Source organism: Leptolinea tardivitalis (assembly GCF_001050275.1).
Taxonomy (GTDB): domain Bacteria; phylum Chloroflexota; class Anaerolineae; order Anaerolineales; family Anaerolineaceae; genus Leptolinea; species Leptolinea tardivitalis.
This window is the reverse complement of the sequence record NZ_BBYA01000010.1, coordinates 461372-519042: the sequence shown is the minus strand read 5'-3', so window position 1 is coordinate 519042 and position 57671 is coordinate 461372. Positions and strand designations below refer to the sequence as shown.

The window sequence follows — 57671 nt, the reverse complement described above, 5'->3', positions numbered from 1 at the left end:
TTGTGGAAGGGGTGGGTGACCACGGCTGCGAATATATGACGGGCGGACGGGTGGTTGTGCTTGGCCGCACCGGGCGCAATTTCGCCGCTGGTATGTCTGGCGGCATTGCCTATGTAATAGATTGGGATGCTGATTTTGATCAGAAATGCAATCAAGAGATGGTTGAGCTCGGTTACCTTGAAGACCCGGCGGAACAGGATGAGGTCAGAACCCTGATTGAAAACCATGCCCGGCTAACTTCCAGTCCGTTGGCTCATCGAATTCTGGCAAAGTGGAATGATGTCAGCCAGAGGATTGTGAAGGTACTGCCAAAAGACTATAAACACGTGCTTGAGGCCATTCGTGAAGTGGAGGCAGCCGGCATTTCCGGAGAAGAAGCTGTGATGGCTGCTTTCCAGCTCAATACCCATGCGCAGGTTCGTGCGAGCGGGAATTAGGGAAGAAAAGAGTTTGATATGGGCAAACCAACCGGATTTATGGAATACCAACGCGAATTGCCGACTGATTTTTTACCGGAAGAGCGAATTCTGCACTGGAAGGAATTTCATCGGCCATTTCCTGAGGAAAAACTGCAAATACAGGCATCTCGTTGCATGGATTGTGGAACACCCTTCTGCCACACAGGCCGGATTTTCAATGGCAGTGCGGCAGGTTGTCCAATCCACAATTTGATCCCCGAATGGAACGACCTGATTTATCACGGCCTTTGGCAGCAAGCCCTGGAACGGCTGAATAAAACCAACAATTTCCCTGAATTCACCGGACGCGTCTGTCCGGCTCCATGTGAAGGTTCCTGCACGCTGGGGATATCGAACCCGCCCGTAACCATTAAAAACAATGAACTGGCCATTATTGAAAAAGGGTTTGCTGAAGGGTGGATGGTTCCTGAACCGCCTGCCCGGCGGACAGGCCAAAAAGTGGCGGTTGTTGGGTCCGGACCTTCCGGTTTGGCTTGTGCTGATTTGCTGAACCGGGCCGGTCATTCTGTTACGGTGTTTGAACGCGCCGATCGAGTTGGCGGCCTGCTCATGTATGGCATCCCGAACATGAAATTGGATAAGTCCATCCTGAAACGCCGGGTAGATTTGATGTCGGCGGAAGGGATTGAGTTTGTCACCCGCACGGAAGTTGGCAGAAATCTGCCTGCCGAAAAACTGTTGATTGATTTTGATGCCGCCGTCCTATGCTGCGGGGCGACCAAACCGCGTGATTTACCGGTGGAAGGCCGACAGTTAAAAGGCGTCCATTTTGCCATGGAATTCCTGACCGGCAATACCCGCAATCTTTTAGGCAGCACTCTGGAAGATGACGGAATGACTGTAATTTCAGCCCGCGGAAAAGACGTGATTGTGATTGGAGGAGGAGATACCGGCACAGATTGTGTCGGTACGGCTCTGCGGCATGGCTGCCGCAGTGTAACCCAGTTTGAAATTTTGGATAAACCTTCACCAGTCCGTCAGGCAGACAACCCGTGGCCGGAGTGGCCGCGTGTTCTCAAAGTGGATTACGGGCAGGAAGAGTCCATGGCCGTCTCTGGAGAAGATCCACGCATTTTCAATGTTCAGACCAAACGAATAGTCGGTGACGATAATGGCAGGGTTAAGGAAATTCACACGATCCAGGTGGAATGGGTCACCGGTGCAAATGGACGCAAAGAACCGCGTGAAATTCCCGGAACGGAAAAAGTGTTTCCCGCGCAGCTTGTACTGATTGCCATGGGTTTCCTTGGTCCAGAAGATCAACTAATTGAAAAACTGGCCATCGCCCGCGATGCACGTACAAATGTACAGGCGGAATACGGCCGATACACCACCAGTGTTCCCGGGATCTTCGCCGCCGGAGACATGCGCCGCGGCCAGAGCCTGGTCGTCTGGGCAATTCATGAAGGACGTGGAGCCGCACGGGAAGTGGATCGTTTCTTGATGGGTGAAACAGAGCTCAAAGGTTAAATTCCCATCATTATTGTTGAGGTACATACTGAGGTTTTACCGGTAAGAAAGAAAAAAGGCAGCACAGGTTTCCGGCGCCTATAAGGGCAGCATCGGAGGGTCGAGGTTGCCTGGGTATCTGAGTCAAGGGTGAATGGGAAAGAAGGAACCAGTAGGATGAAACTGAACCTTCAACGAAGAATCGAAAAGCTACTATACTTGTTAAACCATTCCCTTTACTCTGCAATGGGTTACATGCCGAAAAAATATACGCTGCTTGTTGCAGATCGCGATTCGAAACATATTACATTAATGCGCCATCTCCTGGCTGATGCCGATGTGCGTATTCTTTCAGTGCGCAATAGCGATCTGGCCGTCGAAATGACAGCAAAAGAGCAGCCCGATCTGGTCTTCCTTGAAATGAACCTTGAGGGAGAAATCGATGGCTGCGTAGTTGCCCGCCGCATCCGGGATTTTACCGACGCTCCCATTATTTTTGTCAGTGCCAGTACAGAACCCGATGATATTCTGCGGGCATTCGAATCTGGAGCCGATGATTACATCAGTAAACCTGTGCATGGGAAAATTCTTCTGGCCCGTATGCGGGCTGTCTTACATCGCTGCCAACCGAAAGACGCTATCCCTAAGAAAACGGAGATCGTTTGCGGTGATTTGAAAATTAATATTCCGGGTCGGCAGGTGATGGTGGCCGGGAATGATGTTTACCTGTCTGAAACGGAATTCAATTTGATCCTGGAACTCGCCAGAAACCAGGGACAGGTCTTATTGCATGAGCAATTGCTTTCGGCGGTTTGGGGCAGGCAATATGCCAGTGAGGTTGATTACTTGCGGTCTTATATTCATATCTTGAGGCGAAAATTGGAAAACGATCCACAGCGGCCAAAAATGATCATCAGCAAGCCGGGAGTAGGCTATATGCTGGCGGTTGATATCCCCGCCGGAAAGGGTGAATGAATCATGAGTATTGAAACCTCATACAATATTTTCGAATCGGCTCAAAAACAATTTGACCGCATTGCCGACCTGATCAACCTTGATCCGGCCATGCGAGAATTCTTGCGTATGCCCCGCCGCGAATATTCGTTCAGCCTTCCGGTTTATCTGGACAGCGGTGAAACGAAGATTTTCCGGGGCTACAAAGTGCAGTATAACGACGCCCTGGGTCCTACCAAAGGCGGCATTCGTTTTCATCCTCAGGAAACGTTGGATACTATCCGGGCACTCTCCATGTGGATGACATGGAAGTGTGCAGTAACACGTCTGCCGCTGGGAGGAAGCAGCAGCGGTGTGGCGGTGGATACTCATAATCTTACTCCAAAGGAACAGGAACGTTTATGCCGCTGCTTTGTCCGTCAAACAGCCTATTCTTCCGGCCCCGAATGGGATGTGATGGGCCCTGACATTATGACGGGTCCGCAGCATATGTTGTGGATGCTGGATGAGTATGAAGCCATTCATGGGGTAAAAAGCCCCGGTTTCATTACCGGAAAACCGGTTGGATTATCAGGCTCAAAGGGGCGCAAAGAAGCCCCAGGTTTTGGTGTAATGATCGCCGTCCGTGAGGCCTTGAAAGAACTTGGTTTGGATATCAAGAAAACCACAGCCAGCGTACAGGGATTTGGCACCGTTGGGCGGCATGCGGTTCAACTTTATACGCAAATGGGCGGCCGGGTGACCTGTATTGCCTGCCTGAACCACACCGACCACACATCGTATGCTTTCCGGAAAAAAGACGGCATTGATTTTGAACAGATTTCAGCGATCACCGATCCGTTCGGCGAGATCAACAAGGAAAAAGCCATTAATATGGGCTGTGAGTGCCTGCCGGGTGACGCCTGGATTGAGCAGGATGTTGACATTCTGGTTCCGGCAGCCATGGAAAACCAGATCAGGCCGGATAACGTGGAAAAGATCAGCCGGCGGGTAAAAATCCTTGCCGAAGCGGCCAATGGTCCAACCGATATGGATGTTGATCCTGTATTGAAAGACCGGGAAATTCATGTGATCCCAGATATCCTTGCCAATGCCGGCGGGGTGGTTTGCAGTTATTTTGAGCAGGTGCAGAGCAATATGAATTACTACTGGTCGAAAGATGAAGTGCTGGGTAAATTGGATACCCATTTAACATCTGCTTATTTTGATGTAAGCACGTTTGCGCGCAAACATAACCTTCCCATGCGCGATGCGGCATATATGGCGGCGATTGATCGAGTGGCTCTTGCCTGCCAGGAACGCGGCTGGGTTTAATATATCTTCATGTTTGACACGTTCCATTTCATTGGATTGAAGCAGGGTTATTCAATCCTGGATGATTCTGAGGATACTCGCGCAGAAATTGGCGGCAAAGCGCTGGGACTCCTCTCGATGCAAAATGCCCTCTCCGAGATAAATGGTTCAATTCCCGGAATCACAGTAGATATTCCTTCATTTACTGTTGTGGGAACCAGTGTTTTCGAGGCCTTCATCGAACGAAATGATCTGGCGGATATTGCCAGAAGTGACATGCCGGATGAACGCATAACGTATGCATTCATGAATGCCGATATGCCATTTGAAGTACTGGGTGAACTTCGCAACCTGGTGATGAACCTGACCACGCCGCTGGCTGTGCGTTCATCAGGTTTTCTTGAAGATGCCGCGCGCCGGCCGTTTGCGGGCGTTTATGCTACAAAAATGATTCCCAACAACCAGCATGACCCGGATGTCCGCTTCCGAAAATTATTGGAGGCCATAAAATTTGTTTGGGCTTCCACGTTCTTCAAAATCTCAAAAGACTACTGCCGGGCAACTGGTCTGGATATCTGTACCGAAAAGATGGCCGTCATATTACAGAATATGGTGGGCAAACGGCATAGCGACCATTATTACCCTGAACTGTCGGGTGTTGCCCGGTCGTTCAATTACTATCCCATCAAACCAGCCAGGCCGCAGGATGGCGTGGTGGATCTGGCGCTTGGTCTGGGAAAAACGATCGTGGATGGGGGAAAAACCTGGTCATTTTCTCCCGCGTATCCCAAACGTCCACCACCATTCGAGTCGGTGGATGAAATATTCTCTGAAACCCAGAACGAATTCTGGGTGGTGAATATGGGTGAACTCCCCGAATATGATCCGATCAAAGAGACGGAGTACATGCAGAGACTGAACTTACAGGCAGCAGAAGAAGATGATGTGCTGCAATATCTGGCTTCCACCTATGATCCCATTTCTGAACGTTTTTCTGCCGGGCTCGGGTTCAAAGGCCCCCGTGCCTTGACGTTTGCCCCGCTGCTGGCGTTGGATATCTTACCGCTCAATTTGCTGATCAAATCTGTGCTGGCCTGTTGCGAAAAAACTCTAAGGACCCCGGTCGAAATTGAATTTGCCATGACGTTTAACCCACACCATTTCGCCCTTCTGCAGGTGCGGCCGATGGTTATTCCCACCGTCCATCTGCAAGTCTCAGACAGGGATCTTTCAAATTCCAAAAATCTGGCGGCTTCAGAACTTGTGCTCGGAAATGGAAGTGTGAATGATATTGTTGATGTCGTTTACGTCAAACCAGACAAGTTCGAATTGAAATATACCCGTCAGATTGCCGAAGAATTGGAGATCATCAACCGGCATCTTCTGATGGAAGAACGGCCGTATATCTTGATCGTTTTTGGCCGCCTGGGAACATTCGATCCCTGGTTAGGAATCCCTGTCACCTGGGGGCAGGTATGCGGCGCAAAGGTGATTGTGGAAGCTACGCAGGAAAATGTCAAAGTTGAACTCAGCCAGGGTTCGCATTACTTCCATAACATCATAAATCTGGGAGTCTTATATTTCTCCATGCCATTCAACTGTCCACGGCGTGTAAAGTGGAAATGGCTGGAAAAACAAAAAATTGTGCGAGACATGGAATTCGTCCGCCAAATACAGACACCGTTACCCTTTAAAATCAAAGTGGACGGCCGCAGCGGCAGGGGTGTGATCTGCTGTCCGTAATTTTTATGAAATTTTGATTTTTTACCCCTCAATTTTTATAAAATTCCAATCCTCCTGATGATAAAACTGGTCATCAGATTTAGTCGGGAGGATGAAGAAGCCTTATGTCAGTGATTCAGGATGTTCTTGCCAAACTTCAGGAAAAAGACAGCGGTCAGGTTGAATTTCTACAGGCGGCCAGAGAAGTATTGACTTCACTGGAACCAACAGTATCCAAACACCCTGACTTTGTTAAAGCAAAAATATATGAACGTATTGCCGTTCCCGACCGGGCTATTCTTTTCAAAGTACCCTGGGTGGATGACAGCGGTGAGGTACAGGTCAACCGTGGTTTCCGCATCCAGTTCAACAACGCCATCGGACCTTATAAGGGCGGACTTCGGTTCCACCCGTCTGTGAATATTGGCATTATTAAATTCCTCGGATTTGAACAAATCTTCAAAAATTCCCTGACCACACTGCCCATGGGCGGTGCTAAAGGCGGTTCTGATTTTGATCCCAAAGGTAAATCAGATGGCGAGGTCATGCGGTTTTGCCAGGCTTTCATGCGCGAACTGTACCGCCATATCGGTCCTGATACAGATGTTCCGGCCGGTGATATCGGTGTAGGCGCCCGCGAGATCGGGTATCTCTACGGGTATTACTTGAAAATCGTCAACCAGAATGCCAGCGTATTGACCGGCAAAGGACTGGAATATGGCGGCAGTCTTATCCGTCCTGAAGCCACCGGCTATGGTTCTGTCTATTTTGCCTCTGAAATGCTGGGCACCCGCAAACAGGAAATTGCCGCCAAAACAGCCGCCGTCAGCGGATCGGGTAATGTGGCACAATACACCGTCGAAAAGCTCATCCAGCTTGGCGCCAAACCCATCACTCTGTCTGATTCAAATGGCACCATAGTGGATGAATCTGGAATCACGGCTGAAAAGCTGGCCTACGTTCTCGATCTTAAGAACTATCGGCGCGGACGGATCAGCGAATATGCCGCGAAATTCAACGTTCCATTTTTTGCCAATAAGAGTCCATGGGATGTGATCAAGGAACAAAATCTCAAAGTGGATTTGGCGTTCCCGTCTTCCCATGAAAATGAAATTGAAGCTGCCCATGCCGAGGCAATGGTTAAAAACGGCTGTTTCTGTGTTTCCGAAGGCGCCAACATGCCGACTACACTCGATGCCGTGGATATCTTCCTGGAAAAGAATGTGCTCTATGGTCCTGGAAAGGCAGCCAATGCCGGTGGTGTGGCTGTTTCCGGCCTCGAGATGTCTCAAAATGCTATGCGCCTTACCTGGTCTCGCGAAGAAGTAGACCAGCGTCTTCAGGGCATTATGAAGAATATTCACCAATCCTGCCTTGAGGCTTCTGAAGCGTACGGTGCAAAAGGGAATTATGTGGTTGGTGCCAATATCGCCGGTTTCTTAAAGGTAGCCAAGGCCATGCTGGCTTACGGAATTGTCTAAAATAAAATACGCGTCTGGTTTTCAGGTGGTCAATGATCGGGGCTCAACGCTCCGATCATTAATTTCTTCTCACTGGAGTGATTTATAATAATTTGTCAGTTATGGAAATAACAAATTTTTGCTTCGGGGAAGAGGAACAATGAAAATTTTAATAACAGGGATTAGCGGATTCCTATCCATTAATATGGTTCGCCATCTGCTATCCAAAGGGTATACCGATATTTCAGGCATTGACCTGGTTGATTTTGATTACCCGGAACGCGATAAAATTAAATTTCTACAGGGCGATATTCGCGACCGTGCAGCGGTGAAATCCCTCATGGAAGGTGTGGATGTGGTTATCCATACGGCTGCTGCACTGCCGCTTTACACTCCTGAAGAAATCTATACCACTGATGTGGTGGGAACGAAAATTCTTCTGGAAGAAGCCGCAGCAGCTGGCGTCAAGCGATTCATTCATATCTCTTCCACGGCTGTCTATGGTGTTCCCGATCATCATCCCCTGTTTGAAACGGATAAACTAATTGGTGTGGGTCCTTATGGCCACGCCAAGATTGAAGCAGAACAGGCCTGCCTTGACGCCCGGGCCAAAGGCATGTGTGTATCCATCATCCGCCCGAAATCATTTGTCGGGCCGGAACGATTGGGTGTATTTGCCATTTTCTACGAATGGGCCAGCGAAGGGAAAAACTTCCCCAATATCGGCAATGGCAAGAACCGTTACCAGTTATTTGATGTGGAGGACCTCTGTGAAGGAATTTACCTCTGCATGACCAAAGATGTCGATCTGGTAAATGACACTTTTAATATGGGAGCAGAAAAATACACCACTATGGCCGAAGATTATCAGGCTGTATTGGATGAAGCCGGGTTTGGGAAAAAGATCATCTGCTTCCCTGCGGAACCTGTGATCATTGTATTACGCATTCTCGATAAACTAAAACTCTCTCCGTTGTATCCCTGGGTTTACGAAACCGCTTCCAAAGATTCTTTTGTGTCTATTGATAAAGCTAAGGAAAAACTCGGTTGGCAGCCGAAATTCTCCAATAAGGAAGCCATGGTACGTAATTACCGCTGGTATCTTGCCAACAAAGATAAGATTGCCGGAGCTACCGGCGTATCACACCGTGTTCCCTGGAAACAGAAAGCGTTGAAAGTAGTCAAGATTTTCTTCTAGAAAAAAGTGGGAGTTTACTGGCAGAGCGGACAAAAAGTCCGCTCTATTTTTTAACAGGTTAAATGGAATTTGTTAACGCTCCCTTATTCGAAACTTAAAGTACAAGATAGAAAATTAGTGAAGTGTGAAATTTTCATCTATTACTTTGTATAAGGGAAAATGCTATGAATACCTGGAAAGACAAGGCACTATTCACCCCTGGTCCATTAACCACCAGTCGAACAGTGAAGCAATCCATGTTGTGTGATATGGGATCACGTGACGTTGAATTTATTCAAATGGTTAAGGAAATCCGGAAACGTCTGGTTCAGCTGGGCGGCTGTTCGGAAGAAAAGTACACCAGCATCATTATGCAGGGAAGTGGCACTTTTGGTGTCGAATCTGTTCTCTCCAGCATTATTCCGGCAAATGGCAAGTTGCTGGTGCTGGTAAATGGTGCTTATGGAGAGCGCATGGTGCAAATCGCACAAATGCACCACATTAATGTGGTGATTCAACAATGCCCTGAAAATCAGATTCCGGATGTTTTATTTTTGAAAGAAAATCTGGACTCTGATCCAGAAATAACCCATGTAGCTGTTGTACATTGCGAAACTACCACCGGTATTATCAATCCAATTAAAGAAATCGGTTCGGTGGTTAAGAACCATGATTGTATTTATATCGTAGATGCTATGAGCTCATTTGGAGCGTATACCATTCCGGTAGAAGCCTGGGGCATTGATTTCCTGGTATCTTCTTCAAATAAGTGCATTGAAGGAGTTCCCGGATTTTCATTTATTCTGGCGCGAAAAGATGTATTGATTTCATCCAAAGGCTCTTCCCGTTCACTGGCCCTAGATTTATTAGCCCAGTGGGAAGGTCTTGAGAAGAATGGGCAATTTCGATTTACCCCTCCAATACAGGTAATCCGAGCATTTCATCAGGCTTTGGTTGAATTGGATGAAGAAGGCGGCTGCGAAGCCCGTGGTGAAAGATACCGAAAGAACTATGAAATGACTCTACGCGAGATGCAAAAGATGGGTTTCATACCGTATCTTGACCCCGATAACCGCGGGTACATCATCACCTCATTCCGATATCCCACACACAGCAACTTTTCGTTTCTTACGTTTTACCAGAAATTAAGTGATAAAGGATGTGTCATATATCCCGGTAAATTGAGCCATGCCGACTGCTTTCGCATCGGTCATATTGGCCGGTTGGATGAATCCGACGTATTTATGTTAATTTCAGCAATTAAAGAGACGCTGGCTGAAATGGATATCGAACTGGTTCACGCCTATTGATGCTATTTAATATCCAATGACAGCGGAGTTGCAATGAAAATTCAAAATCATCGTTTATATAAAGGGGAATTGAGGGGAGTTATTCTTGATTGGGCAGGAACCACCGTTGATTATGGTTCGTTTGCGCCCACAGCTGTTTTCATGGATCTGTTTGCTTCCCGGGGTGTACCTATTACAGCCGCGCAGGCACGGGCGCCTATGGGGTTAATGAAAAAGGATCACTTGCAAGCGATTGCGGATAATCCGGAGGTCACTCGAGACTGGCTATTGGTTTATGGCCATAAACCAACCGAATCAGAGATCAACGAGATGTTTGCTGATTTTGTTCCCAGGCAGATGCATTGTCTGGAAGAATATGCTGGTGTGATCCCTGGTGTACTTCAGGCAGTAGCATCTTTTCGTGATTTGGGTTTAAAAATTGGATCCACAACCGGCTATACACGCGAAATGATGGATGTGCTGGTTCCCATTGCCAGAGAAAACGGTTACACCCCCGATTCCTGGGTTTCAGCAACAGATGTTCCTGCCGGCAGACCTTTTCCCTGGATGATCTACCAGAATGCGATACAACTACAGATATACCCGATGGAAGCCTTCGTTAAAATCGGCGATACTGTTGTTGATATAGAAGAGGGAATTAATGCCGGGATGTGGACGATTGGATTATCCGTCACCGGGAATCTGATGGGATTGACAGAAAAAGAAGTAAAAGAACTCCCTGATCAGGTTTTTAAAGAACGGCGGGAATCTGCTGCGAAAGAATTATATAAGGCTGGCGCTCATTATGTGGTGGATGGATTGGCGGATTGTCCTCTTATTCTGGAGGAAATCAATTATCGGATAAAACAGGGTGAGAGCCCGCGAGATTGAAAAACATGCGGCTCTAAAAAACTGCACCCCAATAGTTGGGCACTACCAACAAAAAGGGGTGCAGTTTTTTTTAAAGGCTATTTTGAACGAAGTGGCATCAAATCAACCAGCAGGCTTCCACCGGAAAATGAAAATCGTACAGGTCACCCACGCGTGGAATAGCCAGACGGTAATCGTTGAACTGATCCAGAATAAAAACGGTTCCCTGAACATTAACCCGAATACGTACGATTGATCCAAGGTAATGGATGCTGTCTACCACACCCTGGAGATTATTTTGGCCTTCCACCTTTCCAGGATTGATTTCTTCCGGACGCACCGCCAGACAGGGTTTATCGGGAGAAAATTTTTCTGCAATTCGGCCATAAATAATGGAAAAACCATTTAACTGAGCTTTGTTTTGAGAAATATCAAAACTTTTTACCGGTAATAGATTCAAATGGCCCACAAATGAAGCAACAAATTCTGTTGCGGGAGTTTTGTATACCTCATACGGGGTACCCACCTGCTCAATGTGTCCTTGATTCATTACAACGATCCGGTCTGATAATGACAGGGCTTCTTCCTGATCGTGAGTAACATAAATAGTGGTAATGCCCAGTTGTTGTTGGATACGTTTGATTTCCTGGCGAAGTTCCACCCGAATTTTTGCATCCAGGGCAGATAGAGGCTCATCGAGGAGCAGAGCTTGCGGTTGAAAAGCCAGGGCACGTGCCAGAGCTACGCGCTGCTGTTGACCACCGGAAAGCTGCCCCGGGAAGCGTGATTGAAAATCTTCCATATGGATAAGGATTAACATTTCGTCAACACGTTTTTTGATCTCTGATTTGTGCTTTCCAGCAATCCGCAATCCATATCCAATGTTTTCGGCTACTGTCATGTTGGGGAACAGGGCGTAGGATTGAAAAACCATACCCACTTTACGACGGTTCGGGGGCGTATAGGTCATATCCTGACCGGCCAGGGTTACCTGCCCGGAGGTAGGTAGTTCAAATCCGGCGATCATGCGCAATGTGGTGGTCTTTCCACATCCGCTTGGGCCAAGAAACGATATGAATTCACCCTGATTGGCCTCTAAATTAAAATCTTTGACTGCGGTATTGCTGGCAAATTGTTTGTTAACATGGGATAGCTCGATGAAACTCATAGACACCTCGCTTTCTTTTTTTCAACGACCAGTAAGCTGTTGGCTGGTACCACCTCGGCTGACAGCCTGGATAAGCCCAAGACACAACCATGTCAGGCCGTAGCTGAGGATGGCCAGCGCCGCTGGTTCATACGCTCGATCGCGGCCTATCAACACCATATAAGGACCCAGTGCCGGACGAACGAGAAAATCGCCAAGGATCAGTTCTCCAATTACTGTGGCAAAACAAATCAATGATCCGCTTAAAATGGCAATCCGTAAATTGGGAATGATCACATTCAGCAAAATTTGAAGCCAATTTGATCCCAGGCTCTGGGCGGCTTCGGTGAGAGTGCGAACATCAATTGAGCGCATTCCCACATCAAGAGCCCGGTACATATATGGCATAGAAAGCACCACATATCCCGCCACCATCAGAATATCAGTCGTGAATGGATGAAGAGTCATTTGCAGGGGCGGTCTGCTGAATGTACGGATTATGCCGAAAACATACACAATCACCGGGATGATGAACGGCAAAATAGTGATCACTTCAATGATGGGTCGCACACTGGGCAATCTCAAATGAATCCAGTAAACAGTGGGAAGGAAAATCATCACACTGATCAGAACTGTGATTAACCCCATAATGGCCGAGTAACGAAAACTCTCCAGAAATTTTGGATCTTCCAGAATGATCCGGTATGCTTCAAAACTTAATCTCCCTTTGATCATACGTAGAGAGAATTCGAGAGTTCCATACAGGGGGATGAAAAAATACAACAATCCCACCACGGCCCAGAAAATTCCCCAGAAGTTATATTTGGTAGTTTTCATGATTTCAACCATCGCGCTGTTCGACGCTGCAAAATGGAGTACCCGGCGATACAGACGGCCATTACAATCACCATACCCAGAGCCAGGGCATATCCTTCATTGGGGTTGTTAAGCACATCACCCCTGATCTGCTGGCCGATCAATATTGTTACCAGATAGATGCTCCCTCCAGTGAGCGCCTGCGCAGTGGCAAACGCACCGAAGGCGCTGGCGAAAAGTAAAATCATGGCACCCAGAATAGACGGCATTAAAATGGGAAGGGCGACAAATACCCAGTAATGTATGGTACTTCCCCCCAGATTATCTGATGCTTCCCGCCATTCACGCTTCAACCCTTCGAGGGCCGGTGTAATGGTAAGAACCATCAGCGGAAATTCAAAATAGATATACGTCAGGGTCAATCCTGTCAGACTGTAGAGATTGAATCCTGTTTCATAAATATCAAAGGGACACGTTTGAACCCCTCCTGTTCCAGGAAAACAAATTGTTTTCAAGAAAGTTGTTATGAAACCCGTATGCCCCAGTGTGGCAATGAAGGCAAAAGCCAGCGGAACACCACCAAAATTTGCCGCCAGACCGGAAAATGTCATTATGATATTGCGCATCCATTGAGGAGCTTTTCCAATAGTGATAGCGTACGCAACGAAGAAGCCAAGTATTCCCCCGGCCAGTGAGGTTATCACGCTAACCTGGAGACTGATACTGAATGATTTCAGCACATACGGATTAGCCAGTACGGAGATATTCTCCCAGGTAAAGTTTCCTTTGCTATCCTGGAAAGCTCCAATAAATAAATTGGTTGAAGGCAGTAATACAAAGGCAATAATAAAAAGGAAAAATGGAATGACTCCAATCCAATTGCGCCAGCGATTGTTTGGCATCCATCTGTTCTGGTTTGTAAGATCCGGTTTCCGGCGAGCAATTTCCACTTCGGCGGACTCCTTTTAATTCAATGTTGAAACAAATGTGTGATGGGTTTATGGTGTGCGGCGTGACCCGGAAAACTTACCGGGTCACGCTAATGGAGAAGAGTTTGCTTTTGTTACTTAATTAGCAGATTTAATATCGAGACCGACGACTTTGTCCCATTGTTCTTTAATCAAGGCGCGGGCACTGGTCAACTGGGCGCCATTGGGAACGATTGACGTGGAGAGCAATTTGGCATCGGGAAGTTTGGCTTTGAGATCATCCGAAACAACATTACGAGAGGTAAGATCTTCAAGACGAGATGGAGCGCAGTATCCCTTGATCCAGGTTAATTGACCTTCGTCCGAGTATAGATACTCTTCCCAGAGGCGGGCAGCGGCAGGGTGCGGCGCATAGGCGCTGATAGCCTGGTAGTAATATCCACCCCAGTTGACATCAGTGGGATAGACAATCTCTATATTGGGATTACCCTTGAAATTATCTTTGTTGGCATAGGCATTCCAACTCCACTGGAAAGTAATGGGGGTTTCCCCTTTAGCGATGGGGCCTGAATCGGCGATGAGTGGAAGCAGATTACCTTTGGCATTCAATTCTTTGAAGAAATCAAGACCGGGTTGAATGTTATCAAGTGATCCACCGTTGGCCAGGGCAGCGGCATAAACCGTTTGTGCTGCCTGGTTGGACGCACGAGGATCACCGGCGAGGGCAACTTTACTCTTGTATTTTGGATCCAGTAAGTCTTTATATGTTTTTGGGAGATCTTTGACCACATCGCTATTGATTTCGAAAACCATAACGCCGCTGTAATCAACGAAATAATACCCATCAGGATCGTTTGTACCTTTGATTGTGTCCCATGTGGTTACTTTATACGGAGCCAGAAGATTGTCGCTTTTTGATGTAGGACCATAAGCCGGGCCAATATCAAGCACATCCGGTGCCTGGGGACCTTTATTTTCTTTGTTGTCCTTAATTGCTTGAATCTCATCCGCGGAACCACCATCTGGATTGAGAGAATTTATCTTGATCCCGTATTTTTTCGAGAAATTATCCATCATCTCGCCGTAATTACACCAATCGCGGGGCAGAGTGATTACGTTTAATTCACCTTCAGCTTTGGCGGCAGCGATGAGAGAATCCATTCCACCGGCTTCTTCAGCAGATTTAACAGTATTGAAGTCAACTTTGGCTGGTTCAGCAGCCGCAGGAGCCTTGGCGGCTGGGGCAGCTTCCACAGCGGTAGATTTGGCTGGTTCAGTTGCACCGGCTTTTGCTTCTACGGGTGCTGCAGGGGCGCAGGCTGCCAGCGTCATAGATAATGCCAGCAGTGCAAAAATTGGGATTGAGACCTTGTGTTGCATTGATTTTTCCTTCCTTCCTAATTTGACGAATTGTTTATCAATGCAATCATAGTGTGCGATGATTAACCGGTCTTTTCCTGGTAATTAACAAGAATTAACGTCAAGTTAAAATATGCCTGTTGGGGGATTTTTTCGGATGTGTGAGCAATTGAAACATCCCACCGGCTTGTCTCTTAACCGTGTCTTAACGGGAAGTTATTGATGACTTAATCATTTTGATGGACAATATCAATACATACCCATTCTTGACTGCACGGGATCCTGCACAAATGACTGTTTCTCTGTTTGATCTAGATTACACACTTTTAGAAGGTGATACAGAATGGTTGTGGGGAGAATTTTTAGCAGAGAAAGGATTGGTCAGCTCACATTTCTTACGTGATATGACGAATTTTTTCTGTATGTATGAAAATGGCGATTTGGATATTTACACGTATCAAAAGTATTTACTACAGCCGATAAAATCCCTCAATGCACAAACATTTCTCACATTACAGAACGAATTTTGCCAGAATATTGGTCGATTATTTCGATCAGATATGCTAGACAGGCTGGAATGGCATCGATCCAGGGGGCACATCATTATTCTGATCAGTGCCACCAGTCAGCTACTTGTAGAGCCAATCTCTCACTTGTTGCCTGTTGACGATATCATCTGTACCAGGGTGGAGACAATTAATCATCTTCCGACCGGACAAATTACCGGAATCCCGGCCTATCGGGAAGGAAAAGTGCAGAACTTATTACACTGGCTTGAAAAAAATTCCCTTACTCTGGAAGGAAGTTGGGCATACAGCGATTCGATTAATGATATCCCGCTGCTGGAATTGGTCGAGAATTCTGTGGCGGTTACCCCCGATGCTGCCCTGCGGAAATATGCCATGCTCAAGGGTTGGCGGATCATGGATCTTTGAGTATTACAGATGTATATCAATAATATAACGCACACCTAATTAATAATTAATTCATTATTAATTTATCCAAATTAAACAGTCAAGATCATATACTGAATACAGTCAAGAACTTTTTCTTTTTCTGGCAGCTGTGCCAGAAATTTCGCTTTCTATTTTGGGGAGGGGTGTTCATGCGCTTGGGGATTAAAGCGAAACTATTGCTGTTGGGTACTGACAGTGTCGTAATTACCGTAATTGTTATGATCGTGATTGGGATCTGGCAAACCCGACTTTCTTCATCAAAATCAATTGAGCAGGTGAACTCATTAATCAGCTCCGAGATGCAGACAATTTCTCTGGATGTCAATAATCTGCTTACGTCACAGGATGAATCCATTCAGCTGCAGGTTGCCAGTGGAATGAATGTATTGCAAAAACTGATAAATGATGAAGGAGACTTGAAAGAGGGAAACACTCTGGTTGATTGGGATGCCCAAAATCAATTGACTAAAGAATCTATCCGGGTGCAAATACCTGGCTTAAACCTGGGGGCGAATGCCCTGGGAAAAACATCCGATGCTGCTATTCCTGTTCCGGCAGTAGATGAACTGTATACCCTCACAGGCGCAAGGGCTACCCTCTTCCAACCGATGCCTGATGGCGCCGGTCTTCTTCGGGTGGCCACCAATGTGAAAACGGTCAATGGAACCAGAGCCATAGGAACGTATATCCCGGCAAAAAATGCGGATGGCAGTCCCAACACAGTTTATTCCGTTGTTATGGGTGGAGAAGATTACACCGGCGTGGCTTTTGTGGTGGATGCCTGGTATGTGACCAAATACCATCCTATTGTCGATGATAGCGGGAAAACGATTGCTGTCCTTTTTGTCGGTGTGAAAGAGGAAAGTGTTGCTTCGTTACGGAAAGCCATTCAAAATACTAAGGTGGGGCAAACAGGGTATGTGAGTGTTGTGGGTGGTAAAGGGGATCAAAAGGGAAAATACATCATATCAAAAGATGGTGCCAACGACGGGAAATCGCTATTATCAGATTCATCCACCGGAAACGACACTGTTTACCAGGAATTGGTGGAGAAAGCTGTAACTCTAAAAACCGGCGAAACGATGGTTTACAACACACTATCAGAAATCGATGGTAGTAAAAAGATTCTCCAGGTTTCATACTATGCCCCCTGGGATTGGGTCATCATAGTAAATGGATACCTGTCTGATTATCAAACATTCTTTGACCGCCTTGAAAAAAACCAATCAGATATGATCGGTATGTTCGCCCTATTTGGGGTGCTTCTCATGATTATCGGCTTTCTTATTGTTAACCCTTTAGCAACCAGCCTGTCAAAGCCAATTATTACCCTGACGGAAGTATCAAAGAAGCTGGCAAAAGGAGATATTGAACAGGATATATCGTCGAACCGAAAAGATGAGATTGGCGATCTGATTCGGGCATTCAAGAGCACCCTTGAATATATGCAGGAAATGGCCAAAACGGCCGGACATATCGCCAGCGGTGATTTATCCGTCAAAGTGAACACGCGTGGTGACAATGATTCACTGGGTCTGGCATTTAACAAAATGATAGCCAACCTGAAAGACACCATTTCTTCCCTTCAACACAATGCTGTTGCACTGGATGAGGCTTCAAATCAGTTGACTCAAGGAGCTGACCAGGTTAATGAAGCTACCAGTCAGATTGCTTCCACAATCCAGGAAATCTCCAAAGGCAGTACTCAACAGGCAGAGAGCGTCAATAAGTCTGCCTTGATGATGGAAAAATTAGAGAATTCTGTGCGGCAGGTAGAAAAAGGTTCCATTGACCAGGCAAAGGCCGTTGAACAGGCTTCCTTGAAAAGCAGCGAGATCATTTCTGTCATGCAAGAAGTGACGCAGAACGTGAATTTTGTTCAAGATCAGGCATCACAGGCTTTCAAGTCTGCATCTGACGGTTATCAGAATGTACAGGGAACGTTGAACGGCATGCATCTAATTCAGGAGAAAGTCAAATTATCTGCCGGTCGGGTGGATGAGATGGGAATTCGATCAATGGAAATAGGAAAAATTGTTGAAACCATTGACGATATCGCTTCACAAACCAATCTACTGGCGTTAAATGCCGCTATTGAAGCCGCCAGAGCAGGCGAATCAGGAAAGGGTTTTGCCGTTGTGGCTGATGAAGTGCGCAAACTGGCGGAACGATCCAGCCAATCAACCAGAGAAATCGGTGATCTGGTTAAGCACATCCAATCCACAGTAAAAGATGCCATAGCAGCCATGCAGGAAAGCTCCAGCGAAGTAGATTCCGGAGTCATTCAGGCGGAAAAATCCGGAGAATCATTGAAAGACATTCTCAAGATGGTAGAGTCGGTTAATGATAGTGCCGGGCAGGCCGCCAGGGCAGCTAATGAAATTGGTTTGTCGATAAACGATCTGGTGAGCTCAATCAATCATGTGGCGATCATCGTGGGAATGAATAAAAAAGAAGTAGATGCAATGACGGAAAATACAGAATCTACCCACGATGCCATCGAAAACATTGCCAGCATCAGCCAGGAAAACAGCGCTGCCGTTGAAGAAGTCTCTGCTTCAACCGAAGAAGTAAGTGCACAGATGGCGGAATTCCGAAATTCGGTGATCGGCCTTTCTGCCATGGCGAAGGATCTTGCGACTATAGCCGCGAAGTTTTCAATCGAGTAACTTTGTAGTAAGGTGAAAAGAAGCAGAGGTCATTTTTGTGGCCTCTGCTTTTGGTTATTTAGACATCACATTGAGGTGACTTTATTTGCCTTCCAGTCTGTCACAATAAGCATCTATGGCTTTTTTCATGAAGTGGGACAATCCAGGTTTCACTTTCTCATAAACGGATCCAAATCGTGGATCATCCACATACATCTGACCCAGCCCGCGCATGCGTTCAATTGTTGGATCATAGAAATATTTCAAGTGCTGATGCCAGCGGGCAACTTCCGCCTGAACTTCGGCGTCTTGCGGAAGGCGATCCATCAGATTGGACATCGCCAGCATATTTGCCTGACCTTCAGCCATAATGGCAGCCTTTTTCTCTTTCGTATAGCTATTCCATTCAACCACACCATCCATGGCATGCTCTCCATATTTTTCACGGATTTCCTGTTCAAATTTCGGCTGCTTTTCTTCCGTCCAGCCTTCAAAATATTCCGATTGTTTCATTTTGCGTTTTCCTTCCAGGTGCTCAATCGTTTTATCGATTGTCTTTATGAGTTGTTCCAGCCGTTTTATCCTCTCCTGCAGCGAGGTTCGGTGAGCCTGCAGGGCTTGCACCGCATCAAAATCTGACTGAGCAACAAGATCACGGATATCCTTGAGCGGAATGTCCATTTCACGGTACAGTCGAATTTGCTGCAATCTCAACAAAGATGCCTCCCCGTATTGGCGGTATCCATTCGCGGCAACATCTTCGGGTTTGAGCAACCCGATTTCATCATAATAGTGCAGCGTGCGCACGCTAACACCAGCGAGAGAAGCAAGTTGCTTTACGGTTAGTTTGATACTATCAGGCATACCCACAGTATAGACTATGACGTAACGTCAATGTCAAGAGGTCATGGCCTGAATCATCAGCCATGTTGAGAAGTATATCGCGAGCATTCGTTAACTCTACCTGTTGTGAGAAATAAAGAAAAAATGCCCGGTAAGACCAGGTCTGAATGGAAAGATGATTGAACACGAGGCAGCATTAAATCCCCCCGGTGCGGGGGTATCAGGAATATAGATTTTCAGTACATTATGCCGGAATCAACCAGGCAGGCATCCAGAAAACACCAAAGTGGAAGACCGTACTCAACACGATGGATGCAATCAGCATGACCCCCGTAAAAATCATCAGGTACACATCCCTGCGGTGAAAATCTGTCTTTTCAAGCCAGGTGCGCGGTTTGATGCCAAAGCATCGCAAATCCATGGCATTGGTCACATCTTCCCCGCTGATGATCGAATTCATGGTAACCGGAACAATCAATGGTGCGATCTTGCCGATCTGGGCGATTAAACCGCCCTCTACGCGCTCAATTTCGTAACCGCGTGCGCGCTGGGCATCCAGCGTAACGCTGAAATCGCGTGCCAGTGTGGGCACATAACGGAAAGCCAGATCCATGGAATAGGCAACCCGGTCATGGAAACCCATACCTCGAAAAGTAAAACCGTACAGACGGGGATCCATGGAATAGGGAATGATCACAAAGATGGCTGATATGGCCAGCACCCGGAGCATCTGAGCCAGGGCAAACCAGAGACGTTCATAGGTTAAACGAAAAACAATCGGCCAGCCGGTCAACGGCACGGTCCAATTCCATATGACCACCGGATGAGTTTTTTCAGGCAAAATGCCGGCAGCACCACCACCGGTGATGATCGTGCCGATGAAAATCATCATGAACAAAATGAATGCGATCAAAACCCACGCACGGCGTGTCTCTTTGAATGAAACCCGGGCAGAGGCATACCAGGCAAAAGCTAGAATAAAAAAAACGGCTAAAAAGCGCACATCCCAGAAAAGTGAAATGGAAACAAGAAAGATCAATGAAAAAATCCAGCGTGCCCGTGGATCAAACGTTTCCATCAAACTATTGCGAATGCGGTATTGCCAGGTGACAAGCATAAAAGGTTTCCGTAAAAAAGGTTCCCTGCTTTATTCAACAGGGAACCTTATTATATCGTTATCTTACCGGCCAGATCGAGAGGCGATGGCGTCGTAGGCTACCATTAAGATGGGAACCAGAATCAGTCCATTTATCAGGTTGGGAATGATGGTTGGAACGAAGTTGGTAGCAATTGTAGTGGGCACGTCAACACCGGAAACCCAGATTTCTGAAGCGGCTGCTTCAGCCGCTGCTACCAGCACACCAATGACAATGAAAACTTCAGCTTTGAAGATGTTGCTCCAGCCTTTGTATCCTTTCAATCCAGCCAACACTACAAGACCGGCGACAAAGCCCATGATACCGTTGGCCAGGTCCCACCAGGGCCAGAAGCCGTAACCGGAAAGCAGGTCGCCAATGATATTGCCGAGGAAACCAGAAATGAAACCCACGATCGGGCCAAACACCACGCCGAAGAACATGGGAATGGCAACTGCCGGACGAAAAGCCACATTACCGGCAGCCGGGATTTGTAAAAAGTTAGTTGCCCATGAAAGCACCGCGTATAAGGCAGCGCCTATGGCAGAATATACAACTTCACGGGTACCGAATGACCAGATGGACTTCTTGTTCATAATCTCCTCCTATGTGAATCTGAATGAACAGTTGCCTTTACGGCATTATTGAATGTTCTTGGGTTGAAGTCTGGTAATAACTTCGCTTACCATAATTTTAATATAATATTTAGTTTTCGGAAGTTATTTCCTGATCATCATCAAATTCGTTTTGCCAGTTCTTCCGCCCGCAGGAAGCGGCCGGTTTGCTCGTAATATTGTTCATTGACCTGCAACAAGGTGGTCGGCAAGACCCGGCATCGGCGCAGCTGTTCCTTGTCTTTTAATACCTCCGCCGGGGAACCATCAGCCACAATTTGACCGCCGAATACAAGCAGAATTCGATTGGCGTAAACCACAGCCAGATCAACATCATGCGTAATGAACAAGACTGAATCAAATCCGGGCATTTGCAGGATGGCATCCATAAACTGGTTGTAATTCCAGTAATCTTGCCCGGCTGTGGGTTCATCCATCATCAAAATTCGCGATCGCATGGAAAGGATGGAAGCGATGCTGACCCGTTTCTGCTGCCCGAATGACAGCGCCAGCGGGGGAGTTTCCAATTCGGCTTCCATGTGGACGGTATGGATGGCCCAATCCACATTCTTTTGGATCGTATCAGGGGTGTATCGCAGATTTTTTGGACCGAATGCCAGTTCTTCTTTTACTGACGGGGCAAACAGCATTTGCGTGGGGCTCTGGAACACATATCCGATGGTATGGGCTGCCTGGGCAACAGTCACTTTGCGGGTGTCTTTTCCTTCCAGCAAGACCCGTCCATCGGTCGGCTTTAATAATCCCAGAGCATGTTTAACCAATGTGGTTTTTCCGGCACCGTTGTGGCCCAGTATGGCAATCACATCACCTTTTCCCACTTGAAAACTGACATCATGTAACACATCAGGAAGGTCTTCACGATACCGGAATGAGACATGATCAAATTTCACCAAAGCCTCACCAGCCTGCGGCGACAGCAGTGGTTTAAATTCAATAACCTGTTCTGTTTTTGCCCTCTCCATAATAATCCTGGCGGGCAGCTTGATGCGATGATAATCGACCACTTTCATCAGGCCGGATGAATCTCCATAGTATTCCTGTTTTCCGGCATCCAGGTAAAGGACACGGTCCGGATTTATGCTCAGCACATCTTCCACCCGGTGCTCCACGATCACCACGGCAATACCCTTGTCAGCCAGATCACGAAATAGCTTTAAGGCTTCATGCGCAGACGACGGGTCAAGGCTGGCCAGGGGTTCATCTAATAACAGCACTTTGGGCTGCATTACCAGTACACCAGCCAGGGCAACTTTTTGTTTTTCACCGCCAGATATGGAAAATGTTTCACGATCGCGCAGGTGTAGAATCCCCAGGTATTCCAGTGTTTCATCCACACGGCGGATAATTTCTTCACGGCTGAAACCGAGATTCTCGAGACCGAAGGCGACTTCATTGCGCACATAGCTGCCCACAATTTGCCGTTCAGGATCTTGCAACAGTGTTCCAACCGTCTGAGACAGGTCAGACATGGCCATTTCGGAGACCGGTTTATCGAGCAGACGGATTTCTCCGCTCATGTCACCCCGGTATGTGTGTGGAATCAGACCATTGATGCAGCGCATCAGGGTAGTTTTTCCGCATCCCGATGATCCGGCAATTAATAGAACTTCACCCGGATACACTTTAAAAGAAATATCTGATATAGCCGGTTCAGTGCGGCTGTGATACTGAAACGTCAGCTTATCTACAGTGATATACGGTTCGCGGTCCACAGTCACTCCTGAAAAACCAACTCAAATTCTGTGCCCACACGAGCCTGCAGACGTTTTTCTGCACTGCCCTGTGAAACAGCAATTTCCAGACAGTCACTGTCATCCAGCAGGGTGAGCAACTCGCCCGGTTTGGCAGATCCGTATGTGGTGGTCAGGCCAGTTATGGCAGTTCCCTGGATCGTTACAACATAATTAACCTTGCCAGACAAATGTCCAGCCGTCAGGTTGGTGGTGAGGTTGCCAAAGTGATCAACATGCAGGATGGTTCCACGCCAGCCACTGGCAGTTTGAATAGGAACCGGTAATTCCAGCAAAACAGGATCAACAACCGGAGAACCGACCTTATTTAAAGGTATACCGGCAGCCAGATGAGCAGCTACAGGGGCAAAAATATCGCGTCCATGGAATACACTGGTCACATACGGCAGCCAGTATTCCGTATTTTCGAGAGCATAAAACTCAACTGGAAGATTTTCTTTGTGCGCCTGTTCCACCATTAAGGTGCACAGGCCGTTATCCGGACCGACAAAAATCTGTTTTCCCAGCCGGGCAGCCAGACCACGGCGTTCTGTTCCAACACCGGGGTCAACCACCGCTATGTGGATTGATCCTTCCGGGAAGAATGGTGTACAGCGGGAAAGAATCACCGCACCTTCAAGAATATTAAACGGAGTAACGTCATGTGTCAAAACGGCGATATTGGCCTGTGGAGCGATAGACCAGATAACTCCGGTCAAAACACCGGCATCATAATCAGCCGTACCGAAATCGGTGGTAAGTGAGATGACCGGTTTGTTCATGATTTTGTTGTAACCTCAACCGGATCACCCGGTTTAGCCTGCAGGTATTCTGCTGCATTACCCCGAACAACCGATAGGATCAAATCGTGTTCTGTACCGATCATGGCAGCCAGCTCGCCGGCCGGCCGGTCGTCAAATGTTCGGATAAGGCCGTCTATTGTTTTTCCACAGATTTTGATTACCAGATTGGTTTTATTCTGGAGCAGGTCTGAATGAATGTTGGTCGCAAGATTCCCGAAATTATCTACAGTAACTACTTCACCGGTAATGGTTGTTCCCTGAATGCGGGGAGTAGGCATCGTCAGGCGGATGGGGTCATTGATGGGAGTCCCCATTTTTTCCAATGGAACGCCTTTTGCCAGGTGGGCGCCGGCTGGAGCAAAAATATCCCGGCCGTGGAATACCCGGCTGATCTCTGGCAGCCAGTATTCCGATTTATCCAGAGAAAAACATCGGGATTGCAGTCCGCGGGATTCTGCATCTTGCAAGATCAAAGAGAATAGACCGTTGTCTGGTCCGATGAAATAATGACCGTCAGCTTCCATCCCAAGCGGCTTGCGGTTGGTTCCCACTCCGGGATCCACAACCGCTATATGCACTGTCCCTTTTGGAAAATACTTAACTGTACGCTGCAGAGCTATGGCTCCCTGACGGATATCCTGCGGAGGGATGAAATGGGTGATATCCGCAATCTGCGCATCAGGGCAAATCTTCCAGATTACCCCTTTCATTACACCTACATACCCATCGCGTAAACCAAAATCTGTTAATAGAGTAATAACCGGCATTGTTTCTCCTCTGTATTTCTACCAGAACAGTAAAAAATTACCCTATAAATTATATCTTCTGCAACCTGCAACATAGACTCTTTTCCATAATAAAGTGGCAAAGGAGGTTGAAAATTTCGGCACCAGGAAGGCGTATTGAATTATCGGTGCAGATGGAAAGAACTTTCCTTATGTTCAAAAATTGGCTGTTAAAAACCATACGTTATTTCAGATTTTTCCTTTGAATCATACATTGAATTAATAAATTCTAGAAATAAAATGAGATTGGCATGTTTCTTGACCAATCTCATTTTGAAGAAAAGTGATGTATTGAAGGAATGTTACTGTTTATTTACCCAGTCAAGCATGGCTTTTATGATCAACGTAAGGGAAACAGATCCAGCATCCGGGTAACCGATAGCGCGTTCACCAAGTGTCTTGGCTCGCCCGAATTTGGCAACAAATTGTTTGCTGGATTCCATACCGGCTGTGGCGGCGTCGAGCGCGATTTTTAAAATTTCTTCAAAAGAAATATCCTTTTCGGCATTTTTCTTCATGGCATCTACCATCGGTTCGAGGCCATCCACCACAGTCTTGTCACCAACACTGGCATGTCCTTTGGCTTTGATTTCAACCAGGGCTTTTTCAAAAATGGTGGTGAACTCTTTGATGCCAATTTCAGTCGCAGGTTCCACATTCTTGCTGCCGGCGAAGAAAAGCGTACCAAAAATAATACCTGAGGCACCGCCCATTTCTTTAATCATGGTTCGACCGACGGTAAAAAAGACTTTATATACATCGGTAAAATCCTGGTTGCCCAATTCCTGAAGGGCGGCGCCAAAACCTTTGGCCATCCCAATGCCGTGGTCACCGTCACCGATATTTCGATCTGCTTCGCACATGATTTCTTTGGCTTCAACCATAGCGGCAGAAACAAAGATCATCATGGACTTGGCCTGTGCTGCTGTTAATGTCTTCATATGAGCATATCCTTCTGTCAAAGATATCTGGAAAACCAGATGAATTCAAACACCATTATTTATGGGTGCTGAATCCCTTCTGGCCAAACAGAATTGACCACATGGGTGAGTCGTACAACTTCTTGAGTTCATCGTCCAGGCGCATCAATGTAATTGAGCTACCTGCCATCTCCTGGAATGTGGCAAAATTCCCAAATTTCACATCATGAAGAGTGATACCTTCTTTATCTAACAGTTGACTGACCCGGCGGATGATGATCATCATTTCCATGCGTGTGGTTGCACCAAATCCGTCAACAAGCAGGCAGACATCATCACCTTTTTTGAAGGGAAGATCTTCCAGAATCATTTTCATCATCTGGTCAACAATTTTGTCGGCAGGTTGAATTTTGTCACGGCGGATTCCAGGTTCACCATGCAGACCCATGCCGATTTCCATTTCATCTTCGCCCAGGGTGAAGGCGGGTTTTTCGCCCGGAATGGTGCCTGGAGTCAGGGCTACACCCATAGTGCGGGTATTGGCATTGGCTTTATCGGCCACACGTTTTACATCTTCCAGATCATATCCGGCATAGCAGGCAGCGCCGGCAATGCGCATGACAAAGAAATCTCCGGCGATTCCACGGCGGTCTGAAATGCGATCTTTCGGTGCAGAAGCCACATCATCTGTCACACGAACAGTGGCTGTTTTAATGCCCTCCAGATCAGCCAATTCTGCGGCCATATCAAAATTCATGCAATCACCAGAATAATTACCATAGATATATACAACACCCTTGCCGCGGTCCACTGCTTTGGTAACAGCAAGAATGTTATCGGGTGAGGGGGCGGCGCAAATATTTCCTTGAGATGCGCCGTCGGCCATTCCTTTTCCCAGATATTCAATGAAAATAGGTTCATGACCGCTGCCGCCGCCAACGATCAGGCCGACCTTCCCGGGATCAAGATCTTTCAACACAACGGATGGGTAGTCTTCGATTCGTTCAATAATATCGCCATACGCTCGAAGGTAACCTTCCATCATTTCGGGTAAAACATCATTAGGATCATTAATAAATTTTTTCATTTTTCTTCATCCTTTATCAATAATGGTTGAACCTGGTCTGCCAATGTCTACAAATATTGGGCATTACAGGCATTACTTATAATGAAAACCTGAACATGAAAACTTGAAATATCATCCCATCTGGTGTGTTCCCCGTTGCATAATGCCATGGTTAATATCTACCCGAAGAATTCCGATGACTCTGCGGGCGGAGTGGATTAAGAGTGAATTGGCTGGTCATGGCTGAATAACAGGGTGAATCATACAGTTTCATCAGTTCTGAATCCAGGCGCATCATAGTGATGGACAGGCCGGCCATTTCCTGGCAGATGGCAAAATTGCCAACTTTGATGTCATGTACATGGATTCCAAGTTTGGTCAGGTCCTGCAAGATACGCCGGGTGGCAATCATCAACTCAAGGCGTGATGTAGCACCCAGACCATTTACCAGAACACATACATCGTCATTCTTCTTGTAAGGCACATCCTTAACAATCGCTTCAACCATTTCATCAACGATTTCGTCGGCGGTTTTAATTTTCCCTGTTCTTGCACCCGGTTCACCATGCAGACCCAGTCCAATTTCAATTTCATCTTCTGCAAGCTCGAAAGAAGCTTTGGGTTCGCCTGGAATTGTTCCGGGATAAAGGGCTACACCCATGGTGCGGGTTACCGAATTGGCTTTTTCTGCCACATCTCTGACCGCATCAAGATCATAACCAGCCTGACAGGCTGCTCCGGCAATCCGCATGACATAAATGATTCCGGCAATACCCCTGCGATCTTTCATTCTTTCAGGCGGCACAAGAGCCACATCGTCTGTCACCAGAACAATATGTGTTTTGATGCCTTCCTGCGCAGCCAGTTCAGCGGCCATACCAAAATTCAGATTATCACCCGAGTGGTTTCCAAACACGTAAACCACACCTCTTCCACGGTCAATGGCTTTGGTTACGGCAAGTATGTTATCTGGTGAAGGAGAAGCAAACACATTGCCCTGAGCTACTCCATCCGCATAGCCTGGCCCTAAATAATCCAGAAAAAGGGGTTCATGTCCACTCCCGCCCCCTACCAACAATCCAACTTTACCCGGTTCCAGGTTTTTCCGTACCAGAGACGTATAAGACTCGATCTGTCGAAGGACATCTCCGTATACACCGAGATACCCTTCCATCATTTCGGGTAATATATTCTTCGGGTCATTGATCAACTTCTTCATAGCCGCTTCCCTTCCTCATGTCTTCGAATGGGACAATTGAAGTGTCTGTACTTGTTATTCACCATTCACCTCTCAAATAAGGGAAAAGCCGCAGGTGAAAAGAAACCCGGTCTACCAGTAAGAAAAAATTGTGCCGTTCCACCTCTTGTAGGAACAGATTGCCTGGGGAATAAATGTTGCTTAAAACAGAGTTGATGGATGGAAGTTCCAGTAATATCGTTTGGATGGCATAAAGAATCACGACGGAAGTTTTTGTTGGATTTCGTCTGAAAGCAGGTAGGTGATCCAATAACTGTGGGTATTTCCATGCTTGATACTCTTAAGTCTGGGAAACGTACAACACGGTTAAGAAGTTTAAAAAAGCCGGGGCTCTGGCAAAATATCTTTAATACATTCCGCCCCCCGGTATTACTACAATTCAGAAAACTGGTTTTGATCCTGTTATTGAAAGTATTATATCCATTTTCAGTGAAGCCGAATTTTCTATTTCCAGAAAAATCAGATTCATTCTGAGAGGATGGATTCTCGTTGGAAAAAAACCGGGTTAAGACCATAACAGGTTTCACCTTTTTATTTTCGGGCTCGAGCAACTTGACCGAATGATCAACTCGGGTGAAATGATGATCCGTTGAACCGGTTGTTGGATCTGTTGTTCACTCTGTTTTAGAATGCGATCCAATTGCTCCATGGCAAGATGTCCGATAGCCGCCATGGGTTGAGCCACCACTGTTATGGGGGGATTATTAATTTGTGCCAGTGGTGCATCATCAAAGATAATTAGCGAGATATCATCAGGAATCTGCAGGTGATATTCACGAAGCGTAAAGATAGCCGAATTGGCTATAGATGAATTGGTCATAAACAATGCTGTTGGTCGTTTGGGTAATGATAAGAGACGGTTTATAGCCTGGGTACTATCTTCACTTTTCGATGACAGGTTTTCCTGTAATTCCTGATCAGGTTTGATGCCTGCTTCTGTGAGGGCATCCAGATAGCCCTTCAACCTGTCTGCATACTGTTGGGAATAAACCGGGCCGTTTATGATTCCAATTCGACTGTGCCCCAGCGAAATGAGATATGACATTGCTTTGTGGGCACCGCGGACATTATCCACTTGAATAGTGTCAACATCTCCCAGGCCGCTGACCTGGCGATCGATAAAGACCGTCTTGACACCCATGTTGATCAATTCCTGCCAGCTTTCCTGGTTTGATCCGGTTGGAACAGCAATAATTCCTGCTGCCCGTTGGCGCATCAACATTTCTATGTGCTCTCTCTCAAGTTGTTCATTTTCATCGGTGGCACAGACAATAACGTGATATCCAAGTTGATGAACACGATCGAGAACGCCATTGGCCAGATGTCCATAATAAGGATCAACCAGGTTCTTCAAAACCAGTCCTATTGAATCTGTATGCTGGGAGGTCAGCATTCGGGCCATTTCATTGGGCCTGAAATTTAATTCTCGAATGGCATTGTTAACCCGTTCCCGGGTCGATTCGCTGGCATATCCCCGACCGGAAAGAACGCGAGAAGCAGTAGCCAGAGAGACACCTGCGGCTTCCGCCACATCCTTTATCGTTACATGCTTATCGGGACCCAGTTCTTTTCTTCTCAATCAGATGCTCCCGGAAATCTAGTTCTGCAAACATTTTAATAATACTGTAAATCAGACTGCACATCTTGGCTTACGAATATGTAATTTAATGTGAAAGCGTTTCCATTTCTCATGGCTCATTATATGCATAATATTGTTCGTTTATTACACAATGTGACATTAATCGGACAATACGTGACATTTATCATCAATATATGACATGAAGTTTATAGTATTATGAAACAAGTTATTGGTTCAGTGTGAAAACATTTACACAATTTATTCCAGATAATTTTCCAGGAAGAAGGTGATGTACTGAGCTTGAAAATTATTTGCAAGGCCTCATAACACCGCTAATTTACTGGTATGAATGAGGCAACAATTCCCCCAATTTTTATTTGTTAAACATTAGAGGAGAGATAATGAAACGGTTACTTGTAGTGGTATCAGTTTTAATTATTGCTTTTTCCACACTGGGATTTGCACCTGCTTCAGCGGTAGCTTCTGCTCCTGCAGCACCTGCCCAGGCTGACAAGAAATACGAAATCGTCATGGTCGCCAAGATGGAAGGCGTTTCATGGTTCGATGATATGCGCGTTGGCGTTGAGCAGTTTGGCAAAGATTACAATGTCAATGCCTATCAAATTGCCCCCGATACCGGTGATCCTGCCAAACAGGCTCAGATGGTGGAAGATTTGATTGCTAAGGGTGTAGATGCTATCCTCGTTGTCCCCAATGATCCGAAATCAATGGAACCAGTTCTTAAGAAAGCGAAAGAAAAAGGTATCGTTGTGGTGACCCATGAAGCCCAGGCTCTCGCTCCGATCGTTGACTATGATCTGGAAGCCTTCAAGAATGAAGATTTCGGTGTTGTTATGGGTAAAGCTCTGGCCGAGGCTATGGGCGGCGAAGGTAAATACACCGGTTTCGTTGGCGCCCTCACCATGGAAACCCACATGCAGTGGTTCAATGCCATGCAGGAATACCTGAAAAAAGAATACCCCAAGATGGAATTTGTTTCCAAGCAGCCTTACGAAGACAACAATGACGAAAAAGCTGCCTACGCAAAAGTTCAGGAAATTCTTAAGACCTACCCCGATCTCAAAGGAATGTTTGGAAATTCCGCTTCCTCCACGACCATGGAAGGTCTGGTAATGAAGGAAAAGAACAACAAAAATATCAAAGTTGTTGGTCTGAGCCTCCCCTCAATGGCTGGCGAATACATCAAAGACGGCTTCATCCAGCAGGCTCAATGCTGGCGCCCTGCTGACGCGGGCTATGTCTCCGCTCTGATCGCACTGAACATCCTTAAAGGCGAAAAGATCACTGATGGCATGGACCTCAAGAAACCCGGTTACGAAAAAGTTATTCTTGATAAGAAAATCATCTACGGCAATGCTCCGTTGATTCTCACCAAAGACACTGTAGATAAATACGATTTCTAAAAATCCCCATTAATTCAATCCGGTGCTGCCTGCTGATCTTCAGGCAGCATCGGATTTATGTGCCGGAGGAATTGAATCGCCATGCCCGGAAATATTCTGGAAGCAAATAATATTTCAAAGACATATGGGGGTGTTCATGCCCTGGATAATGTCAGTATGTGCATTAAAGCCGGGGAGATCCACTGCCTGGTAGGGGAGAATGGATCTGGAAAATCAACATTCGTAAAGGTCATGTCAGGTGCAATCACTCCTGATAATGGTGAGATTACCTTGAACGGACATACCTACCGCAGTCTGAATCCCATCGATTCAATTCGCGAAGGTGTCCAGGTGATTTATCAGGACCTTTCACTCTTTCCGCATATGACAGTGGCGGAAAACATTTCAATGAACAAGATGGTTGCACTTGGCAAGAAATTAGTCAATATGGCAGAGGTCCGGAAGACAGCTGAGGAACAGCTGGCTCGAATTGGCGAGACGATGGATTTGGATTGTCCTATTGACGAAATCTCAATGGCCAACCGCCAGCTGGTTGCCATTTGCCGGGCATTGAGCCTGGATGCCAAATTGCTTTTTATGGATGAACCCACAACTGCTTTGACGAATATCGAAGTAGATCGGTTGTTAAAAATAGTCCTTGAACTGAAAGAAAAGGGTTTATCGGTTGTATTTATCAGTCATAAATTGAACGAAGTTTTCGAAGTTGCCGATACAATCACCATTTTCCGCGATGGCCGGAAAGTGGGTGATTTTAATAGCAAGGAACTTTCTTACCATTCATTGATTTACCACATGACTGGCCGGAATGTGGAATATCCGCGTTATGTTCGCAAAGCAACGGATGACAATATTCGATTTGAAATTCGTGGACTTTCCCGCCCCGGTCATTTTGAAGATGTGAATGTCAAGATGCGCCGTGGAGATATCCTGGGGATCACCGGCTTGAAAGGCTCTGGTCGTGAAGAGCTGGCTCTGTCTCTCTTTGGATTGAATCCATCAAAAAGCGGCCAGGTTATTATTAACGGAAAAACCGTATCCATTCATTCTCCAACCGATGCGATTGTATCGGGATTAAGCCTCCTACCTGAAGACCGTTACACCCAGGCACTTTTCCCGACTCATAGTATTTCAGAGAATATATCCTCTGCATCTCTTCCTTCCATCACCACAAAAGCTGGATTATTGGATCGGAAAGGTGAGCGGCAAAACGCCATTAATATGGTTGCGAAGCTGCATATCCGTACCCCCAATGTAGAAACCAGTGTACAGAATTTGTCGGGAGGAAACCAGCAGAAAACGGTAATCGCCCGCTGGGTTTTGACAGATCCCGAGGTATTGATTTTGGATGGCCCGACAGTTGGTGTCGATATTGCTTCGAAGGTAGATATTTACGAACAAATCCAGAGTTTTGCCTCCCAGGGCATGTCGATAATTTTGATATCTGATGAATTGCCTGAACTTCTGGCAAATTGCAATTCAGTTATGGTGATGCGTGCAAATAAAGTAGTTGGATTCCTGTCCAATGAGGAATTGGAGAAACCCGATGCTGCTGACAGGCTGCAATCCATGATGAGCGGTGGCGGGGACGATTTTCAGCCATCCATTCCAGTCCTGGAGGCTCAGGCATGAAACGACTGAAGAAATATATCAATCAAAATGAATGGTACCTGATGGGTATCATCTTGATCTATTCGATTATTGTTACAACACAAAATAGCGGTTTCTTTACCCTTGAGAATTTCTTTGATGTTTTAAAAGGTAGCTCCGGGATGATCATCCTGGCGATGGGAATCCTTGTTGTGTTGCTATCCGGTGGAATTGACCTGTCTTTCACGGCCATTGCCATGTTCGGTGGATACTCTGCCGCCCGGTTGATGATGGCGACAAAGATTGATAACCTGGCATTTGCTTTTGTAGTTTCCGCTGTGATTGGCATTCTCCTGGGTGCTGTCAATGCGCTGATCATTCATAAATTTCATCTACCAACCATGATCGCCACACTGGGTACGTCCAGTCTGTTCTCCGGCATTATGACGACCTTTATTGGAACGAAAACTATTACAGTCGGTATGATGCCTAAATCGTTGCGAGCATTTGGCGGTTTCCGCCTTTTTGAAATGGTGAATGACGCGGGAAGCACCTATGGGCTTACAGTTTTCATCATCCCGGTTGTGATCGTTGTGGTGGTGACCTGGTTTATTCTATATAAAACAATGCTGGGCAGAGGTGTTATCGCCCTGGGCAACTCAGAAGAGGCTGCCAAACGTTCCGGTTTCAATCTGTTTTGGATCCGAATGTTTATTTACACCTATGTGGGTTTGCTGGCCGGGATCATGGGTGTGATTTATGTTGCCGAAGTCAACTCTGTCTATGCTGTAGCCCTTTACGGAACAGAATTAACGTATATTGCGGCCGTTGTGATTGGTGGAGCAAAATTGACCGGTGGTGAAGGTAAGATTTTGGGAACACTGCTTGGTGTGATCATTGTCAGATTGTTGAATTCGACCCTGGTTTTCCTTGGCCTTACGTCATCCTGGAATGGGTTCTTTACCGGTGCGGTGCTGCTCTTCAGTGTCGGTTTGACGTCGTATATGTCGCGTCTGCGAAGCCGCCGTAACCTGACATTTACAGATTAAGAGGCACGGAATGATTACTCAAATGAAAAAATTCATTCGTCAAGATACGACTCTAACTGTTTTGTTAGGACTGTTGATCTTTCTCATCTTGCTTTTCGGTTCCATTTTGCAGGATAAATTCTTCTCTTTCGATAATATCCAATCCATGGGGTACCAGATACCCGAGTTCGCCTTCCTGGCATTGGCTATGTCTATTGCCATGATCACGGGCGGCATTGACCTTTCTGTTGTAGCCAATGCCAATATGGCTGGCATTATGGCCGGCTATGTCTTAACTGGTGCTGTTTTTGGCCTGAATTCTGGAATGAGCGACCTGACACTCGTGATCATCGCGATTCTGGTTGCATTGATTGTGGCCACCCTGGGTGGTGTTTTTAACGGTATCTTGATAGCCAAATTTTCTGTTCCGGCAATCCTTGCCACTCTGGGGACGATGACGTTCTATAACGGCATCAGCACCGCTATTACAGAAGGTAAAGGTGTTGTCGGTTTCCCCGATAACTACCTTTCCATCGGAACATCTGCTCCCCTTGGTATTCCGCTGGTGTTTTACATCTTCTTCATTGCATTCGCCGTGGTAGCGTTTGTTATGGTGCGGACACCTTTTGGTCAGAGTATTTACCTGTATGGCGAAAACCGGATCGCCTCGTTGTTTTCGGGTATCAAAAATGAAAAGATGATCATCAAAACCTATGCACTGGCTGGTTTCTTATCCGGTATCGCCGCCATTATTATGACTTCTCGTGTGAATTCAGCCAAATACAATTATGGCGATTCTTACCTTCTTCAGGCCATTCTTGTAGCCGTTCTTGGCGGTATCAATCCCAATGGTGGTCGCGGCAAGGTGACCAATGTGATCATTGGTATCCTCATCCTGCAAATTCTGCAAAGTGCGTTCACCCTGTTTGCCTTCTCTCCTTATGCCAAACGGATGATCTTTGGTTTCATGTTGCTTCTGATCATGGTAATCAATTTCATCATTGATAAATGGGGAGCTCGATCGAAATCCATCGCGAAAGATAGTGAAGTTGTTCCTCAGGAGGCAAAATGAACTTCGATGAGATGTATAAGAATATCCTGAATGAACACCGTCAGGTATTTGAAACTTTGGATCAATCGAAACTTCAGGAATTTATGGAGTTGATCATCAACGCCAAACGAATCTTTTTAATGGGAGTTGGACGCGAAGGCCTGGCTACCCGTGGATTCGCCATGCGCTTGATGCACATGGGTAAAGAAACTCATTGGGTCTGGGATGACACTACCCCCAATGTTCAACCGGGAGATTTGTTTATCTTTACCTCAGGTTCCGGTGAGATTGGTCATATCCACTTTGTGGCAGAAATGGCCAAAGCGGCCGGTGCAAAGCTGGCCGTGGTTACCGGTACACGGACCGGGAAGACCCCCGCCCTCGCCGATTTTGTCCTATGGGTGCCGGCACATGTGTATAAAGGTACCGACAAAGTGGTTCCATCCAAGCAACCCATGGGCAACCTGTTTGAGCAGACCCTGTTTGTGTTATTTGACATCATAGTGATGATGTTGATGGATACGTTGAATATCTCGGAAGCGGCCATGATCTCTCGCCACCGAAATGTTGAGTAACTGACGTTTATACCGGGGTACTGAAGCCCCTCTATTATTGGTAGACATTACTGGTAGAAACAAGATCACAGAGGCCATTTTCGGCCTCTGTGATCTTAATCGCTCAATGATCCATTCGGGAGGGAGAAAATGGATCAGATGAAAATAATTTGAGCGCCTTCTGTCATATCCATAAAGTCACCGGCGGTAACAATGTCGATCACACCGTCCACAAAATCATCCTTCTTCAATCCGAACATATCGACAGACATTTTACATGCATACAGTTTCGCACCGCCATCTACCAGCATTTCAAGATATTCTCGTACTGTTGGAACCCCCAGGTCTTTCATCTTTTTATTCATCAGACTGGTGGCTATTGGTGTCATGCCGGGGAATGCTCCCAGAAATTGCGGAATACCGACATAACCGGGAACACCCATCATATTCATTTTCATGCTGGCGTTGGCGACCGGGGGAATTTCCAGGTGATCAATACGAGCTTTGTTGATCATATCCATTCCCCAGAATGTGAAGAATATGGTTACATCAATCCCGTTACCCAGGGCAGCCCAGCCCATCACCAGGGCAGGGTAAGCCATATCCAGGTTACCCTTTGAACAGATAAAGGCAATTTTCCTTTGTTCATCAGCCATTGTCAGGTCTCCTTATCAAAGAACGTCACGATAGATCGTTTTAGACACAACCCTCGGGTTTGCCGAGGCCGGCAATTTTCGCCACTTTCTTGGCTGGTCCTTTGGGGAACAGGGCAAACAGGTCTTTCGTAGAGACACCGGAACCGGTGGTAATAGTCCGCAAAGTGGGAGAGGCTCCGCTGGAAGCTGCGCTCTGACGCGCATAATCAATCACTTTCCAATGAGCATCAGTAAGGCTTTCAATGCCTTCTTCCCTGGCCATTTCAATAGCAATTTCCTTAGTCCATTCAGCCGGATTGGTCATGAATCCTTCGTCATTCACCTGAACCGTTTTGCCTGCAATTGTTTTTGTCGCCATAATTCATTCCTCCTGGATTGAATTTATATGCCTTCTATTGTTCTTTTCCCGCCAGACTGAACGCGCTGGGCAGGGGAACATCGATTCCCTTCATCATCATATACCAGTACATATACCGGAAAAAGAGTTTTCCCCAGTGGTTGATGGTGGTTTGCTTCAACAGGGAGAAAGGTCCAATACCCGGCAATGGATATTTCCCTGGCAGCGGTTCAACATCATAGCTGAAGTCAATGAGCACCGCTTTTCCAAACCCTGATTCAATATAGCAGCTCGCGTGACCGTCAAACCCGCCGGGCAAGTTTTTACCGGCCATATGCGCCAGAATGTTTTCCACAACAAATTCCAGTTCAAAATGTGCCACGGCTCCAGCTTTGGATGCCGGAATGTTGGTGGCATCGCCCATTACCCAGATATTTGGCCAATCCTTCGACTGAAGGGTGAATTTATCTGTCGGAACAAAATTGAGCGCGTCGCCCAGACCGGAACGACCAATCACATCAGCGCCTTTATTGGTGGGAATACTGATCAATAAATCGTATGGGATTTCCCGTTCATCAAATGAACGCAGAATATTTTTCCCAGAATCCACTTCACCGGTATTAAATTCGGTTTCCATGAGGATATTCTTGCTGGCCAGGATGTCTCCCAGAGCCCGGGCGGATTTTGGTTTGGTAAAGGCACCGGTGAGAGGGGTGGCATAGACCAGTTCCACTTTGTTTCGTATCCCTTTACGGGTGAAGTAATCGTCTGCCAGGAAAAGGAATTCCAACGGAGCAACCGGGCATTTGATGGGATTTTCCACCACATTCATTACCAGCCGACCGCCTTCCCATTTATCAAGGAAGGAGTGGAGGGCGGCAGCGCCTTCATATGTGTAAAAATCAAAAATATTTTTATGCCACCCGGCTCCCTGCAGGCCTTCTGTTTCTTCAGGATGGATGCTTGCCCCTGTGGCAATCACCAGATAATCATAAGCAATTTCACGGTTATCTTTGGTTAATTTGACTTTATTGGCAGCCGGTTCGATCATCTCAATATCGGAGAGGATGAATTCTATATTGCCGGGGATGAATTCCTGTTTGGTTTTAATAACGTCTTCGGCTTTGTACCAGCCGAATGGAATAAACAAAAAGCCGGGCTGATAGTAGTGCTTTTCGTCTTTATCTACCAGGATCACTTTCCAATCGTGCGAATCTAGCTTGCCGGCCATTTTACGGGCGATCATGGTTCCAGCTGTTCCGGCTCCCAGGATTAAAAATGTTTTCATGGCTTACCTCCTCAGGGAATTTGGGTTAGATCTGCTATCTTTTTTAATCGCCGGGCAAAAGCTGACCGTTCCTGAAGAATGCTTTCAAAAGCCTGCGCTGTCGCAGCTGCCCATGAATCCAATTTGTTTTCCTGTTCGGCAGGAAATTCCGGTGCGGTCTGATAGGCCGCTTGAAGTTGTTCCTGTGGAATATGTGAAAGAGTAACTCGGTTAAATCTATTGTTTTCTTCGTTGTTTCCCTGCCGGCGATAACCTCCTACCAGCAGCAAGCCGATGATTTTCTCACTCTGTTTGACCGGCACCCCGGCATAATGCAGCCCGGCATGACAGACGAAATGCCGGGAACCATGTGCCGCTTCTTCGGCAAATCCTCTTCGCGAAGCTTGGCATTTCTCAGATGCTACTGGATCGGTGGATACGAACTGGCAGAACTGACAGACCTCGCTGCTATTGGTGATGGGTTCGCCCTGCAGATTGACCAGTACCGCAGGAAATTCACTCACGGCAGAAAACAGGTCTTGAATGGCTTGAAGGCAGTGCACGGGCAATCCGCGGTCATCGGCGATTTGCGCTGAATCATCCGAGAGTTTCAACCCATTTAGCAGGTCTTCCACGTCAGACCGGGAAAAACGCCATTGCTGACCGATCTTATTCCCTTTCAGGCGGCCATCGTTGATCATCCGGTAGATGGTGATGCGGTCTACCTTGAGGATTTCCTGTGCTTGACGTGCGGTGAGAATATCGTCCATATGCTATAACAACCTATATCATATTATACAGATCAAATCAGATATTACAAGTGATAAATATCACAAATAGACAAAATTCATGTAAAAAAAACCGGCCATCCAATTGGATAAGCCGGTTGATCAATTTTTTCCCGATGTCGAATTAGACCTGATCCAGTGCCTGATCAAGGTCCCAGAGAATATCTTCGATATCCTCCAGACCGATACTCAAACGGATAAAATCTGGCGAAACCCCCGCTTCAATTTGCTGCTGTTCATTCAGCTGGCTGTGCGTGGTAGAGGCTGGATGGATGGCCAGGCTCTTGGCATCACCGACATTGGCAACATGGCTGAATAACTTGAGACTGTCAATGAATTTGCCGCCGGCTGATTTACCGCCTTTGATCCCAAACCCTAAAATCGAGCCGGCTCCTTTTGGTAGATACTTTTGGGCGGCTTTATAGTCAGGGCTGCTCTTCAAACCAGGGTAGGCAACCCATGCGACTTTGGGGTGCTTTTCCAGATATTCGGCTGTTTTCTGGGCATTGGCAACATGCCGTTCCACCCGCAGACTGAGTGTTTCGAGTCCTTGAAGAAAAAGGAAGGAATTAAAGGGTGAAAGACATCCTCCAAAATCCCGTAAAACTTGAACGCGCGCCTTGGTGATAAAGGCCGCCGGACCTATCGAGGCGAACACCAGCCCGTGGTAACTGGGATCGGGGGTATTGAAATTGGGGAAGCGGGGATTGCCTTCCCAGTTAAAATTCCCGCCATCCACAATAACACCGCCAATGGATGTGCCATGTCCGCCAATGAATTTGGTGGCAGAGTGGGTGACAATATTGGCACCCCATTCAAATGGCCTGAATAGATAAGGGGTGGCGAATGTATTGTCAATAATGAGTGGAATGCCAAATTCCTTCCCGATGGCGGCCACTTCTTCCACGGGAAAAACGTTGATGCGTGGATTTCCGAGTGTTTCACCGTACAGGATCTTGGTGTTAGGACGGATGGCGTTACGGAAATTCTCTGGATTGGAAGGATCAACAAAAGTCACATCAATTCCCAACCGAGGGAAAGTATAGGCAAATTGTGTATACGTGCCTCCATACAGGGTGGCTGCCGATACAATATGGTCACCGGCAGCCGTGAGGGTAAGAATTGCCTGCGCCTGAGCGGCATGCCCTGAACTGACAGCCAGGGCTCCTACACCGCCTTCAAGCGATGCCACTCTCTGTTCAAAGACATCATTGGTTGGATTCATGATCCGGGTGTAGATATTCCCTGGTTCCTTAAGGGCAAACAGATTGGCAGCATGCTCGGTGCTGTTGAATGCATACGATGAAGTCTGGTAGAGAGGGACGGCCAATGAATTGGTTGCCGGGTCAGCAACCTGACCGGCATGCAATTGACGGGTGGAAAATCCGAATTTTCTGGTGACCTGGTTGGGAGTCATAATAATTTTTCCTTAGACTGAACAAAAAAACTTGAAAACGATGGATGCAACTGCATCACAGGGCACAGTCATTTTCTACACATACACATTTTCATTTTGCCTACCTCTTTGTAGAAATTTCATGTCCTGTAGCATTACTTCAGTTCATCCAGGTTGTACGGTGTCTCTTCATACACGCAGTAGTTCAACCAATTGGAGAACAGCAGGCTGGCGTGACCGCGCCAGCGCACAATGGGTAATTGTGCGGGATCGTCGTTGGGGTAATAATTCCGTGGGATGGCTATGGGTAAGCCAAGGTTCACATCCCGGTCATATTCGGCTTTCAGAGTGAGGGGATCATATTCTGAATGACCGGTGGCAAAAACCTGTTTGCCATCATGCGTAGAGACAAGATAGATTCCGGCATCGGGGGATTCAGCCAGGATATCCAACTCGGAGACTTTTTCAATATCCTCACGGCGAACCTCTGTATGACGAGAGTGAGGTGCATAAAAGATATCATCAAAACCTCGCAACAGGTTGGTATTCTTTGTGGTGACATAATGTTCAAAAACACCGAATTTTTTGGCTGGCAACGGGTATTTGGGAATCCCGTACCTGTGATAAAGCCCGGCCTGCGCACCCCAGCAGATGAAAAATGTCGAAAACACATTGTGTTCAGACCAGTCCATCACTTCCGTCAATTCCTGCCAGTAATCTACCTCTTCAAAGGGCAGGTTTTCCACCGGGGCTCCGGTGATGATCAGTCCATCAAACCGTTCATGCATCACCTGATCGTAGGTTTTATAAAAGGCCTGCAGGTGTTCGGCCGGGGTATTCTTGCTCTCGTGAGATTTTGTTCGCAGAAGGGTCAGATCTACATGTAATGGGGAATTCCCAAGCAAGCGCACCAATTGGGTTTCGGTGGCAATCTTGGTGGGCATCAGGTTCAGGATGGCGATGCGCAGGGCTCTGATATCTTGATGCAATGCACGGTCTTCATCAATTACAAAAATATTCTCACTGTTTAAGATTTCACGGGCGGGCAATTTATTGGGTATTTTAATAGGCATGGCTTTCTCCGAAAAAAAACCTCTTCTAAAGATAAGAAGAGGTGCGGAAAAGCCACAGATCTCCTCTCATCTCCCAGAATACTGCTTCTGCGGGAATTGACACCATGCCTTGCGGCTGGTTGTCGAGGTATCATAGGGCCCGTCCCTCCACCTCTCTGGATAAGAGTGCATCAAATATATTCTATTGTTGAGTTTCACATTCCAGTTTCGTTTGGAATGTATTGGTTGTTATATTACAACGATATTTTACAAAATACAAGTACCAAAAAAGATTTTGATGAAATTTTTAACTTACTCTAATTTTTTCGTAGGACTCGCCGCCCAGTGACCAATTTTAAGAATTACTGGAAATAGAGGAATAAAGAGAATGGCGACAATCAAACCATAAAACATTGATAAACCCCACGTTATTCCTGCTGATTGAATTTGATTCTTCCATAAAATCAGGCTGGGCAGAAATACAAGGATTGAAGTGATGGTACCCGGGACAACCTTATGGATAAAAAGGCTTTGGACCACATGGAATACTAAATGAAGGGTAAATAAAACCAGAACAGAAATAAAGGCAATTCGAATCCACGTGATTTGAGGGAAAAGAACTGCGGCTGCACTGAAAAAACTGAGCACTGCCAATTCTAAAAGTACAGAAATGTTGAATTGTTTCTGGTTATGATGGCGCAACAGGTGCAATGATCTTTTTAAAAATGGCAGCTTCGATTCCAGTTCGTCAAACAGAACAGCATTCTTTTGAACCCATGTGGGTAGAAATAAAACCTCTTCACCATCATGGAAAATAAATAAAGCTACCAGAAGCCACGGAGAATTCATTTCTTGCATTATAACTTTGGGGGTAAGATTCACTTGATGAATTTTAATGAAAATATCATAATTAGATCATGCTCAACCGGGTTTTAGATTCAAATAATCAGTTATTTGAACTGGCACGCCAGGGATCTCTGGCCATTCCCCGATTTCACAACCATATCTGGCAGAATATCTGGGAGTTTGCCTATCCTCTGTTGGCTTTCTTTTATGCCGGTCTTGTTCCGGTACTTTCATCTTTTTGCGCGGCTCCGGTGATCGTTGTAAACCTGGCTTCTGAAAATTTTTCGGTGGCAGCGTTTCACAATCCTTTAAAAACCAATTCTCCGCTAATCACGTCTATGTTCCTGTTGTTTAGCTTTCTCCCTTTTTTTGTGTTTATTTGGGGCTGGCTGGGTATTTTTGAACATCGGTCTTTCTGGACGACCGGGTTGGAACGAACCAATATTCGAGAAAAATACCTGCGAGGGGCGGCTGTCGGTACCCTGATGATGATTATGCCGGTATTCATTCTCTGGGGAGCCGGCTTGATGAACTTTGAATCAGACCCTTATGTGTGGTCTGGTTGGAGCGCCATTCCCGGTGTGTTGATCATGCTGGTGGGATGGTTGGTTCAGGGGGCAGCAGAAGAAACATTGACCCGCGGATTTCTACTGCCGGTTTTTGGCATCCGTTTTGGCCCCTTCTGGGGGATAATGGTCTCTTCTATCCTCTTTTCTTCCCTGCATCTCTTGAATCAAAACCTTAACTGGATTGCCATGGTCAACCTGTTTCTGTTCGGAGTGTTTGCCAGCCTGTACGCCATGCGGGAAGGCGGCCTGTGGGGCGTATTTGCCATCCATAGCTTTTGGAATTGGACACAGGGCAACCTGTTCGGACTGGAGGTGAGCGGTTCATCTATCGGGGGGACAACATTAATCAACCTTCAAGAGACCGGTTCAAATCTACTTACTGGTGGTGCCTTTGGCCCTGAAGGTGGTCTGGCGGTTTCTTTTATCCTGGTGGCGAGTATTCTGGTCATGTTTTTAATTCCCCGTCGTAAGGAATTGCCGGCTTTTTTGCATACTGATGCTATGAAATAAGTCAACTTGCTGACTTTCTTTTTTTCTCTGTCAATATTTTCCAGTATTCTCATTTCTACATATAACCAGGCCTTTTTTTACATCTGGCGTGAAAAATTTTCATGGGTATGTAGAAGTATAATTGTTCGATAATGATTGAATTTTGATCAATTTCGAAACTATGAATCAGGGTTTACAGGGTGATGGTTGAAAACCAGTCGTGAATGGGGGATGGATACACATGTTGGATTATCGAGTTTTCACGAAGCAAAAATCAATAAAAACTGAGGGGGGAAATCCCGGAGACAGGCCTGTAGGTTATTGCATGATAACTTCAGATCAATAAATTAGATTTGAGGTGTTCAAAGCTGATTGCCACAAATCTATTCTTTGGGATAAAATGATTAATGTTTATAATTATTTTGTGCGAACGCACACAAAATGTGTATATCTAGATGAATTCTTAATGATTGGGAGATATAACAATGGATAAGCGATGGTATCAACTGGCAGATATTCTTGTAAATCACTCTACACGAGTAGCCCGCGGAGAACGGGTTATGATCGCCATGCATGAAGTGGAAACCCTGCCTCTGGCCCGTGCAACGTACGAGTCAGTCATCAAAGCAGGAGGATACCCACAGGTTCAATTTCTATCAGAAACTTTGCGTCATTCGCTGCTGAAATATGGATCGGATGAACAGCTTTCCTGGGTGCCGGAAATAGAAGCTTATGGAATGGAATGGGCAGATGTGTATATCGGCCTGCGTGGAGCACACAACCTGGCCGAACTGGCAGACATTCCCACGGAAAAATTAACTCTCAACCAGCGTGCCATGGGAAAGGTCTCCACCATGCGTTGGGAAAAGACACGTTGGACGCTTGTTCGCGTTCCCAATGAGGCTTTCGCCATGCAGGCAGACACCGATGAGGAGACCATCACAGATATGTTCTTTGATGCCTGTCTGCTGGATTGGCCGGCGGTTTCCAAAGATTGGTTCCGCCTGGCCGGAATACTGGAACAGGGGAAGGAAATCCGCATCACCGGCAAAGGGACGGATTTGCGTTTCTCTGTTGCCGGACGAAAATGGGTGGCTTCAGACGGACGTATTAATATGCCTGATGGTGAAATCTTTACATCACCGGTAACCGAAACGATCGATGGCACTATTGAATTTGAATTTCCCGGTGTATTCGGAGGCCGCCTGATGGATAATATCCGCTTTGTTTGGGATCATGGCAAATTGGTCAGCGCCGAGTCATCCACAAACCAAACATTCCTGCAATCTGTTGTTCATTCAGATGCCGGGTCAAGCCTGATCGGTGAATTTGCTATTGGAACCAACCCCGGGGTGACCCGTTTCTGCAAGGATATCCTGATAGACGAGAAGATCGGTGGAACGGTTCATATTGCTATGGGTAGGGCATACCCGGAATGTGGTGGAACCAATAAATCTTCCATTCACTGGGATATTGTTAAAGATACCCGCACAGAAGGGGCGATTTATCTGGATGGTAGAAAAGTGTTCGAAAACGGGCGTTTCTTGATATGAAGGTTGACATTCAACCATAATTATTATATAATTCAAACAGTTTCGAATAGGAGTCGGGGATGATCTCTGCAGAACGTCGTAAAAAAATCTTGGAATTGGTTGAAAAAAGAAGCTCCATTTCGGTAGCTGAAATGTGTGAATTGCTGGATGTGTCTGAAATGACCATTCGGCGTGATTTGAGCATGCTTTCAAACCAGGGATTGCTGCAGCGGGTTCATGGTGGCGCTGTTTCCCGGCGCGGTCGAAGTTACGAACCGCCCTATTTGATGCGCAGTTCAATCAATGTGATTGATAAACGAGCCATTGGCGAGATCGCTTCTTCCCTGGTGATGGATGGCGATAGTCTGGCTCTGGATAATGGCTCTACGGTTCTGGAGCTGGCAAAGACTCTGGTCGGTAAACGCAATCTTACGGTTCTTACCGCCAGCCTGGCTGTGGCTAATATACTGGCCGATGCCCCTGGCATTCGGCTTATTCTGTCTGGTGGTATTCTCCGACCGGAGGAAGGTTCATTGATCGGGCATATCGCCGAACGCACTTTCCAGGAATTCCGTATTGATAAAGCCTTCATTGGCATTGGGGGAATCAGCCTTGAAAATGGTCTGACGGAATACAACCTGGAAGATACTCTGGTCAAGCGTAATCTGATCAATAATGCCGAGCAGATTATTGTGTTAACAGACAGTTCAAAATTGGGAAAAACCCGGTTCTCCTTTGTTGCTCCGCTTTCGGTTGTGGACGTGCTGATTACAGACGGGCGGGCATCAGAAGAAGTGCTTCAGGGTTATCGAATTCAGGGAATCGAGGTCCTTACGACCGTTCCCACAGATACTACTTTATCGGAGGTTGAAGAGCAATGAAATGGGTTAAAGAGCTGTTCGGTCATGAAAAGCCGATCATCGCGATGGCGCACATCCCTGCTTTACCGGGAACGCCCCGGTATGACGCAAAACTTGGATTGGATGGTATTGTCGAAAAAATGCGGACTGATTTGAAATACCTGCAGGAAGGCGGTGTAGACGCCGTTATGTTCTGCAATGAAGATGACCGCCCGTATACTTTCCATGCCGGTCCTGAGATGGTTGCGGCTGAAACCCGTGTTGTAACCGAATTGAAACCAAAAGATATGCCTTTTGGTGTTGATTATCTGTGGGATCCTATCACAGCGATCAGTGTTGCTGCCGCCACCGGTGCTTCCTTCATCCGCGAGGTAATGACCGGCACGTATGAATCTGATATGGGCCTGTGGAGCCCGGATGTCAACAAGGTGACGGATATTCAGGTACGCACCGGTTCATTGAACATCCGCAAGTTCTTCAATGTGGCGCCTGAATTTTGCTCTCCTCTCGGAAACCGCTCCGTAGGTCAGCGAGCCCGCAGTGCCGCCGTTTCCTCTCTGGCAGATGTCATTCTTGTCTCTGGCATGATGGCTGGTGAAGAACCGGATGTCTCACAGATTAAGGAAGCCAAAGATGCTGTGGGTGATATGGCACCGGTATTCCTCAATACGGGAGCCAAGATTAACAATATTGCCAAGTTCCTTAAAGTAGCCGATGGTGTAATTGTGGGTTCCAGCCTTAAAGTGGATGGTTACACCTGGAATCCTGTTGATCCAAAGCGTGTGAAAGAATTTGTAGCGGCTGCCCGCAGTGCAGTGTAATACTGTACGCGTACTGTCCATTATTGGTAGTGAAGGCAGGCTGATAACCCTGCCTTCTTTTTTTTCTAAGCCAGTCCGGCAGCTGAGCCTTTTTGGCGGTTGAGCTCGTCCGATGGCTGAGCGCGTCCGGTGGCTGAGCTCGTCGAAGCCCCGAGCCCGCCCTCGACAGGCTCGGGCAGCGGGAAGTAAACCGGTGGCGAACTCCTCCGGTGGTTGAGCTGATCCGGCAGCTGAGGCTGTCCGGCGGCTGAGCGCGTCGAAGCCCCAAGTCCGCCTTCGACAGGCTCGGACAGCGGGAAGCATTCTGACCACTGGTTTAGTCGAAGCCACAGTACATTACAATATAGCCATCTCATACGAATTCGAACAATCAATTTCATCGTTCCCCGAGGATTATCATGCCCAATACAAACCTTCTATTGGAAAACGGCCTGATTTACACACTTAATCCCGCCCAACCCCGAGTAACCTCTGCAGCTATTCGAGGGAACAGGTTTGTTTATCTGGGTCAGGGAGAAAAAGCCCGGCAAATTTTTTGTGGTGAACCGGCAGACATTGTCGATTTGAAGGGTGCCACAGTACTCCCCGGGCTGACCGATGCTCACTTGCATTTCGAATGGTATTCCACCGGCCTTCTGGCTATCAATGCAGAACAACCTTCTGCAGAAAACGTGATCCGGGAAGTACGCCAACGGGCAGAAACCTTGCCTGCTGGAAAATGGATCACCGGATACGGTTGGAACCACAATGTATGGGGGAATGGGGCATTTCCAACAGCCGCCATGTTGGACCGTGTTGCACCCCATCATCCGGTTGCTCTGGTGGCAAAGAGCGCTCATGCCAGTTGGGTAAATTCGACCGCCCTTCGATTGGCTGGAATAACCGACGATACCCCTGATCCGGCTGGAGGCCAGATTGTGCGTGATGCGTCTGGCAAGGCTACCGGTATACTTCTGGAAGAAGCCATTAAACTGGTCGAAAAAATCATTCCGCCCATCGCGCCGGAAGACCTCGTCAAAGCCGTTAAACAGGGAATGCAGAATGCCAATCGTATGGGTTTGACCGGCATCCATGACATGGATCAACCTTCTGTGTTCCGTGCGTTCCAGCAACTCCACAAAGAATGTTCCCTGACCTTGCGGGTAACCAAGAATATCCCTTTGACATTCCTGGATTCGGCAATTGCTGCCGGTCTTTGCACCGGATTTGGTGATGATATGCTGCATCTGGGAGCCGTCAAAATGTTTGCTGATGGCGCCCTGGGACCAAAAACCGCCTGGATGTTGGCCGGTTATGACTCAGCTCCACAGGATACTGGCATTTCCACCACCGATATTGAGATTCTCTGTGACAGTGTTTTAAAAGCCAATGCCAATGGATTGGCTGCAGCCATCCATGCCATTGGTGACAGGGCAAACCGTGAAATTCTCAACATCTATTCTGAGGCCAAAAAAAGTCATCCGGGTACGGGGCTGCGGAATCGTATCGAGCATGTCCAACTGCTGGCACCTGAAGATACCGCCCGCCTGGCAGAATTGGGGGTGGTTGCCTCCATGCAGCCGATCCATGCCACATCGGATATGTATATTGCAGATGAACACTGGGGAAGCCGGATTAATGGAGCCTATGCCTGGAAAACCCAGTTAGACAACGGCGCCGTACTGGCCTTTGGATCTGACTGCCCGGTAGAAACAATGGATCCTCTGACAGGCATCCATGCCGCTGTGACTCGACGGCGCGCAGACGGCACACCAGGACCGGAAGGTTGGCACCCCGAACAGCGATTATCCATCGAAGATGCTGTCAGAGCGTACACCCAGGGACCTGCCTTTGCTACCGGCATGGAAGATCGCCTTGGCACGCTGGCTCCCGGCTATCTGGCTGATATGACAATCTTAGACCGGGACATTTTCTCGATAGATCCTATGGATATCTTGCATACAACCGTTCTTGGGACGATTGTTGACGGAAAGTTCGTCTGGCGAAGCAACCAGCTTTGATAAAATCTCTGAAAGAAAAACCGGGGCAATTCATTTTTTGAACTGTCCCGGTCTCTGTCCACTTGAATGAAGACTTCAGGCTTCCAAAGCCATTGCCTGTGTTTTTTCCTGACAGTTAAGAACCTGATTCATATCCAGCAGAATAATCAACCGCGAATCAACCCGGGCAATGCCTGAGATAAAGTTTGAGTTCACCGTGGTGACAATAGGCGGCGCCGGTTCGATCACCGAGTCGTCAATGGTCAGGACTTCTGAGACAGCGGTGACAATCATGCCAATTTTCAGATCGCCCAGATTTACATTCACAATGCGTGTCGCATGGTTGTATTCCTGCACGGGAATACCAAAACGCTTTTGAAGATCAATCACCGGAAGCACCGATCCCCGGAGGTTGATGATTCCTTCCACAAAATCCGGGCATTTGGGCATTCGGGTGATCTCTTGCATCTTAATAATGCCTTCTACAATGGCAATATCAATCCCAAAATACTCCTTGCCCAGTTCAAAAATAACCAGTTGTTTTTCCATTTTTCCGCTCCATATAAAAGATAAAGAAGTGAAAGACACGGAAGCGGTGTTATTCTTCCGTGTCTTGTTGTGTCAGGAAACCTCAGGAAGCGGTAAGTTTGAACCGATTGACAAGAACCTGGAGATTCTGGGCAAGTTCTGCGAGAGATTGCGCTGAGGCGGTGACTTCTTCTACCTGGGCACTCATTTCTTCTGTGGAGGCGGAGACTTCTTCAATGGCGGCGCTGTTTTCTTCGCTGACACTGGCAATGCTCTCAATAGCCTGTGTGACCTCGGAAGAATTCGCAGACATTTCTTCTGTGGCGGCGGTATTCTCTTCCACCACAGCTGACACAGTATCCACCGCAGATACCAGTTCACTCGAAGCCAAATTCATCTGCTTGGCAGCCTGGCCGGCTAGGTTAGCCTGATTGTTGACAGCCTGCGCGGCGGTCAAAATATCTGACAGGGCGGAACCGGCTTTATTGGCACTGGCGACCCCAAGCTCCACTTCTTTTGAGCCTTCATCCATAGCTCTCACGGCTTCTGCAACCGTTGTTTGAATTCCAGCGATCAGACTGCCAATCTCTTTAGTTGCCTGTGAAGAGCGTTCCGCCAGTTTTCGAACCTCATCTGCCACCACAGCAAAGCCCTTGCCATGTTCACCAGCGCGGGCGGCTTCAATGGCGGCGTTAAGCGCCAGCAAATTGGTTTGAGAAGCAATATCTTCAATCGTTTCCACAATTGCACCAATTTCACCGGACCGTTGACCCATCTCCTGAACTTTCTCGGCTGATGCTCCAACTTTGGATTTAATGCTCTGCATTCCTCGCAGGGTTTCATCCACTGTTGTTACACCGCTGCGGGCGGCATCGGCAGCAGCCACTGAGTCGCGGGTAACAGATTCAACATTACCGGTCACCTGTTGAATGGCTGCATTAATCTGAGAAGTAATCTCTGCAGCCCGTGAAATCGCCTGGCTCTGTTCCTGGGCGCCTTTTGCTACACCTTCAATCGCTTTGGACATCTGTTCGGTGGCAGAGGCGGTTTTGTTGACACCGGTAGCCTGGTCAGCTGTTCCTTTGGCCACCTGTTGGATGGTGTTGCTGATCTGATTGGTAGCCTGCCCGGCCTGGGCAGCGGCGTTAGCCAGTTGTTCTGAAGCCGCTGAAAGGTTGCCGGCATTATCGCTGATCTGTCCGACCGTTTCACGTAGATCATGTACCATGGTCTGGAAGGCCTTACCCAGTTCATCCTTTTCAGATCGTAATTGAATGTCTACTGTAAGGTCATTTTTTGCGATTGTTCCGGCGGCATCGCCCATAGATTGAAGATACTCTACAAGTGAATCCATTCCCTTGCCAATTTCACCAATTTCGTCCTTACGCAACCGGACAACATCTTTCATTTTTTCATCCAGATCACGCAAGAGATCGCCACTGGCGATCTGTTTTATGGCTGTTACTGCGATGCCCAGAGGTTTTGTGATGTTGTTGGAAATCATTAAACCAAGTGAGATGGCAATAACAAAGCAGACAAGAACAAGGATCACCAAAAATGTAACAACCTGGGTGAAAGCAGTGTCACCATCATCTTTTGCCTGTTTGGCATATTGAATGATTAGATTTTCAAGTGTTGTAATATCTTCTCCAACCGCTTTTCTGGCATTAGAAATTTCTCCGCCATCAGAAAGACTCTTCAATGCGGCATCTTCATCACCATTGTCAACACTGGTAAGGATGTTATCAACGGAAGAATAGTATTCAGTTAGTGTTTGATTAAACTCAGATAGAGCGCTTTGTTCCTCTTTTTTCAGAGTTTTTGAATTAAATTTTGTGAGATTTTCATTGAGGTTAGCTTTACTATTTTCAATAGTTTGCCGAATGGTTGCCCGTTGTTCGGGGATTAATACATATTTCATCACATCCCCCCGGATTGTCATGAGATCGGTGTTCATTTTTCCGATTTCTTGAATTGGCAGGGTGCGATTGAGGTACATGTCAGTCATGCTGTTGTTGATTTTTTGAATATTGATAAAGCTAATTAACGCCACAACCACAATAAGCATGGCTACTGTAATAAATCCCCCGGTGAGTTTGATACGGGTCTTTATATTATCAAGGAATTTCATATTCCACCTTCTGAAGACATAGTTTTTTTGACAAAATAATCCCCTTTACATTTGTAAAGGGGATGTATCCAAATGAAAGATGATCCCGTCAGGAACAATCAGAAAAGATCGACAGGATGTTTTTTTGTTTTCTTGGGAATGAAATATTCTTATAAGCATAAAATAACAACATCATTTCATTATTAAAACTTTAATAATACGTAATACAAATTTATATTATCGTTAAAAAGCAGATTGATAATAAAAACAGGATTAATCTGAAACAAAAAATGTATTAACTTGTCCGAATAAATCAAATAAAATAAGATTGGGAATTACAAACGGGATAAATCTAGTTCTAGATTTATCCCGTTTTATCGAAAATACCGAGAATCAGACTGTCAGCATCACTATCTGGTTTTTTTCCTGACTGCTTAGAACCTGTTCCATATTCAGTAGAATTATTAATCGTGAATCCACCCGGGCAATACCAGAAATGAAGTTTGATCTGACTGTTGTGACAATCGGAGGTGCCGGTTCTATGACTGACTCATCAATCGTCAACACTTCTGAAACAGCCGAAACGATCATTCCTACTTCAAGTGCATCAATGTTGATCACCATAATACGGGTGTCGTGGTTTCGTTCATGGGATGGTATGTCGAATCGTTTTTCAAGATCAATGACTGGTAATACCTTTCCACGCAGGTTTGTGATTCCTTCCACAAAAGTGGGAGATTGCGGCATTCGGGTTATTTCCTGCATTTTGATAATGCTTTCAACACAGGCAATGTCTACTCCATAAAATTCATCTGCCAGTTCAAAAACTACGAGTTGTTTTTCCATAGTGATATTCCAATATTTGAAGATCAGGCTTCAACCAATTTAAAGCGGTGGGCAATATCCTGCAGCGTTTTTGCCAGATCCGCGAGTGATTGCGCAGAAGCGGTGACTTCTTCTACCTGGGCACTCATCTCTTCGGCTGATGCTGAGACTTCTTCAATTGAAGCGCTGTTTTCTTCACTTACACTGGCAATACTCTCTACAGCCTGGGTTACTTCTGTAGAATTGGCAGTCATTTCTTCGGTTGCGGCTGTATTTTCTTCAACAATAGCTGAAACAGAATCAACGGCAGAAACCAGTTCACTGGATGACTGACTCATTTCCTGGGCAGCTTGGGCGGCCAGGTTTGCCTGGTCATTCACAGCCTGCGCTGCCTTAAGAATGTCTGCCAGGGCAGATCCGGCTTTATTGGCACTACTGACACCCAGCTCTACCTCTTTTGAGCCTTCATCCATGGCTTTGACAGCTTCTGCAACCGTTGATTGAATTCCGGAAATCAGAGTGCCGATTTCTTTTGTCGCCTGAGATGACCGTTCAGCCAATTTCCTGACCTCATCAGCCACGACGGCGAAACCTTTACCATGTTCACCAGCTCGAGCGGCTTCGATGGCGGCGTTCAAAGCCAGCAGATTGGTCTGTGAGGCAATATCCTCGATGGTTTCTACGATGGCGCCAATTTCACCAGAACGCTGACCCATTTCTTGCACCTTTGAGGCAGAGATATCCACTTTGGATTTGATACTCTGCATACCTTTCAATGTTTCTTGGACTGTGGCAGCACCGATACGGGCTGCTTCAGCCGAGGCATCAGAATCTTTTGTGACGGAAGAGACATTTCCGGTAACCTGTTGAATGGCAGTGCTGATTTTCGAGGTAATTTCTGCTGCTTTCGAAATCGCGATACTTTGCTCCTGTGCTCCTTTGGCCACACCATCAATGGCTTTTGACATCTGCTCCATAGAGGCGGCAGTTTTGGTCACAGATGATGCCTGGTCAGCCGTACCCTTGGCCACCTGCTGTATTGTGTTGCTGATCTGATTGGTAGCCAGACTGGCCTGGTTGGCGGCGCTGGCTAATTGCTCCGAGGCAGCAGAAAGGTCAGATGTACTCTGGGTGATCATACTGACAGTATTGGAAAGACCTTGAATCATTTTGACGAAGGCATTTCCCAATTCATCTCTTTCAGAAATGGCCTTAATCGAAACGGTGAGGTCGTTATTTGCAATGGTTTCAGCAACTTCCCCCATGTTTTGAAGGTAGCCCACCATTTGATGCAATCCCTTGCCAATATCGCCGATTTCGTCGCCCCGGAGTGTGACGATATTCTTCTTCTCCTGAGCCATGTCTCTCAAAAGGTCACCCTGAGCTACTTTTCGTATGGCTTCTACAGCAACTGCGATAGGAGTAGTGATGTTGTTGGCAATGATTAATCCCAGAGCAATGGCAAGGCCGAAACATACAACAACAAATATGATCAACAAGCGTAAGGCATTGTTAAACGTTGTGTCACCATCTTCCAACGCCTGCTTTGCCTGATTTTTATTGGAAGTGACCAGTCGGGTTACAAGTTCACTGGCGGCGAGTCGGGCGTCTGAGGTTTTTCCGCCGTCTGAAATGGACGTCATGGCAGAATCTTGATCGCCTTTATCAATGAAAGCTATATCTTCATCAACATAAGAGAAAAACTCTGCCAGAGCAGATTCCAATGATTTGGCGGCTGTACGTTCTCCCTCAGAAAGATCCCCCTTTTGATATTCTGCCAGGTTCTGATCAAGGTCGGCCTTGGTTTCTTCAAGAGATTTTTTTATTTCCGTTCGTTGTTCAGGCAGAAGGATATACTTCATGATATCCCCACGGGCTGTCATTAAACCCGATTGCACATTGTCCATCTGCTGAATGGGTAAAACCTGGTGGTTATACATGTTTTCGGAAACAAGATTCAAACTGCCCAGGCTGGAATAACTGACCAGAGAAACAACCAGAATAAGAAGCGCCACAAGAACGAAGCCTAGAGTCAGCTTCAACTTCATTTTCATATCACTTAAAAATTTCATAATTACCCTCCCAGGTATGCTGTTTTGTCTTTTGTTTTATGATGATTGCCACGATGGGTTGGGGTGTTATGCTCAACCCTGAGAGATTCCCACACACTTTAGAAATGAAAAATTCTTACTCTGGTTTAGATTGGTTTCCCTCCTTATCTGATAAAAAACGATCTGGTGATCAAAAATCGAAATTGCATTATGGTCTTTGGATTTTTCCAACTCCCCTTCATCCTTTATTTAGGATAGGGAATTTGCTCTTTTTCGATATAAAGCAAGAATTAAATCTGGATAAAATTATCAGAAATATATACTTTTCATAGTGATGAAATCATTATGAGGAGTTGCCCATAAGGAAATCATCACTCGTTATCTGGCAGCCTGTTGACTGTCTATTTTTTATGAATCAACCAGACAATCCGCAGAATGCAGATCTTTCATTGAAAAAGAACCTGCATTCTGCGTTTGAAGGAAACTGGAACAGACTATGACCCCTGAACGATTACTCCGTCAGGCTTTTGATGATGCAAAGTTCATAATCGATACCTGGAAGTAATCGGTAAGAAACCTACAATTTGAACCGTTTCACCACTTCCTGCAGAGTCTCGGCCATATTGGCAAGCGACTGGGCGGATGCGGTCACTTCTTCTACCTGGGCGGTCATTTCTTCTGCCGAAGCGGATACTTCTTCAATAGCGGCGCTGTTCTCCTCGCTTACGCTGGCAATGCTTTCAATAGCCTGGGAGACTTCAGTGGAATTGGCTGCCATCTGTTCTGTGGCTGCGGTATTTTCTTCCACAATCGCTGAAACGGAATCGACGGCTGTTACCAATTCGCTGGATGATAGGCTCATCTGTTTCGCAGCTTTGCCTGCCATGACAGCCTGATCATTCACAGCCTGTGCTGCCGTTAAAATTTCGGATAATGCTGATCCGGCTTTGTTGGCACTGGCAACTCCTAATTCCACCTCATGAGATCCTTCTTCCATGGCTTTAACGGCTTCTGATACAGTCTCTTGAATTCCAGCGATCAATGTGCCGATTTCCTTGGTGGCATGAGACGAACGTTCTGCCAGTTTTCTCACTTCGTCTGCCACCACGGCAAACCCTTTGCCGTGTTCACCTGCCCGGGCGGCTTCAATGGCCGCATTTAATGCCAGCAAATTGGTTTGTGAAGAAATATCTTCGATGGTTTCGACGATGGCGCCAATCTCTCCCGATCGTTTTCCCATCTCCTGAACTTTTTCTGCTGAAGCTCCTACCTTTGATTTGATGCTTTGCATACCATTCAGGGTTTCTTCCACCGTGGTCACACCGCTGCGGGCGGCCTCAGCGGCCGCCACAGAGTCACGGGTGACAGATTCTGCATTTCCTGTAACCTGTTGGATAGCCACATTGATTTGAGCGGTTATTTCGGCTGCCTTTGCAATAGCATGACTTTGCTCCTGGGCGCCTTTCGCCACACCTTCAATGGCTTTGGTCATCTGGTCTATGGCAGAAGCCGTTTTTGTAACCGAAGATGCCTGGTCAGAAGTACCTTTGGCCACCTGTTGTACGGTATTGCTGATTTGATTGGTTGCCAATCCTGCCTGGTTGGCGGCATCTGCCAGTTGTTCAGAAGCCTGGGCTAATTCTGTGGCATTTTTATTAATCTGACTCACCGAATCGCGCAACCCGTTGACCATATTCAGGAACGCATTACCCAATTCGTCTTTTTCCGATTCGGGCTGAACATTTACAGTCAGATCATTATTGGCAATGACTTTCGCCGCATCACCCATTTTCTGCAAGTATGCGATGAGGTTATTCATACCTTTGCCCAGATCACCCAGTTCATCTCGTCTATCGGCAACTGCTTTCCGGGACTTTTCGTCCAGATCTCGCACCAGATCGCCTTTGGCGATACGCGTGATGGCACTGACAGATTGTCCCAGAGGTATGGTGATATTTCGCGCAATAGAAATACCCATAAAGACGGAAATAGCCAATAAAACCAGTGACACGATAATTAGCATTACTGTAGCCTGAGAAAAAGTATTATCTCCCTTTGTTTTTTCTTCTGTGGCAAGTTGAATGGTAATGTTCACAAGTTTGGTTGTGGCGGCTGCCACGGCTTTTCGGGTATTGGATACGTCTCCGCCATCAGAAATACTGGTCATCGCGGTTTCATTATTCCCGCTGTCAACTTCAGCAAGTGCCTTATCTAAAGCCGTATAATACTCTGCCAACGCTTTATCAAATTCTGCCATGGCTGCTTTGTGCTCTTCTGAAACAACGATTCCCCGGTATTTTTCAACATTTTCGCTTACTGTGGCTTTGTCGGATTTGATCGTATTTGCAATGGCTGCCCGTTGATCTGGAATCAACATGTATTTCATCATATCTCCCCGAATCGTCAACAAGGCAGATTCGGCCATTTCAATATTAATGATGGGTTTAGTCCGCTCTTCAAAGAGGATATTCATGTTGTTATTCATGCTGTTCATATTGATATAGCTGATGACGGAAACCACCAGAATCAACAATGAAACCAGTAGAAACCCGCCAACCAATTTCACCTGGGTTTTGATATTGTTGAGAAATTTCATGGCTGACTTCCCCTTTCTATAATCTTTATGAGGAAATTGAAAAGATGGCAAACATTATCCAATAACCAGATTCATGGATGATGGTTGCTTTGGCAGATGGTCTTTCAAGTTAGTTCGCAACCCTGAATGGAATGACAATTCAGGATTCGACTTCATCTCAGGCCTTACTATTCAATTGGCTGCGTAGGTTCCTGGTTTTTTGATGGGGAAATTATCTGGCAGGGATGTGCGTCAGTGAAATGCTAAGCATAATATTGTTAATCACAATAATTATGCCGATTAAATTCACGAATTTCAATTGACAATTTTCTTCCGAATGCAACAGATTTCAGATTGGAGAAGATTTCGGTATAATTCTGATCAAGTAAACCTTCCTTCATTTCACATTTGAACCGCGAATTTTCGCATTGGATTCAAACTGCCCATTGCAGTTCTTTTCTGTTTATAGGAATTCACATGATGGAAGGTAAATTGACTGTCTACTTTGACCCCCCATACTGGGTGGGGATTTTTGAAAAAACTGAAAACGGCCTGTATCAGACGGCAAAGCACGTATTTGGGGCTGAACCATCTGAGCCGGAATTGCTTAAGTTCGTTTTGGAAAAATATCCTTCGGTTGCTTTTTCAAGACCGGTACCTGCGGAAAATGTTTTAACTGAAAAGGTGAACTACAAACGACGTATGCGTGAGATCCGGGCAGAAATGCGGAATCCCTGCCGGTCTACACGTGCACAGGAAGCTCTTCAAAAAGAATATGAAATCAATGCCAGAGAACGAAAATTGATCTCAAAAGAAGAACGTCAACTGGAGAACGATCACAAGTACAGGTTGCGCCAGGTTCGGCGGGCGGAAAAACATCGTGGTCATTGATGGACAAATCGGAGTACAATAGGTTAAGTTTTAGCGGTAATGTGATGAATTCGTACGCCTATTATCCCGTTCCGGGTGACAAACCAATAATTCCCCTCGACCGGATGCAACCTATCCGGTTAGATCGGCAGCGTCTCTCACCGTTAACCGGCTGTCTGCTTGGATTGCTGGTTTTATTGATCTTCATGTGTATCGGCGGGTATTTTTTAATGCCCATTCGAACCAATATGGTGGTGATGGGTCTTGATCGAGCCCCGCAGGGCAGCAGCATCAGTCGCACAGACACCCTGATTCTAATGACGGTCGTTCCGACCCGCCCGTATGTAGGAATGTATTCTATTCCGCGGGATCTCTGGGTGGATATCCCCAATGTGGGCCAGAACCGGATAAATACCGTTCACTTTTTTGCCGAAGCCGAAAAAGACGGTAGCGGACCTGTTGCCGTGCGCCGATTGGTGGAAAAGGATTTTGGGGTGAAAGTTCCCTATTATGTGCGTATCCGGTTTGACGGTGTCGTAAAAGTGATTGATGCCCTGGGCGGGCTGACGATCACTCTGGATACAGCGCAATCTGGTTATGAGGCAGGTACCCATACATTGGATGGCACAAAAGCACTGGCATTTGTCAGGGATCGTAAAGGATCTGATGACTTTTTCCGCATGACACGCGGTCAACTGGCCATCAAGGCGGTGGCACGGCAAATGATCAACCCGTTGATCTGGCCGCGAATACCCGGTGCCATACTGGCGGGTCTGAGTTCTGTGGATACCAACATTCCTGTGTGGGATTGGCCGCGGCTGGGTTTCGCATTCTTACGGGCTGCCATCACCGGTTTTGATGCCCAAACCGTCACCCATGATATGGTTATTCCCTGGAAAACCGATGAAGGCGCTCAGGTGCTTTTGCCCCGCTGGGAATTGATCCTTCCTCCGGTACAGGAAATGTTTAAAAAAATGTGATCATCTTTATCGGAACAAAAAACCGTAAGGATTTTCAATACCCTTACGGTTTCTTTGAATTGAATTGTATCGGGTCTGGATTCCAACATAAGGATTGGAAAATTTTTCCGAAAATTCCGACAGACAGATAGATTATCCGATCGCTTTTTTGGCAACCTCGATCTGTTCTTCTACAGCTTCCAGCGCAGTACCC

The 57671-nt window shown here is 46.6% G+C and carries 50 protein-coding genes and 1 riboswitch (2 of these 51 running past the window's edge); of the genes, 23 read left to right on the top strand and 27 right to left on the bottom strand.

What is annotated here, in order from left to right; translation table 11 throughout:
* From gltB to phnX, 9 genes are all read left to right on the top strand, one after another.
* Nucleotides 1-437, top strand: the 3' end of a protein-coding gene (gene gltB, locus LTAR_RS11860; RefSeq protein WP_062422449.1) for a glutamate synthase large subunit. The gene continues 4213 nt to the left of window position 1, outside the view; 437 of the gene's 4650 nt are visible here — the last part of the coding sequence; its start codon lies beyond the left edge, outside the window; the stop codon is at nt 435-437.
* Nucleotides 438-455: 18 nt separating this feature from the next.
* Nucleotides 456-1949: a glutamate synthase subunit beta gene (locus LTAR_RS11855; protein ID WP_062422448.1), complete on the top strand. Its 1494-nt coding sequence runs from the start codon at nt 456-458 to the stop codon at nt 1947-1949.
* Nucleotides 1950-2183: 234 nt separating this feature from the next.
* Nucleotides 2184-2903 carry a response regulator transcription factor gene (locus tag LTAR_RS11850; RefSeq protein WP_062422447.1) on the top strand — a complete coding sequence of 240 codons (720 nt, stop codon included), beginning with the start codon at nt 2184-2186 and terminating at the stop codon, nt 2901-2903.
* Between the two features lie 3 nt (nt 2904-2906).
* Nucleotides 2907-4196: a Glu/Leu/Phe/Val family dehydrogenase gene (locus LTAR_RS11845; RefSeq protein ID WP_062422446.1), complete on the top strand. Its 1290-nt coding sequence runs from the start codon at nt 2907-2909 to the stop codon at nt 4194-4196.
* Between the two features lie 9 nt (nt 4197-4205).
* A complete protein-coding gene (locus LTAR_RS11840; RefSeq protein WP_062422445.1) occupies nt 4206-5918 on the top strand; it encodes a PEP/pyruvate-binding domain-containing protein in 1713 nt (570 codons plus the stop codon).
* 104 nt (nt 5919-6022) lie between these two features.
* Nucleotides 6023-7378 (top strand): NADP-specific glutamate dehydrogenase, encoded by a 1356-nt coding sequence (gdhA, locus tag LTAR_RS11835; protein ID WP_062422444.1) that lies wholly within the window; start codon nt 6023-6025, stop codon nt 7376-7378.
* 139 nt (nt 7379-7517) lie between these two features.
* Nucleotides 7518-8555, top strand: a complete 1038-nt coding sequence (locus LTAR_RS11830) for an NAD-dependent epimerase/dehydratase family protein (protein ID WP_062422443.1) — start codon at nt 7518-7520, stop codon at nt 8553-8555.
* Nucleotides 8556-8719: 164 nt separating this feature from the next.
* On the top strand, nt 8720-9844 hold the full coding sequence (locus tag LTAR_RS11825) for a 2-aminoethylphosphonate--pyruvate transaminase (protein ID WP_062422442.1): 1125 nt from the start codon (nt 8720-8722) through the stop codon (nt 9842-9844).
* A 33-nt stretch (nt 9845-9877) separates the two neighbouring features.
* The gene (gene phnX / locus LTAR_RS11820) at nt 9878-10714 is read left to right on the top strand and encodes a phosphonoacetaldehyde hydrolase (protein ID WP_062422441.1); all 837 of its coding nucleotides are present in this window, start codon (nt 9878-9880) and stop codon (nt 10712-10714) included.
* A gap of 97 nt (nt 10715-10811) precedes the next feature.
* Here phnX and LTAR_RS11815 read toward each other — a convergent pair whose 3' ends face one another.
* The 4 genes from LTAR_RS11815 to LTAR_RS11800 form a co-directional block, all read right to left on the bottom strand.
* Entirely contained in the window at nt 10812-11861 is a 1050-nt protein-coding gene (locus tag LTAR_RS11815; protein WP_062422440.1) for an ABC transporter ATP-binding protein, read from the bottom strand.
* A 21-nt stretch (nt 11862-11882) separates the two neighbouring features.
* A complete protein-coding gene (locus LTAR_RS11810; protein WP_062422439.1) occupies nt 11883-12677 on the bottom strand; it encodes an ABC transporter permease in 795 nt (264 codons plus the stop codon).
* Entirely contained in the window at nt 12674-13558 is an 885-nt protein-coding gene (locus tag LTAR_RS11805) for an ABC transporter permease (RefSeq protein ID WP_062422664.1), read from the bottom strand. Before LTAR_RS11805 ends, LTAR_RS11810 begins: the two co-directional genes overlap by 4 nt.
* A gap of 165 nt (nt 13559-13723) precedes the next feature.
* Nucleotides 13724-14965 (bottom strand): ABC transporter substrate-binding protein, encoded by a 1242-nt coding sequence (locus tag LTAR_RS11800; RefSeq protein ID WP_201775984.1) that lies wholly within the window; start codon nt 14963-14965, stop codon nt 13724-13726.
* A gap of 269 nt (nt 14966-15234) precedes the next feature.
* Here LTAR_RS11800 and LTAR_RS11795 point away from each other — a divergent pair, with 269 nt between their 5' ends.
* Nucleotides 15235-15879, top strand: a complete 645-nt coding sequence (locus LTAR_RS11795) for an HAD family hydrolase (protein ID WP_158423438.1) — start codon at nt 15235-15237, stop codon at nt 15877-15879.
* 170 nt (nt 15880-16049) lie between these two features.
* Nucleotides 16050-18569, top strand: a complete 2520-nt coding sequence (locus tag LTAR_RS11790; RefSeq protein ID WP_062422438.1) for a Cache 3/Cache 2 fusion domain-containing protein — start codon at nt 16050-16052, stop codon at nt 18567-18569.
* A gap of 81 nt (nt 18570-18650) precedes the next feature.
* Here LTAR_RS11790 and LTAR_RS11785 read toward each other — a convergent pair whose 3' ends face one another.
* The 10 genes from LTAR_RS11785 to LTAR_RS11735 form a co-directional block, all read right to left on the bottom strand.
* Complete coding sequence (locus LTAR_RS11785; RefSeq protein WP_081419960.1) at nt 18651-19412, bottom strand: MerR family transcriptional regulator; 762 nt, start codon at nt 19410-19412, stop codon at nt 18651-18653.
* A 223-nt stretch (nt 19413-19635) separates the two neighbouring features.
* Nucleotides 19636-20508 (bottom strand): energy-coupling factor transporter transmembrane component T family protein, encoded by an 873-nt coding sequence (locus LTAR_RS11780; protein WP_062422436.1) that lies wholly within the window; start codon nt 20506-20508, stop codon nt 19636-19638.
* A 63-nt stretch (nt 20509-20571) separates the two neighbouring features.
* Nucleotides 20572-21123, bottom strand: a complete 552-nt coding sequence (locus LTAR_RS11775) for an ECF transporter S component (RefSeq protein ID WP_062422435.1) — start codon at nt 21121-21123, stop codon at nt 20572-20574.
* A 140-nt stretch (nt 21124-21263) separates the two neighbouring features.
* Complete coding sequence (locus LTAR_RS11770; protein WP_062422434.1) at nt 21264-22874, bottom strand: ABC transporter ATP-binding protein; 1611 nt, start codon at nt 22872-22874, stop codon at nt 21264-21266.
* Between the two features lie 2 nt (nt 22875-22876).
* The gene (locus tag LTAR_RS11765) at nt 22877-23674 is read right to left on the bottom strand and encodes an SAM hydrolase/SAM-dependent halogenase family protein (protein WP_062422433.1); all 798 of its coding nucleotides are present in this window, start codon (nt 23672-23674) and stop codon (nt 22877-22879) included.
* Nucleotides 23671-24462 (bottom strand): SAM hydrolase/SAM-dependent halogenase family protein, encoded by a 792-nt coding sequence (locus LTAR_RS11760; protein ID WP_062422432.1) that lies wholly within the window; start codon nt 24460-24462, stop codon nt 23671-23673. The genes LTAR_RS11765 and LTAR_RS11760 overlap by 4 nt, the downstream gene beginning before the upstream one ends.
* A gap of 320 nt (nt 24463-24782) precedes the next feature.
* Nucleotides 24783-25421, bottom strand: a complete 639-nt coding sequence (gene dhaL, locus LTAR_RS11755; protein WP_062422431.1) for a dihydroxyacetone kinase subunit DhaL — start codon at nt 25419-25421, stop codon at nt 24783-24785.
* A 55-nt stretch (nt 25422-25476) separates the two neighbouring features.
* Entirely contained in the window at nt 25477-26487 is a 1011-nt protein-coding gene (locus LTAR_RS11750; protein ID WP_062422430.1) for a dihydroxyacetone kinase subunit DhaK, read from the bottom strand.
* Between the two features lie 151 nt (nt 26488-26638).
* Nucleotides 26639-27685, bottom strand: a complete 1047-nt coding sequence (locus LTAR_RS11745; RefSeq protein WP_081419958.1) for a dihydroxyacetone kinase subunit DhaK — start codon at nt 27683-27685, stop codon at nt 26639-26641.
* Nucleotides 27686-28247: 562 nt separating this feature from the next.
* Complete coding sequence (locus LTAR_RS11735) at nt 28248-29303, bottom strand: LacI family DNA-binding transcriptional regulator (protein WP_062422428.1); 1056 nt, start codon at nt 29301-29303, stop codon at nt 28248-28250.
* Nucleotides 29304-29704: 401 nt separating this feature from the next.
* Here LTAR_RS11735 and LTAR_RS11730 point away from each other — a divergent pair, with 401 nt between their 5' ends.
* From LTAR_RS11730 to hxlB, 5 genes are all read left to right on the top strand, one after another.
* Entirely contained in the window at nt 29705-30727 is a 1023-nt protein-coding gene (locus tag LTAR_RS11730) for an autoinducer 2 ABC transporter substrate-binding protein (protein ID WP_139044530.1), read from the top strand.
* A gap of 81 nt (nt 30728-30808) precedes the next feature.
* A complete protein-coding gene (locus LTAR_RS11725; RefSeq protein ID WP_081419957.1) occupies nt 30809-32356 on the top strand; it encodes a sugar ABC transporter ATP-binding protein in 1548 nt (515 codons plus the stop codon).
* Nucleotides 32353-33363 (top strand): ABC transporter permease, encoded by a 1011-nt coding sequence (locus tag LTAR_RS11720; protein ID WP_062422427.1) that lies wholly within the window; start codon nt 32353-32355, stop codon nt 33361-33363. The genes LTAR_RS11725 and LTAR_RS11720 overlap by 4 nt, the downstream gene beginning before the upstream one ends.
* Before the next feature lie 22 nt (nt 33364-33385).
* Nucleotides 33386-34414: an ABC transporter permease gene (locus LTAR_RS11715; RefSeq protein WP_062531999.1), complete on the top strand. Its 1029-nt coding sequence runs from the start codon at nt 33386-33388 to the stop codon at nt 34412-34414.
* Nucleotides 34411-34968, top strand: a complete 558-nt coding sequence (gene hxlB, locus LTAR_RS11710) for a 6-phospho-3-hexuloisomerase (protein ID WP_062422425.1) — start codon at nt 34411-34413, stop codon at nt 34966-34968. The genes LTAR_RS11715 and hxlB overlap by 4 nt, the downstream gene beginning before the upstream one ends.
* A 134-nt stretch (nt 34969-35102) precedes the next feature.
* Here the strand turns inward: hxlB and LTAR_RS11705 are convergent, their stop codons facing one another.
* The 7 genes from LTAR_RS11705 to LTAR_RS11675 all read right to left on the bottom strand — a co-directional run bounded on the left by LTAR_RS11705 (nt 35103) and on the right by LTAR_RS11675 (nt 41301).
* Complete coding sequence (locus tag LTAR_RS11705) at nt 35103-35603, bottom strand: DsrE/DsrF/DrsH-like family protein (protein ID WP_081419956.1); 501 nt, start codon at nt 35601-35603, stop codon at nt 35103-35105.
* A 40-nt stretch (nt 35604-35643) separates the two neighbouring features.
* A complete protein-coding gene (locus tag LTAR_RS11700) occupies nt 35644-35961 on the bottom strand; it encodes a TusE/DsrC/DsvC family sulfur relay protein (protein ID WP_062422423.1) in 318 nt (105 codons plus the stop codon).
* 34 nt (nt 35962-35995) lie between these two features.
* The gene (sqr, locus tag LTAR_RS11695) at nt 35996-37228 is read right to left on the bottom strand and encodes a type III sulfide quinone reductase, selenoprotein subtype (RefSeq protein WP_062422422.1); all 1233 of its coding nucleotides are present in this window, start codon (nt 37226-37228) and stop codon (nt 35996-35998) included.
* Nucleotides 37229-37239: 11 nt separating this feature from the next.
* The gene (locus LTAR_RS11690) at nt 37240-37977 is read right to left on the bottom strand and encodes a PocR ligand-binding domain-containing protein (protein ID WP_062422421.1); all 738 of its coding nucleotides are present in this window, start codon (nt 37975-37977) and stop codon (nt 37240-37242) included.
* A 142-nt stretch (nt 37978-38119) separates the two neighbouring features.
* Nucleotides 38120-39412, bottom strand: a complete 1293-nt coding sequence (locus tag LTAR_RS11685; protein ID WP_062422420.1) for an O-acetylhomoserine aminocarboxypropyltransferase/cysteine synthase family protein — start codon at nt 39410-39412, stop codon at nt 38120-38122.
* A gap of 134 nt (nt 39413-39546) precedes the next feature.
* Nucleotides 39547-40464 carry a homoserine O-acetyltransferase MetA gene (metA, locus tag LTAR_RS11680; protein ID WP_062422419.1) on the bottom strand — a complete coding sequence of 306 codons (918 nt, stop codon included), beginning with the start codon at nt 40462-40464 and terminating at the stop codon, nt 39547-39549.
* 63 nt (nt 40465-40527) lie between these two features.
* Nucleotides 40528-40630: riboswitch (SAM riboswitch) on the bottom strand.
* 125 nt (nt 40631-40755) lie between these two features.
* The gene (locus tag LTAR_RS11675) at nt 40756-41301 is read right to left on the bottom strand and encodes an HXXEE domain-containing protein (protein ID WP_062531998.1); all 546 of its coding nucleotides are present in this window, start codon (nt 41299-41301) and stop codon (nt 40756-40758) included.
* 59 nt (nt 41302-41360) lie between these two features.
* Between LTAR_RS11675 and LTAR_RS11670 the strand changes: the two genes are divergently transcribed.
* The 5 genes from LTAR_RS11670 (at nt 41361) to LTAR_RS11645 (ending at nt 47560) form a co-directional block, all read left to right on the top strand.
* A complete protein-coding gene (locus LTAR_RS11670; protein ID WP_062422417.1) occupies nt 41361-42368 on the top strand; it encodes a CPBP family intramembrane glutamic endopeptidase in 1008 nt (335 codons plus the stop codon).
* Nucleotides 42369-42832: 464 nt separating this feature from the next.
* Nucleotides 42833-43900 carry an aminopeptidase gene (locus LTAR_RS11665; RefSeq protein WP_062422416.1) on the top strand — a complete coding sequence of 356 codons (1068 nt, stop codon included), beginning with the start codon at nt 42833-42835 and terminating at the stop codon, nt 43898-43900.
* A gap of 59 nt (nt 43901-43959) precedes the next feature.
* On the top strand, nt 43960-44760 hold the full coding sequence (locus tag LTAR_RS11660) for a DeoR/GlpR family DNA-binding transcription regulator (RefSeq protein WP_062422415.1): 801 nt from the start codon (nt 43960-43962) through the stop codon (nt 44758-44760).
* Nucleotides 44757-45560 carry a BtpA/SgcQ family protein gene (locus LTAR_RS11655; RefSeq protein WP_062422414.1) on the top strand — a complete coding sequence of 268 codons (804 nt, stop codon included), beginning with the start codon at nt 44757-44759 and terminating at the stop codon, nt 45558-45560. Before LTAR_RS11660 ends, LTAR_RS11655 begins: the two co-directional genes overlap by 4 nt.
* A 398-nt stretch (nt 45561-45958) precedes the next feature.
* On the top strand, nt 45959-47560 hold the full coding sequence (locus tag LTAR_RS11645) for an amidohydrolase (RefSeq protein ID WP_062422412.1): 1602 nt from the start codon (nt 45959-45961) through the stop codon (nt 47558-47560).
* A 75-nt stretch (nt 47561-47635) separates the two neighbouring features.
* On the opposite strand, the gene LTAR_RS11640 is transcribed toward LTAR_RS11645, so the two are convergent.
* From LTAR_RS11640 to LTAR_RS11620, 5 genes are all read right to left on the bottom strand, one after another.
* Nucleotides 47636-48088 (bottom strand): chemotaxis protein CheW, encoded by a 453-nt coding sequence (locus tag LTAR_RS11640; RefSeq protein ID WP_062422411.1) that lies wholly within the window; start codon nt 48086-48088, stop codon nt 47636-47638.
* An 82-nt stretch (nt 48089-48170) separates the two neighbouring features.
* Nucleotides 48171-50198, bottom strand: coding sequence for a methyl-accepting chemotaxis protein (locus LTAR_RS11635; RefSeq protein WP_062422410.1), 2028 nt, complete (start codon nt 50196-50198; stop codon nt 48171-48173).
* 372 nt (nt 50199-50570) lie between these two features.
* Nucleotides 50571-51023: a chemotaxis protein CheW gene (locus tag LTAR_RS11630; RefSeq protein WP_062422409.1), complete on the bottom strand. Its 453-nt coding sequence runs from the start codon at nt 51021-51023 to the stop codon at nt 50571-50573.
* A gap of 23 nt (nt 51024-51046) precedes the next feature.
* On the bottom strand, nt 51047-53074 hold the full coding sequence (locus LTAR_RS11625; RefSeq protein ID WP_062422408.1) for a methyl-accepting chemotaxis protein: 2028 nt from the start codon (nt 53072-53074) through the stop codon (nt 51047-51049).
* 556 nt (nt 53075-53630) lie between these two features.
* Nucleotides 53631-55649, bottom strand: a complete 2019-nt coding sequence (locus LTAR_RS11620; RefSeq protein WP_062422407.1) for a methyl-accepting chemotaxis protein — start codon at nt 55647-55649, stop codon at nt 53631-53633.
* Nucleotides 55650-56105: 456 nt separating this feature from the next.
* Between LTAR_RS11620 and LTAR_RS11615 the strand changes: the two genes are divergently transcribed.
* Nucleotides 56106-56519, top strand: a complete 414-nt coding sequence (locus LTAR_RS11615; protein WP_062422406.1) for a YjdF family protein — start codon at nt 56106-56108, stop codon at nt 56517-56519.
* A gap of 44 nt (nt 56520-56563) precedes the next feature.
* The gene (locus LTAR_RS11610) at nt 56564-57478 is read left to right on the top strand and encodes an LCP family protein (RefSeq protein WP_062422405.1); all 915 of its coding nucleotides are present in this window, start codon (nt 56564-56566) and stop codon (nt 57476-57478) included.
* Between the two features lie 132 nt (nt 57479-57610).
* On the opposite strand, the gene argH is transcribed toward LTAR_RS11610, so the two are convergent.
* Nucleotides 57611-57671, bottom strand: partial view of an argininosuccinate lyase gene (gene argH / locus LTAR_RS11605; protein ID WP_062422404.1) — the end only. Its footprint extends 1307 nt past the window's final position; 61 of the gene's 1368 nt are visible here — the last part of the coding sequence; its start codon lies off the right edge, out of view — the gene reads right to left on this strand; its stop codon occupies nt 57611-57613.

Excerpts from the sequence above, each read along its gene's own strand:
- LTAR_RS11855 (WP_062422448.1), top strand. The coding sequence starts at position 456 with ATGGGCAAACCAACCGGATTTATGGAATACCAACGCGAATTGCCGACT.
- LTAR_RS11850 (WP_062422447.1), top strand. The coding sequence starts at position 2,184 with ATGCCGAAAAAATATACGCTGCTTGTTGCAGATCGCGATTCGAAACAT.
- LTAR_RS11845 (WP_062422446.1), top strand. The coding sequence starts at position 2,907 with ATGAGTATTGAAACCTCATACAATATTTTCGAATCGGCTCAAAAACAA.
- LTAR_RS11840 (WP_062422445.1), top strand. The coding sequence starts at position 4,206 with ATGTTTGACACGTTCCATTTCATTGGATTGAAGCAGGGTTATTCAATC.
- gdhA (WP_062422444.1), top strand. The coding sequence starts at position 6,023 with ATGTCAGTGATTCAGGATGTTCTTGCCAAACTTCAGGAAAAAGACAGC.
- LTAR_RS11830 (WP_062422443.1), top strand. The coding sequence starts at position 7,518 with ATGAAAATTTTAATAACAGGGATTAGCGGATTCCTATCCATTAATATG.
- LTAR_RS11825 (WP_062422442.1), top strand. The coding sequence starts at position 8,720 with ATGAATACCTGGAAAGACAAGGCACTATTCACCCCTGGTCCATTAACC.
- phnX (WP_062422441.1), top strand. The coding sequence starts at position 9,878 with ATGAAAATTCAAAATCATCGTTTATATAAAGGGGAATTGAGGGGAGTT.
- LTAR_RS11815 (WP_062422440.1), bottom strand. The coding sequence starts at position 11,861 with ATGAGTTTCATCGAGCTATCCCATGTTAACAAACAATTTGCCAGCAAT.
- LTAR_RS11810 (WP_062422439.1), bottom strand. The coding sequence starts at position 12,677 with ATGAAAACTACCAAATATAACTTCTGGGGAATTTTCTGGGCCGTGGTG.
- LTAR_RS11805 (WP_062422664.1), bottom strand. The coding sequence starts at position 13,558 with ATGCCAAACAATCGCTGGCGCAATTGGATTGGAGTCATTCCATTTTTC.
- LTAR_RS11800 (WP_201775984.1), bottom strand. The coding sequence starts at position 14,965 with ATGCAACACAAGGTCTCAATCCCAATTTTTGCACTGCTGGCATTATCT.
- LTAR_RS11795 (WP_158423438.1), top strand. The coding sequence starts at position 15,235 with ATGACTGTTTCTCTGTTTGATCTAGATTACACACTTTTAGAAGGTGAT.
- LTAR_RS11790 (WP_062422438.1), top strand. The coding sequence starts at position 16,050 with ATGCGCTTGGGGATTAAAGCGAAACTATTGCTGTTGGGTACTGACAGT.
- LTAR_RS11785 (WP_081419960.1), bottom strand. The coding sequence starts at position 19,412 with ATGCCTGATAGTATCAAACTAACCGTAAAGCAACTTGCTTCTCTCGCT.
- LTAR_RS11780 (WP_062422436.1), bottom strand. The coding sequence starts at position 20,508 with ATGCTTGTCACCTGGCAATACCGCATTCGCAATAGTTTGATGGAAACG.
- LTAR_RS11775 (WP_062422435.1), bottom strand. The coding sequence starts at position 21,123 with ATGAACAAGAAGTCCATCTGGTCATTCGGTACCCGTGAAGTTGTATAT.
- LTAR_RS11765 (WP_062422433.1), bottom strand. The coding sequence starts at position 23,674 with ATGAACAAACCGGTCATCTCACTTACCACCGATTTCGGTACGGCTGAT.
- LTAR_RS11760 (WP_062422432.1), bottom strand. The coding sequence starts at position 24,462 with ATGCCGGTTATTACTCTATTAACAGATTTTGGTTTACGCGATGGGTAT.
- dhaL (WP_062422431.1), bottom strand. The coding sequence starts at position 25,421 with ATGAAGACATTAACAGCAGCACAGGCCAAGTCCATGATGATCTTTGTT.
- LTAR_RS11750 (WP_062422430.1), bottom strand. The coding sequence starts at position 26,487 with ATGAAAAAATTTATTAATGATCCTAATGATGTTTTACCCGAAATGATG.
- LTAR_RS11745 (WP_081419958.1), bottom strand. The coding sequence starts at position 27,685 with ATGAAGAAGTTGATCAATGACCCGAAGAATATATTACCCGAAATGATG.
- LTAR_RS11730 (WP_139044530.1), top strand. The coding sequence starts at position 29,705 with ATGAAACGGTTACTTGTAGTGGTATCAGTTTTAATTATTGCTTTTTCC.
- LTAR_RS11725 (WP_081419957.1), top strand. The coding sequence starts at position 30,809 with ATGCCCGGAAATATTCTGGAAGCAAATAATATTTCAAAGACATATGGG.
- LTAR_RS11720 (WP_062422427.1), top strand. The coding sequence starts at position 32,353 with ATGAAACGACTGAAGAAATATATCAATCAAAATGAATGGTACCTGATG.
- LTAR_RS11715 (WP_062531999.1), top strand. The coding sequence starts at position 33,386 with ATGAAAAAATTCATTCGTCAAGATACGACTCTAACTGTTTTGTTAGGA.
- hxlB (WP_062422425.1), top strand. The coding sequence starts at position 34,411 with ATGAACTTCGATGAGATGTATAAGAATATCCTGAATGAACACCGTCAG.
- LTAR_RS11705 (WP_081419956.1), bottom strand. The coding sequence starts at position 35,603 with ATGGCTGATGAACAAAGGAAAATTGCCTTTATCTGTTCAAAGGGTAAC.
- LTAR_RS11700 (WP_062422423.1), bottom strand. The coding sequence starts at position 35,961 with ATGGCGACAAAAACAATTGCAGGCAAAACGGTTCAGGTGAATGACGAA.
- sqr (WP_062422422.1), bottom strand. The coding sequence starts at position 37,228 with ATGAAAACATTTTTAATCCTGGGAGCCGGAACAGCTGGAACCATGATC.
- LTAR_RS11690 (WP_062422421.1), bottom strand. The coding sequence starts at position 37,977 with ATGGACGATATTCTCACCGCACGTCAAGCACAGGAAATCCTCAAGGTA.
- LTAR_RS11685 (WP_062422420.1), bottom strand. The coding sequence starts at position 39,412 with ATGACTCCCAACCAGGTCACCAGAAAATTCGGATTTTCCACCCGTCAA.
- metA (WP_062422419.1), bottom strand. The coding sequence starts at position 40,464 with ATGCCTATTAAAATACCCAATAAATTGCCCGCCCGTGAAATCTTAAAC.
- LTAR_RS11675 (WP_062531998.1), bottom strand. The coding sequence starts at position 41,301 with ATGCAAGAAATGAATTCTCCGTGGCTTCTGGTAGCTTTATTTATTTTC.
- LTAR_RS11670 (WP_062422417.1), top strand. The coding sequence starts at position 41,361 with ATGCTCAACCGGGTTTTAGATTCAAATAATCAGTTATTTGAACTGGCA.
- LTAR_RS11665 (WP_062422416.1), top strand. The coding sequence starts at position 42,833 with ATGGATAAGCGATGGTATCAACTGGCAGATATTCTTGTAAATCACTCT.
- LTAR_RS11660 (WP_062422415.1), top strand. The coding sequence starts at position 43,960 with ATGATCTCTGCAGAACGTCGTAAAAAAATCTTGGAATTGGTTGAAAAA.
- LTAR_RS11655 (WP_062422414.1), top strand. The coding sequence starts at position 44,757 with ATGAAATGGGTTAAAGAGCTGTTCGGTCATGAAAAGCCGATCATCGCG.
- LTAR_RS11645 (WP_062422412.1), top strand. The coding sequence starts at position 45,959 with ATGCCCAATACAAACCTTCTATTGGAAAACGGCCTGATTTACACACTT.
- LTAR_RS11640 (WP_062422411.1), bottom strand. The coding sequence starts at position 48,088 with ATGGAAAAACAACTGGTTATTTTTGAACTGGGCAAGGAGTATTTTGGG.
- LTAR_RS11635 (WP_062422410.1), bottom strand. The coding sequence starts at position 50,198 with ATGAAATTCCTTGATAATATAAAGACCCGTATCAAACTCACCGGGGGA.
- LTAR_RS11630 (WP_062422409.1), bottom strand. The coding sequence starts at position 51,023 with ATGGAAAAACAACTCGTAGTTTTTGAACTGGCAGATGAATTTTATGGA.
- LTAR_RS11625 (WP_062422408.1), bottom strand. The coding sequence starts at position 53,074 with ATGAAATTTTTAAGTGATATGAAAATGAAGTTGAAGCTGACTCTAGGC.
- LTAR_RS11620 (WP_062422407.1), bottom strand. The coding sequence starts at position 55,649 with ATGAAATTTCTCAACAATATCAAAACCCAGGTGAAATTGGTTGGCGGG.
- LTAR_RS11615 (WP_062422406.1), top strand. The coding sequence starts at position 56,106 with ATGATGGAAGGTAAATTGACTGTCTACTTTGACCCCCCATACTGGGTG.
- LTAR_RS11610 (WP_062422405.1), top strand. The coding sequence starts at position 56,564 with ATGAATTCGTACGCCTATTATCCCGTTCCGGGTGACAAACCAATAATT.